Source organism: Priestia aryabhattai B8W22, from assembly GCF_000956595.1.
In the GTDB taxonomy this organism is placed as follows: domain Bacteria; phylum Bacillota; class Bacilli; order Bacillales; family Bacillaceae_H; genus Priestia; species Priestia aryabhattai.
Genome location: NZ_JYOO01000005.1, coordinates 1 through 57,671, shown reverse-complemented (window position 1 = coordinate 57,671; position 57,671 = coordinate 1). Strand labels below are relative to the sequence as shown.

Sequence of the window (57,671 nt, the reverse complement as noted above, 5' to 3'; positions counted from 1 at the left end):
GGTGTCCGATTGTCTTTAGGTATTGCATGGCTCGGACTGGTAGTTGCTGAATTAATGGGAGCAAGTGAAGGTGTAGGATACATGATTATGGATGCTAGACAGTTTTCTCAAACGGACGTAGTTTTTGTCGGAATTATCATTTTTGCTGTTGTAGGCAAATTAACCGATTCATTTGTCCGAGTATTAGAAAAGCGTCTTCTTAAATGGAGAGACAGCTACGCAGGTGAAAAATAAAAGAAGGATTTATATACGTATTAATCCTTGTAAATCTATCAGTTTTGTAAGTTAAAAGGAGAGATGATAATGAGCCAGGTTACAATTATTACAGGAAGTCCTTCAAAGCAATCAAGGTCAGCTGCTTTAAGCGAGTATATTGCAGCACATCTACAAGATAAAAAATATGAAGTGAAAACCGTGCATGTCCGCGATCTACCGGCTGAAGACTTAGTATATGCTAACTTTTCTAGCCCTGCGATTCAAGAAGCTCAAAAGAAATTGGCAGATGCTGATGCCGTTATTATTGTCAGCCCAATCTATAAAGCTAGCTACACAGGAATTTTAAAAACATTTTTAGATTTAATACCTGAAAAAGGTTTGCACAATAAAACCGTGCTGCCGATAGCTACAGGGGGAACCATTGCTCATCTACTGGCTCTTGATTATGTATTTAAGCCGACTTTATCCGTTTTAGGAGCTACTGCTCTTATTCATGGAGTTTATATTGTTGATTCTGAGGTGGCCTATACAAAAGAAAATGAAATTGAGTTTATTGCGGAAGAAGCAGAAGCTAGAATTAAACGTTCATTAAAAGAGCTGGAATATCATCTAGAACAAACGAAAAGGAGTGTTGAATCATGAAAATGTTATGGTTTATTCCTTCCCATGGAGATGGAAGATATTTAGGGACAAATCGAGGAGGTCGTTCAGCAGACTATTCATATTTTCGTCAAGTTGCTCAAGCAGCTGACCGGTTAGGATTTGAAGGAGTTCTGATTCCAACAGGGAAATCATGCGAAGACCCGTGGCTATTGGCTGCTTCACTTATACCTGAAACAGAGCGTTTGAAATTTTTAGTAGCTGTACGTCCCGGCATTATGGCTCCTTCTGTGGCAGCGCGCATGACGTCAACTCTTGATCGAATTTCAAACGGTCGTTTACTAGTTAACGTAGTAGCGGGAGGAGATCCAGCTGAATTAGCCGGAGACGGCCTTTTCTTATCACATGATGAACGTTATGAAGCTGCGGATGAATTTTTAGATGTGTGGAAAGGGTTATTGGCTGGAGATACGGTTAATTATGAAGGAAAACATATTCATGTAGAGAACAGTGAGCTGTTATATCCACCTGTTCAAAAACCTTCTCCACCTATTTATTTTGGCGGATCTTCACCCGCAGGACAAAAAGTGGCAGCAAAACATTCTGACGTGTATTTAACATGGGGGGAGCCTCCTGAACAAGTAAGAGAAAAAATAACGGCTGTGAGAAAGCAAGCAGAAGCAGAAGGCAGAACCGTTAAGTTTGGGATTCGTTTGCATATTATTGTACGGGAAACCGAAGAAGAAGCTTGGGAAGCAGCCGATCGATTAATTCAGCATTTGGACGACGACACGATTCAAGCTGCACAGCGTACTTTTGCAAGGTACGACTCAGTTGGGCAGCAGCGAATGGCGAGCCTTCATAGAGGAACCCGAGAGGAACTTACGATTAGCCCTAACTTATGGGCAGGTGTAGGGCTCGTCCGGGGAGGTGCAGGAACTGCACTAGTAGGCAGTGCTGAAAATATAGCGAAACGAATAAAAGAATATGAAGCTTTAGGAATTGAATCTGTTATTTTATCAGGCTATCCGCATTTAGAAGAAGCTTATCACGTAGGGGAGTTATTGTTCCCGCTTTTAAATATTGATGAGGGTGAAGGAAAGAGTCAAAGCATCGGAGAGATTATTGCAAATGATAGGTTTCCAAAAGCTTCAACCTCGTAAAAGAAGAACCGGTGAATTTTTCACCGGTTCTTCTTTTACATTCATCTCAGCCGAGAGACGAGTCTGTTAAATTGTTGGTTTTGGTTTTTCAGGTGCAGCTTGTTTATCTTTTCGACTTTCTTGAATATATACTTTAAAGAGAAAAATATTTAAACAGCCCAGTGTGAGGAATAACGGTGCAAAATAATATTCTTGAGACATAAGTAGGACGAAAACGCTTCCAAAACAGAACAGAGAACTAAACATAAAGTAAAACTGTAAGAATCTTCTCATTTTAGTCGCCTCCTATTCTTTTTCTTCTTACACTTATTATATCAAATACTTTCCAAAAAAGACACAAAATATTCACAAAATGTTCAATTTTTTTCTTATTTACCTATTGATTTTTTTGTAGATATGTAAATTTAGTGGGTTGTAATACCAATTAATTCCTGTATATAACTTTCTGATGGAAAGTTTATGTAAAATTTTATATGATAGGAATGGTATTGAAAAAAGGGGGAAAATCATCATGAGACGAATTGGGTGGCTCTTTTTTACTATGGCAATTCTCTTACTAATAACTGCCGGTTGCTCAAATGATCAACAGAAAGTACAGGATCGATTTGATAAATATGTAGCCATGTGGAATAAAGAAGATTTTGAAGGCATGTATGGATACTTGTCTAAGGATGCTAAAAAGACGATTTCAGAAAAAGACTTTGTAAATCGATATAAAAATATCTATGATGCAATTGAAGCGGACAAGCTGAAAGTGAAGGCAAGTGAAATAGAAGACTTAGAAATAAAAGACCATAAAGCTGTTTTACCTTTTGAAGTAAACATGAACTCTGTAGCCGGTGAAATCTCATTTAAAGAAAATGCTGCTGTGGTTCAAGAAAAACAAGGGGATACAGAGAATTGGTATATTAATTGGAAGCCTAATATGATTTTTAAAGGACTTAAGCAAGGAGAGCAAGTAAGAGTAGCTACTCAGTCAGCTGTACGTGGAGAAATTATGGATCGTTCAGGGAAATATTTAGCTCAAAACGGAGAAGCGGTTCAAGTTGGAGTTGTTCCCCAGCAGTTTTCTAAAGGCGGGGAGCAAGCGATACGACAATTAAGCAAGACTCTTGCTCTTTCAGAAAAAAGTATTAATCAAGCACTGAGCGCCTCTTGGGTGAAAGAGAATCAATTTGTTCCTATTAAAACAGTTAGTCAAAAAGATGCCTCTAATTTAGAGAATTCTTTGAAAAAAGTAGAAGGCATTCAACAAAAAAAGGTAAATGCGCGCGTATATCCTTGTGAAGAAGCGTGTGCTCATTTAGTTGGATACGTTGCGCCTGTCACAGCGGAATATCTAAAAGAGCATAAAGATGAAGGCTATAATGCTCAGTCTAAAGCTGGAATGATCGGCTTAGAGTCTTTATATGAAGATAAGCTTCGTGCTCGAGACGGCGTCACGATTTATACTGTGGATAAAGACGGTAATAAAAAGAATGAAATTGCAAAAGTGAATCCAAAGGACGGAGAAAGCATTCAAGTTACGGTAGACACGAATGTTCAAAAATCCCTTTATGAACAGTTAAAAGATGAAAAAGGAGTAGCTACTGCTCTTCAACCTAAAACGGGAGAAATATTAGGTCTTGTAAGCACGCCAGCTTTTGATCCGAATTCTTTTTCTTTTGGAATCGATGCTAATACGTATCAATCTCTTTCAACGAATCCGGATAAGCCGTTAATGAATCGCTTTACCAAAACGTATTCTCCGGGATCTACATTTAAGTTAGTCACGGGAGCTTTAGCAGTTGATGAAGGTGTAGTAAATCCAAACGAAAGTATATCAATCAGCGGGAAGAAATGGCAGAAAGATAAAAGCTGGGGAAATTTCTACGTAACACGAGTGGGCAGCAAACCGAATGTTAATTTACGTGATGCTTATGTTACATCTGATAATATTTATTTTGCGCAGACTGCTTTGAAGCTAGGTTTAGACAAATTTAACAGTGGTTTAAAACAGTTTGGGTTCAATCAAAAAATGCCTGTTAATTATCCTTTTGAAACGTCTAAAATTGCAGGTGATCAAGATATTAAAGATGAGGGAGTATTAGCAAACTCTGGCTATGGCCAGGGGAAACTGCAAGTGAATCCTCTCCACTTGGCATTGATGTATACATCGATTGTAAACGATGGAAACATAGTAAAGCCTATCCTTATGAACGGTGACGAGAGTGGAATATGGAAAAAACAAGTAATATCTAAAGAAACGGCGCAATTAATTCAAAATGATTTAGTTGATGTCATTGAAGATAAAAACGGTACGGGGCATGCTGCGAAGATAGATGGGTTAACCCTGGCTGGAAAAACGGGAACGGCAGAGCTAAAGAAAACTCAAGGTGAAAAAGGGCAGGAAAACGGATGGTTTGTAGCTGTGGACACAAAACAGAAAAACTTACTCGTTTCAATGATGGTTGAAGGGGTAGAAGATAAAGGCGGAAGTCATTACGTCGTGCCGAAAGTAAAAAATGTATTTCAGCAATATAATAAGTAAATAATAAAAGCCAGTTCTAAAAGAGCTGGCTTTTATTATTTACACAAGGGCACTAATGTTAAGTTTTTGTAAATCCCAGTTTTATACAAGCTCTGAAAACCCTTATTTTAAAAGGAATCAACGTATTATTGTTAATGTATTGTAAAGAAGCCTAAAAAAATGTGTTTGAAAAGTTATTGACAATTAACAATAATAGGAGTAATTTTTGACTTGGCGTAAAAAAATGAATCGCATAACCTATAGGTGAAAGAACCATCTTTTGGGACTTTTGCTCTGGTAAACGTTTGTTTTTTTAGAATTTTTTGATACACAAGAGAGGTGGTTTCTCTCGTTATAGTAATGAACAGCTAAGTTTTATCCATTACTTTAAATGAAAAAAGAAACTAGAACACATATAAAAAGATAGAGAGAAAAAACGAGTGGTAAAGTTTCGATAAATTGGATGGAGGATTGCAACGTGATCAAAAGAAAAAAAGACAAGTTTTCTGAAATGTTAATGGACATTGCCCAAAATATTAAGGACTCAGCGGAGTTTTTAGGCAGCTTTGAACTTCAAAATGTATCTGACCTAAAGGAATTTGCCAACGTTTTAAAAGCGTATGAATCAAAAGGTGATAAATACGTGCATACAGTGATTACTGAGTTGAACAAAGCATTTATTACTCCAATTGAGCGTGAAGATATTTTACAGCTAGCGATGAGCATGGATGATGTACTTGATGGCATCGACAGCTTTGCTGCTTTAATGGAAATTCATTCAATTACGACATTTGATGAATATGTAGCTGAATTTGTTAAAAATATTCAAGGCTGTGCTGAAGAAATTTTAATTACGATTAATTTGTTGTCTGAGAAAAAGCTTCTTCAAATTAGTGAGCATGCAATTAAAATTAAAGAGTATGAGTCACATTGTGATACATTATATCGTCGTGCACTAAAACAATTATTTGCAACATGTAAAGATCCAATTAAAGTTATTCAATATAAAGAAATTTATGAAACGCTAGAAGAAATCGCGGATTATTGTCAAACGGTTGCGAACAACTTAGAATCAGTTATTATGAAGAATGCGTAACGGGGCTATATTATAATGGATTCGATGCTAATATTAACCATTCTAATTGTAGTTGGTGCACTTGGCTTTGACTTTATCAATGGATTTCACGATACAGCTAATGCCATTGCGACTTCTGTTTCAACCAAAGCTTTAAAACCGCGACATGCAATTCTTTTAGCTGCAACCATGAACTTTGTCGGTGCTATGACGTTCACGGGCGTAGCCAAAACAATTACAAAGGATATCGTTGATCCTTATACGCTTCAAAATGGTTCTGTCGTTATTTTAGCAGCATTAATTTCTGCTATCGCGTGGAATCTAATCACATGGTATTTCGGTATTCCGAGTAGTTCTTCTCATGCAATTATTGGATCGATTGCAGGAGCAGCTATTGCAGCTGCTGGATTTGGTGCTTTAAATTACAAAGGTTTCATCAAAATCATTGAAGCCCTTCTAATTTCACCAGTTCTAGCCTTTGTAGTAGGTTATATTGTCTATACGATTATCAAACTAACGTTTAAAAACCATAACTTGACGAAAACGAATAAGCGTTTTCGCCGCGTTCAAATCCTGACTGCAGCCCTACAATCTTACACACACGGTACGAATGATGCGCAAAAAGCAATGGGTATCATTACGCTGGCGCTTATTGCTAACAATATGCAAAGCGGTACTGATATTCAGTGGTGGGTACAGCTGGCTTGTGCGGTCGCAATGGGGCTTGGAACGTCAATTGGCGGATGGAAAATCATTAAAACCGTCGGCGGTAAAATTATGAAAATTCGTCCTGTGAATGGGGTAGCTGCAGACTTAACAGGTGCTGCCATTATCTTTGGAGCAACGTTTATTCATCTACCTGTCAGTACTACTCATGTTATTTCATCTTCTATCTTAGGTGTAGGTTCTGCTCACCGAGTGAAAGGTGTAAAATGGGGAACTGCACAGCGCATGGTGATTACATGGGTTATCACGTTGCCAATTTCAGCTTCATTAGCTGCACTTATCTATATGATTTTAAATTTGTTCTTTTAATAAATGTGGAGCTTCTTTTAAAGAAGCTCCTTTTTTTATTTACATCCCCTCATTTGCACAGTACACTTAAAGCATGAAAATAACACAATCGTTTTTAAAAGGGAGATGGGGAAATGTTTGGAAAAGTAGCTGCTGATGTATTGGGGCTAAGTGATATTGGTTCTGTTATTAAGCCAGTTGATTATGACAAGGTAGATGCAGACGATTACGTTATGCATGAAGAACAAGAAAAAATTTATTTTCTAATTAAATCAAAGTCAGATGAATATTGCTTTACCAATAAAGCGCTCATTCACCTTGATGGAACAAGTGCTACAAGTAAAAAGCGAATGCTTCGCCGCTATAACTACAGCACAAATCACATTTCAAACGTGATGCTAGAAACGGCTGGAACTGTCGATTTAGATGTGGAAATTAAATTTAAAATTGGCTCGGAGACTTTTTCTATCGATGTACACAAAAAGCATATAGAAGAGGTAAAAGATTTATATAAAGCGCTGTTTAAAATGTCTGAAATAACGCGTGAAAATGAAATTGCGCTCGATTTTGCTAAACAAAGCATTCAGCTAGCTTCTTCTACGCTAAGCAGTACAAGAAACACAAGTGGAAGTGTTGCCAGTGAATTTAAAGAAATTAACGAAGCTGCGTTTTCTTGGTTATTAGATAAAAAAACAGCCTACACAACAAAAGATTTCAGCTCAGTTTTCGAGCTGTATATCAATAATTAATAGAAACAGCTGCTCCTTTTATGGAGCAGCTGTTTTTTGATGCTGAATGAGAGTATGTAGACTTATGATGAACGTTGTACAATCCTCATGTTAACCTTGAAAAATCACCGAAAAAAGAGCACAATATAAAATAGAAAAGAGAAACAATAGAGACGGGTTTAACTGAAAGAAATAATAGAAAATAAGACTTATAGGTGGAAAGGATTACGGTATGACAGCGAAAAATAATGAGGATACAGTGGCAGAATTAGAAAAGTCACTTCGACATATTGCAGCGATTGTGAAGCAAAAAGGAAGAGAAATTTTAGAAGACTATACGATTACGCCACCTCAGTTTATTGCTTTGCAGTGGCTGTTTGAACGTGGAGATATGACGATTGGCGATTTATCAAATCGTATTTTTCTCGCTTGTAGTACAACGACAGATTTAGTAGATCGTATGGAAAAAAATAAGTTGGTGGTTCGGGTAAAAGATCCAAAAGACCGCCGCGTAGTGCGTATTCATTTGCTTCCTGAAGGAGCACGTGTTATCGAAGAAGTAATTGAAAAGCGACAAACGTATTTAAATGGCGTACTGGCAAACTTCTCTCCTAGTGAAACAGAAGTTTTACGAGTAACGTTACGAAAATTGCATGATGAAATGAAAGAAAAATGAGGCGATTGTTTTGAGTAGACCAATTGGTGTTATAGATTCAGGTGTGGGCGGATTAACGGTAGCAAAGGAAATTATGAGACAGCTTCCGAAAGAACAAATTATGTACATTGGAGATACAGCCCGCTGCCCATACGGTCCTCGTCCTAGTGAAGAAGTACGAGCTTTCACATGGGAGATGACTAATTATTTACTAGCTAAAGATATTAAAATGCTTGTTATTGCGTGCAATACGGCTACGGCAGTTGTACTCGATGAAATTCAAGAACAGCTCAACATTCCGGTTATAGGCGTCATTGAACCAGGATCACGCGCTGCGCTTAAAGTAACTAAAAATCATAAAATAGGCGTAATTGGCACAAACGGAACCGTAAAAAGTCAAGCCTATACACATGCACTCCGCGCTCTTCATACGAGAGTGGAAGTGGAAAATTTAGCCTGCCCTTTGTTTGTACCTCTTGTAGAGAGCGGTAATTATGAGGGACCGGAAGCGCAGCGAATTGTAAAAGAAACATTAAAACCTTTTTATCATACAGATATGGATACCCTTATTTTAGGATGTACGCATTATCCGTTATTAAAGTCAGTTATTCAAGAAGCAATTGGGCCGCGGGTGCAGTTAATCAGTTCTGGTGAAGAAACGGCAATAGAGGTAAGTGCCATTCTTTCTTATAGCAATTTACTAGCTCCTAGAAACATGGAGCCCGAACATTACTTCTACACAACAGGATCAACAGAGCTGTTTCAATCCATTGCATCTAAATGGTTTGAGCACCCTGTATATAATGTTGAACATATCAAGCTTTAAAAACCGAGCATATCATGCTCGGTTTTTTTTGTGGTCAAAAACTTGTTTGAGCTGGTCTAAAATGCAAATAAGCTCGTATACATAGTAGTACAAACAGTCTGAGGAGGGAAAGGAATGTCCAAAAAGACCAAATTTGTTCTCATATCCGCCGTGGTGACCACATCTGTGTTGTTATCCGGCTGTGGACTTTTCGGAGGGGATAACGCAGCAAAGGAAATTGATCCGCCCAAGGATGTCACCTATGTGAAAGATGAAAAATCATTAGCGACTGAAGCGAAAGTAACGGAAGCTAATAAAAAGCAAAGTAAAGCGGCAGAAACATCTGCGCCTACCAAAAGAGAACTCTACTTAATTGATAAAAACGGGTACGTTGTTCCCCAGACGCTTGAAATTCCTAAATCAAAAGGTGTCGCTAAACAGTCTCTTGAATATTTAGTAGAAGGTGGACCCGTCACAAACTTATTGCCAAATAATTTCCGAGCGGTTCTTCCTGCTGATACAAGAGTTTTAGGGACAAAGCTGGAAAGTGACGGCACGATGGTAGCAGATTTTTCACCTGAATTTGCTGAGTATAAAAAAGAAGATGAACTCCGTATCCTGCAGGCCGTCACTTGGACGCTGACGCAGTTTGAAGGCGTAAATAAAGTTAAAATTCGCATTAACGGCTATGATAAAGATGAAATGCCTGTAAATCATACGCCAATCAGTAAAGGGTTAAGCAGAGCAGACGGTATTAACTTTGATAATACTGGAGTAGTTGACGTAACCCAAACGAAACCAGTTACGATTTATTACTTAGCTCAAGAGGGGAAACAAACTTACTATGTTCCTGTCACAAAACGAATTGCTTCTGATGACAAAGATATGTACACGGCAATTGTGAACGAACTTGTAGAAGGACCTGCGCCTGCATCAGGTTTAGTGACAGATTTTAATCCTGATGCAAAGCTCGTAGCAGCTCCAAAGTATGCGGACGGTGAGTTAACGCTGAATTTTAATAAAAACATCTTTGGGAATTTAAAAGGAACGGAAATTTCTCAGCATGTTCTCGACTCCTTGGTGTTATCCCTGACGGAACAAAAAGCCGTAGACAGCGTTGCCATTAAGGTGAATGGCAAAAAAATGCTAAAAGATGAAAAAGGGAAAAAGTTAACGGAGCCGGTTTCAAGACCTAAAAATGTGAACACAGGTAGTTTTTAAAAACAAATTTTTGTTATACTAGTAAAGGACTAAGTAGAAAGAGGTCTGCTGAAATAGCGACCTCTTTCCGCTGTTTTATAGTTAAAATGGAAGAAGCTATTACATATAAATGAATTAATAGGAGGACATGCTTAATGCGTTTGGACGGTAGAGAATTTAATGAATTGAGACCTGTATCTCTTCATACTTCATACTTAAAGCACCCAGAAGGATCTGTATTAATCTCGGTGGGAGACACAAAGGTTATTTGTACAGCAAGCATAGATGACAGAGTGCCTCCTTTTATGCGTGGACAAGGAAAAGGATGGATTACAGCTGAGTATTCTATGCTGCCTCGAGCTACGGCACAAAGAAATATACGTGAATCATCAAAAGGTAAAGTCACAGGACGAACAATGGAAATTCAGCGTCTAATCGGACGAGCTCTGCGTTCTGTAGTCGACCTGGAAAAGGTCGGAGAAAAGACAATTTGGATTGATTGTGATGTTATTCAAGCAGATGGCGGAACAAGAACAGCATCGATTACAGGTGCTTTTGTGGCTATGGTTTTAGCGTTTGGAAGGCTGGTTGAAGAGAACAAGCTAACAGAAATTCCTATTCGTGACTACTTAGCTGCGACTTCAGTAGGTATTCATGGAGAAAATTCGATTTTAGATTTAAATTATGAAGAAGATTCGACAGCGGAAGTTGACATGAATATTGTGATGACAGGAAGCGGACAGTTTGTAGAATTACAGGGAACGGGAGAGGAATCGACGTTTTCTAGAGAACAGTTAAACCATCTTCTGGATTTAGGGGAAAAGGGTGTTTATCAATTGATTGAACAGCAAAAGGAAGTTCTTGATCACCTGACTGCTTACATTCCGGTTAAAGAAAGGTAAGGGATTAACGTGCGTGAAATCATTATTGCAACTAAAAATGCAGGCAAAGTAAAAGATTTTGAAACACTTTTCTCACCAAAGGGATTTCAAGTGAAATCGCTTCTTGATTTTCCTGAGATGGAAGACGTGGAAGAAACGGGCGTTACATTTGCAGAGAATGCGACGCTAAAAGCAGAGGCCATTTCATTCGCATTAAATAAGCCTGTCATTGCCGATGACTCGGGGCTTGCTATTGATGCCTTAAACGGGGAGCCAGGCGTTTATTCCGCGCGTTATGCTGGTGAAAATAAAGATGATAATGCTAATATAGAGAAGGTACTTCAAAAATTAAATGACGTGCCGTTTGAAAAGCGCACGGCACGCTTTCATTGTGCTCTTGCTATTGCAGTGCCCGGAAAAAGAACAGAAATTGTAGAAGGCACGTGTGAAGGGCACATCTTGGAGGAAAAAAGAGGGGAAAACGGTTTTGGGTACGATCCTATTTTCTTTGTAGAAAAATGGAGATGCTCCATGGCAGAATTGTCTAAAGAACAAAAAAATCAGATTAGTCACCGAGCAAATGCGTTAAAAAAACTAGCACCGCTAATTGATGCGCAATTTTAGAAGGAGTGATGACGTGTGAAACTATTAATTGTAAGCGATAGCCACGGGTTACAAGAAGAACTGCTCACTATCAGAGAGAGACATGCTGATGTAGATAAGATGATCCATTGTGGGGACTCTGAGTTGCCGCAAGACAGCAAAGAAATGTCTGCGTTTTTAGGCGTTCGAGGAAATTGTGACTACGATGCATCTTACGTTAATGATCGAGTAGAGTCGCTTGGAGAAGCTACGTGTCTGGTTACACACGGTCACTTATATAATGTTAAAATGTCTATGATGAATCTGCATTACAAAGCGAGAGAAGTCGGGGCAAACGTTGTTTGTTTTGGGCATTCTCACATAGCGGGAGCTGAGCTCATGGACGGAGTTTTATTTATCAATCCAGGAAGTATGTTACTTCCTCGTATGAGAAAAGAACGTACGTATGCTATACTAGTAATGGATGGTACAGAAGCTACCGTGCAGTTTTACGATATAAGCGGTAAACATATTCCTAGCATGCAGTTAACCTGTACCCTTTCAGCATAATATAGCCAAATATAGGGAGAAGAGAAGGTTTTTTACCTCTCTTCTCATAAAATTTCAAAAAAAACGTTGACTTTTAAATTATATTTGAATATAATAAGTATTGTCTTTGATACAGTTTAACATTATGTCCCAGTAGCTCAGCAGGATAGAGCAACGGCCTTCTAAGCCGTCGGTCGGGAGTTCGAATCTCTCCTGGGACGTCGAGAAAAAAATCCCGGCTTTTACTTTTTAGTAAAAGCCGGGATTTTTTTATTTATTTTTAAAAAGTGAATGTTTGTTCATTCAGTGTGCACACATGAACGTTTCAGAAAAACTTTTCCAACTGCTATAAACCCTCATTACATCAATAATGAAAACGCATTCAAATATTCTGTTTAGTCTAAATTGTCTAAAAAAATCTCGAAAAGTGGTTGACTATGCATAGAAATGGGCGTAAGATAGTCCTCAAATATAAGTTTTCTAAAAATTTTAATTAATTGTAATTAATTTAAAATATGATGTGTAAAGCATTGTTCAAAAAGCATATAGCGTTTTAAAACGTTGAAGAGGATAAGTAGTTTTGATGTTTAGGTATCAACAGAGAGTCGGGTTGCTGGAAGCCGGCGTTACCAACTCAAAATGAACTCACCTCAGAGTGTCACCCTGAAATTCAGTAAGGGCGACCGAGTGTACTTCCAAAGCACTCGTTATCAAAAAGAATGTACAGTATACATTCATAAGGTAATCATTACGATTACAAACGAGGGTGGTACCGCGTAAAGTACAAAAGACTTTTCGCCCCTTGACCTATATCATTTGATAGGGTCTATTTAGGGGTGAGAAGTCTTTTTTCTTTTATCTAGAAAACGAAAGGATGAGAAAAGTGGGAGCCAATATGCAAACGAAAGAACCTGTAAGCACTGGGGCACAAATGAATGGAGCTGACATGTTGATTGAATCTTTAAGAAGAGAAAACGTTGACGTCATCTTCGGTTACCCAGGGGGAGCCGTTTTACCGATTTACGATAAGCTATACGGTTCAGGAATGTTCCACGTACTTGCTCGTCACGAACAAGGTGGAATTCACGCAGCAGAAGGGTACGCAAGAATTTCAGGTAAACCCGGTGTAGTTATCGCAACAAGTGGTCCTGGTGCAACAAATATCGTAACAGGTTTGGCAGATGCGATGATTGACTCACTTCCTTTAGTTGTTTTTACTGGTCAAGTAGCTTCAAGTGTAATTGGTTCTGACGCGTTCCAAGAAGCAGATGTATTAGGAATCACAATGCCAATTACAAAACATAGCTATCAAGTACGCAATATCAGCGACATGCCGAGAATCATCAAAGAGGCATTTCATATTGCGACAACAGGAAGACCTGGTCCAGTCTTAATCGACATTCCAAAGGATATGGCACAGGGTGATGGAACATTTAATTACGAAGGAGAAATTGATTTACCTGGCTATCAGCCAACTTATTTTCCAAATCAGCTGCAGGTTAAAAAGTTAACAGACGCAGTAGCAGCTGCAAAGAAACCTGTTATCCTAGCAGGTGCGGGAGTGTTATTGAGTAAAGGTTCAGAAGAATTAAAAAATTATGCTGAGCGTCAAAATATTCCGGTTATTAATACGCTTTTAGGGTTAGGCTGTTTTCCTGCAGACCATCCGCTTCATTTAGGAATGGCTGGCATGCACGGAACGTACACAGCAAACATGGCAATTTATGAGAGTGATCTTCTCATTAGTATTGGTGCACGCTTTGATGACCGAGTAACAGGTAACTTAAAGCATTTTGCACCAAATGCAAAAATTGCTCACATTGACATCGACCCGGCAGAAATTGGAAAGAATGTTCCGACCAAGATTCCAATTGTTGGAGATGCAAAAGAAGTATTAAAGCAATTGCTTCTGCAAGAAGGAGAAGTTGGAGATTATACGAAATGGCATGAGAAATTAGCGGCATGGAAACAAGAATATCCATTATGGTATCAGAACTCAGCGGACGTGTTAAAACCACAAAAAGTAGTTGAGTTGCTTCACAAGTATACAAATGGAGATGCCGTTGTTACAACGGACGTTGGGCAACATCAAATGTGGGTAGCTCAATACTACACATTTAATAATCCTGATCGATGGGTAACTTCAGGTGGTCTTGGCACCATGGGCTTTGGATTACCTTCTGCAATCGGCGCTCAGCTGGCAAATAAAGATAAAACAGTTGTAGCCGTCGTTGGTGACGGTGGATTTCAAATGACGCTTCAAGAATTAGGGGTTATTAGAGAATTAAATTTACCTGTAAAAGTGGTTGTGCTCAACAATCAATCGCTTGGTATGGTTCGTCAGTGGCAGGAAATCTTCTATGAAGAACGCTACTCGCACTCTTTAATTCCGAATCAGCCTAATTTGATGAAGCTTGCGGAAGCCTATGATATCAAAGGTTTACAAGCTTCTACTGAAGAAGAAGCGCATGCGGCTCTGAAAGAAGCAATGGAAACAGATGGACCTGTTTTACTAAACTTCTTTGTCGCACCTAAAGAAAACGTATATCCAATGGTTGCACCTGGAAAAGGATTACATGAAATGGTAGGGGTGAAACCATGAAGCGAATTATTACAGCAACTGTATTAAACCGTGCGGGCGTTTTAAATCGCGTAACGGGGTTATTTACAAAAAGAAATTTCAATATTGAGAGTATTTCGGTAGGGCACACTGAATCTGAGGATGTATCACGCATGACGTTTGTTGTGAACGTAGAGCATGATAACGCTGCTGAACAAGTAATTAAGCAGTTAAATAAGCAAATTGACGTGTTGAAAGTTCAAGATATTACGGATCAAGCGGTGGTGTCAAGAGAGCTTGCTTTAATGAAAGTAGCATCTACACCAGCGAGCCGTAACGAACTTTATGCAGTAATTGAGCCTTTCCGTGCAACCATCATTGATGTAAGCCGCGATAGCTTAATTATTCAAGTAACAGGTGAATCCAGCAAGATTGAAGCGATGATTGATTTACTTCAGCCTTATGGATTAAAAGAAGTAACGCGCACGGGAACAGTAGCTGTTCCGCGCGGTACGCAAAAAGCAGCAGCCAAACTTTCATCAATCATTTAATTCTAGCTAGTTACTAAAAAAGTAAACTATATAAAACTATATAAACTAAGAGGAGAGATTTATTATGACAAAGGTATATTACAACGGAGATGCAAAGGATCAATTATTACAAGGTAAAACAGTAGCAATCGTAGGTTATGGTTCACAAGGTCACGCTCACGCACAAAACTTACGCGACAGCGGAGTAAACGTGGTAGTAGGATTACGTAAAGGTAAATCATGGGATCAAGCAGAACAAGACGGCTTCACTGTATTATCTGTAAAAGAAGCAGTTCAACAAGCAGAAGTAGTAATGGTATTACTTCCGGATGAGCATCAGCCAAAAGTTTATAACGAAGAAATTCTTCCGGGATTAAAACCAGGAAAATCTTTAGTATTTGCTCACGGTTTCAACATCCACTTTAATCAAATCGTAGCACCTGAATTCGTTGACGTATTCCTAGTAGCTCCAAAAGGTCCTGGTCACCTTGTAAGAAGAACATATGAAGAAGGAGCTGGCGTACCGGCGTTATTCGCGGTATTCCAAGATGTAACTGGAGAAGCAAAAGACGTAGCGTTAGCTTATGCTAAAGCAATCGGTTCAGCTCGTGCGGGTGTATTAGAAACAACATTTAAAGAAGAAACAGAAACAGATCTTTTCGGTGAGCAAGCAGTACTTTGCGGTGGTTTAACTTCATTAGTTAAAGCTGGTTTTGAAACGCTTGTAGAAGCTGGCTACCAACCGGAAGTTGCATATTTTGAGTGTTTACACGAATTAAAATTAATTGTTGACCTTATGTATGAAGGCGGAATGGAAGGTATGCGTTATTCAATCTCTGATACAGCTCAATGGGGTGACTTCGTTTCAGGACCACGCGTTGTAGATGAGCGTTCAAAAGAACAAATGAAAAAAGTGCTTGAAGACATCCAAACAGGTAAATTTGCAAAAGGCTGGATCCTAGAAAACCAAGCAAATCGTCCAGAATTTACAGCTATCAATAACCGTGAAAACGAACATTTAATTGAAAAAGTTGGCGCTCAATTACGTGAAATGATGCCATTTGTTAAAAAACAAAAGAAAGAAGCGGTGATCGCTAGTGCAAAAAATTAAACTATTTGACACGACGCTACGCGATGGTGAACAGTCACCTGGAGTCAATTTGAACCTACAAGAAAAGCTTGAAATTGCTAAGCAGTTAGAGCGGTTAGGTATCGACATCATTGAAGCTGGATTTCCCGCTTCTTCAAAAGGTGATTTTCAATCCGTAAAAGAAATTGCGTCTATTGTCAAAAACTCTTCTGTAACAGGCCTTGCAAGGTCTGTTACAAAAGATATTGACATTGCATGGGAGGCGTTAAAAGAAAGTGCAGAACCAAGACTGCATGTCTTTATCGCTACTTCCGAAATTCATATGCAGCATAAATTGAAAAAAACACCTGATGAAGTACTTGAAACAGCAGTGGAAATGGTGAAGTACGCAAGCAAAAAATTCCCGGTTGTTCAATGGTCTGCTGAAGATGCATGTCGAACAGATTTACCGTTTTTAGCTAGAATTGTAGAAGCAGTTATTGATGCTGGTGCAAAAGTCGTTAATATTCCAGATACAGTAGGATTTATCACTCCTGGTGACTATCAATCAGTATTTAATTACTTAAAAGAACATGTGTCAAATATTCATAAAGTTGATTTGTCAGCTCACTGCCACGATGACTTAGGGCTAGCTGTGGCCAATTCAATGGCTGCTATTGAAGCAGGAGCTACTCAAATTGAAGGAACGATTAACGGAATCGGAGAACGTGCGGGTAACGCAGCTCTTGAAGAAGTAGCACTTGCGCTTCATGTCCGTCAAGATTTCTATCAAGCGAGCACAGGTCTTATCTTACCTGAAATCAAGCGTACGAGTGACATTATCAGTAAGCTTACAGGGATGAATATTGCACCAAATAAAGCAATTGTCGGAAAAAATGCTTTTGCTCATGAATCAGGTATTCACCAAGATGGTGTCTTAAAAAATCCGTTAACATATGAGATTATTTCCCCAGAACTTGTGGGTGTTAAACAAAATCCAATTGTGCTTGGTAAACATTCAGGCCGTCACGCGTTCCGTACACGCTTAGTAGAGCTTGGATTCACATTGGAAGATACAGAAGCAAACGTGCTTTTTGAGAAGTTTAAAGACTTAGCAGATAAGAAAAAAGACATTACCGACGATGATTTATTGGCATTAGTCATTCAAAAGCAAGTTAGCAAAGACAGTGAATATAAGCTTGAAAGTCTGCAAGTTCAGTATGGTACGAACAATATTCCTACGGCTACGATTACGCTTCGCAAAGAAAACGGCGAAGAGATTCAAGAAGCAGCTACGGGATCTGGAAGCGTGGAAGCTATCTATAATACGCTGCAGCGCTGTGTTGAACAAGATGTAAACCTATTAGACTATCGTATTCAGTCTATTAACGGTGGACCGGATGCACTGGCTGAAGTATTTGTGAAGGTTGAAAGCGAAGGAACTGAAGCAAGCGGACGCGGAGTAGCATTTGACGTATTAGAATCGTCAGCGAAAGCATATCTGAACGCCATTAATCGTTTAATCGCTATTCAGCAGCATCGTACAAAGCAAGAAGTAATGTGAACTGAAGGGAGAGACCACCATGACAAAAAAAGTCGCTGTATTACCGGGTGACGGCGTAGGAACAGAAGTAACCAAAGGCGCTGTTGCCGTTTTAAAAGCAATTGGAGAGCGCTTTGATCATCAATTTGAGTTTACGTATGGACTAATTGGCGGAGCTGCAATTGATGAGGCGGGCACACCTCTTCCAGAAAGTACAATTGAGACTTGTAAGCAGGCGGATGCCGTATTACTTGGATCAGTTGGAGGGCCAAAATGGGATCGTAACCCTTCACATTTACGACCGGAAAAAGGTTTGCTAGCTATTCGAAAAGAACTGGATTTATATGCTAATCTTCGTCCGGTGACGTTTTATGATAGCTTAGCGGATGCCTCTCCTCTGAAAAAAGAATACATTGAAGGTGTTGACTTCATTATCGTCCGTGAGCTAACAGGAGGCTTATATTTTGGTAAGCCTAGCGAGCGCCGAACAGAAGGAAATGAAGAAACAGTTGTCGACACATTATTTTATAAGCGTACAGAAATAGAAAGAATTATTCGCCAAGCATTTGACACGGCTGTAAATCGACGTAAAAAAGTAACGTCTGTTGATAAAGCAAATGTGCTTGAGTCTAGTCGAGTGTGGCGTGAAGTAGCTGAAGAAGTAGCAAAAGACTACCCGGATGTAGAGCTTGAGCATATGCTTGTAGATTCAGCTGCTATGCAGTTAATTCGTAATCCTAAGTATTTTGATGTAGTGGTAACTGAAAATATGTTTGGTGATATTTTGAGTGATGAGGCTTCTATGCTGACAGGATCGTTAGGAATGTTGCCATCTGCGAGCTTAACGGCTGATGGTCCATCTTTATACGAACCCGTTCACGGTTCTGCACCAGATATTGCTGGTCAAAACAAAGCTAATCCGATTGCTGCTATTTTATCTGCAGCAATGTTGCTTAGACATTCATTTGGGTTAGAAAAAGAAGCAGCAGTGATTGAACAAGCGGTTGAAAGTGTATTACATGCAGGTCATCGAACAGCTGACTTAGCAGACGGTAATCATTATTTAGGTACCGATAAAATGGTGGAGGCAATAACTGCGGTAATTGCCAATGATTCTGCCATTTCAAGCATTATGACAGCTTACAGTTAATCATGCGTTTCTCACGTTTTGTGAGAAACGTTTTTCATAATCAGAAAGGAGGAGCAGTATGAAACCAAAAACAATTATTGATAAGCTTTGGGAACAACATGTTGTACGTCGAGAAGAGGGGAAGCCGGACTTATTATATATCGATCTTCATCTTATTCATGAAGTAACGTCTCCTCAAGCATTTGAAGGTCTTCGCGTAGCAAATCGCCAAGTAAAGCGTCCAGACTTAACGTTTGCTACAATGGATCACAACATTCCAACGGTTGACCGTTTTAATATTAAAGATCCGATTGCAAAGAAACAAGTAGACAAACTATCCGAAAACTGTCATGAGTTTGGTGTGAAGCTTTTAGATTTAACAAGTGAAGAGCAAGGAATTGTGCATATCATTGGGCCGGAATTGGGATTAACTCAGCCTGGAAAAACCATTGTATGCGGAGATAGCCATACATCTACTCACGGTGCATTTGGAGCGCTTGCTTTTGGTATAGGAACTAGTGAGGTAGAGCATGTTTTAGCAACACAAACGCTATGGCAAGCGAAACCAAAAACGCTACAAGTGAAAGTGAATGGCAAAAAGCAGCCTGGCGTTTATGCTAAGGACATTGTGTTAGCAATTATTCAAAAATTCGGCGTGAATTTTGGAACGGGTTCAATCGTGGAATTTACGGGCGAATGTATTCGCGATCTTTCAATGGAAGAGCGCATGACTATTTGTAATATGTCTATTGAAGCCGGTGCAAAAGCTGGTTTAATCAGTCCAGATGATGTCACTTTCTCTTATATTAAAGGGCGTCAGTATGCTCCTAAAGGAGAACAGTTTGAAAAAGCAGTGGAAGCTTGGGCAGCTTTAGCAACAGATGAAGGTGCAACATACGATGAAACGCTGGAAATTGATGCAGATACAATTGAACCTGTCGTAACATGGGGAACAAACCCGGCGATGAGTTCTTATGTTAGCAAGCAAGTTCCTACATTAGAAGAGTGTAAAACAGAAGCTGAGAAAAAGTCTTTGTCACGAGCACTCGAGTATATGGGCTTACAGCCCGGCATGGGCATAGAAGAGATCCCAGTTCAGCATGTATTTATCGGTTCATGTACAAATGCTCGTTTGTCTGACCTTCGTGACGTAGCAGCCTTTATTAAAGGAAAGAAAGTGTCACCAGATGTGCGAGCGATGATTGTACCAGGTTCTCAAAAAGTAAAGCGAGTGGCTGAAGAAGAAGGATTATCTGCTATTTTTATTGAAGCAGGCTTTGAATGGAGAGACTCAGGCTGCAGCATGTGTTTAGGTATGAACTCTGACTTAGTTCCACAAGGCGAACACTGTGCGTCCACTTCTAACCGAAACTTTGAAGGACGTCAAGGAAAAGGTGCCAGAACGCATTTAGTAAGCCCGGTAATGGCAGCAGCGGCAGCGGTATATGGACATTTTGTTGATGTGCGCAAACTACAAGAACAAGCGGTGCGATAAGGAGGAGAACACAGATGAATGCTTTTACAATCCATACAGGGAAAGTAGCAGGTCTCGACCGAGCAAACGTAGATACTGATCAAATTATCCCAAAGCAATTTTTGAAAAGAATTGAGCGTACTGGCTTTGGCCAATTTCTATTTTTTGATTGGCGATACAATGAAGATGAAACGTTAAATGAAACATTTGAATTAAATCAGCCTCAAAATCAAGGAGCAACAATTCTTGTAGCTGACGAGAACTTCGGATGTGGTTCGTCACGTGAACACGCTCCGTGGGCCCTTTTAGACTACGGGTTTCGTGCCATTATCGCACCTTCATTTGCAGATATTTTTAAACAAAACTGTTTAAAAAACGGTATTTTACCTATTGTTTTACCAAAAGAAGATGTTTCCTATTTAATGAAAGAGTCTCAAAGTGCTTCTTACGCCTGTACAATCGATCTTCATCAGCAAAAAATTACCGATGAAGCAGGTTTTGAACGTACGTTTGATATCAATGGCCATTGGAAATATATGCTTGTTAACGGATATGATGAAATTGGCTATACGCTTTCTTTTGAAGACGATATTTCTGCTTATGAAGCAAAAACGGTAAGATATTAACCAAAAATCGAGCAAAATTATAATTTTGCTCGATTTTTTTGCGTTCCGTTAATTCAATTGCTAAACTGTAAAGCAAATGGACCGCGAAGTGGGGAGAAAACATGTCGAATGAACAACAAAACAAAATTGTAGCTTTTCCTCTATTAAAAGAACGGTTGGTTGAAAAAGCTACAGATCATATGCAGCACAAGCAATTTCAAGAAGCACTTCCTTTATTTGAGCAGGCCTACGAACTTGACAATAAGCATCATGAAATTTTGCTTGGCCTTGTTATTTGTCACGTGGAGCTCGGTGATGCAGGCATAGCTAAGGAATTATGTGAGCAAATGCTGAAAGAAGATATTGGCGATTATTATCATAATTTGCAAATGTACCTCATGGTGTTAATTCAGCTTGGTCACTATCATGAAGGATATGTCACTCTACAAGCAGTTATTCAAGAACACAAACTCCCTTCTGAACATGCTGAACAGCTTTATCAGCTATTGGAGTTCTGCAAGAATAGAATGAATCAAGAACAAGTCATAGAAGAACAAACAGAAGAAGAACAGCTGGAGCAGTTTAAATCATTCACAGCTCTAGACAATATTCAAGATCAGCTTGAATGGGTTCATTCATTAAAAACGAAGAGAATTGAAAAGCAGCGCTTCTTTCTGGAACAGCTATTTTCATCTGAAGCTGTTCACCCTATCGTAAAAACAGTCGCTTTAAAAACAGTCATGGAAGAAGAAGTAGACATTGATTTTATGATTACTAAGTTTGGAGAGACGAAAAAAGTAAATGCGCTTCAGCTTCAACGAACAACACCGTATTTGTTTGCCGAGCAAGTAGAAGCGCAGCTGACGGAAAAGCTGGAGCATGAAAATCCTACATTGCTGCAGGTTGCCGTTGAGATATGGCAGCGTCATTTATTTATAACATTTCCGTTTTTACCGGGTGATAATGTAAAACTTTGGACAGAAGCGGTGTATGCTGTTAGTCTGATGATGCAAGGAGAAGAGTCAGATGCAGCTGTAGCAGAGGAAGACGGAAGTTTCTCCGCAGCTGAATTAAGAAAGGCAATTAAAGAGCTAAAAGAAATTGAAGAAATTTCTTTTATATAAAATGTGGTGTTTAGTTGAAACGTCATTGTTGTATGTTATAATATAATGGTTGTAAAATGCACTTAAATACGTATAGTAGAATTTCATCTTTACATTACATTCCTACTTACTTTAAAGTAGTAGGGAGTTAAATAGATAATGATTGAGGTTTGAACTGATAGGCTATCTGCATTATCTAATTTAGAAATCACTACTTAAAATGATTTTGGAGGGAAACATTCATGTCTGCAAAATGGGAAAAACAAGAAGGAAATCAAGGCGTTTTAACAGTAGAAGTTGAAGCTGCTGAGTTTGATAAAGCCTTAGATAAAGCATTCACAAAAGTTGTAAAACAAGTAAACGTACCAGGGTTCCGTAAAGGTAAAATGCCTCGTCCACTTTTCGAAAAACGTTTTGGCGTAGAATCTTTATACCAAGATGCACTAGACATCTTATTACCTGAAGCTTACAGCAATGCAATTGTTGAAGCTGGTATCGAGCCGGTTGATCGTCCAGAAATCGATGTTGAAACAATCGAAAAAGGACAACCTTTAGTTTTCACTGCTAAAGTAACTGTTAAGCCTGAAGTTAAATTAGGCGAATACAAAAACTTAGAAGTAGAAAAAGTTGATACAACTGTAACAGACGAAGACGTTGAAGCTGAATTAAAAACACTTCAAGAGCGTCACGCTGAACTAGTTGTTAAAGAAGAAGGAACAGTAGCTGAAGGCGATACAGCTGTAATCGACTTTGAAGGTTTCGTTGATGGCGAAGCATTTGAAGGCGGAAAAGGCGAAAACTATTCTTTAGAAATCGGTTCTAACACATTCATCCCTGGCTTTGAAGAGCAACTAGTTGGTCTTGAAGTAGGCGCTGAAAAAGAAGTGGAAGTAACATTCCCTGAAGAGTATCACGCTGAAGAGCTAGCTGGTAAAGCTGCTAAATTCAAAGTGAAATTACACGAAATCAAATCTAAAGAGCTTCCAGCTTTAGACGATGAGTTTGCAAAAGACGTAGATGAAGAAGTAGAAACTTTAGAAGCGTTAAAAGCAAAAACAAAAGAAAAATTACAAAGCGATAAAGAGAATCAAGCGGAATCAGCTCTTCGCGACACTTTAGTAGAAAAAGCTGCTGAAAATGCTGAAGTAGAAATTCCAGAAGCAATGTTCAACACTGAAATGGATCGTATGATGCAAGAGTTTGAACAACGTTTACAAATGCAAGGTCTTAACCTTGAACTTTACTTCCAATTCTCAGGTCAAGATGAAAAAGCTCTTCGCGACCAAATGCGTCCGGATGCTGAAAAGCGTGTAAAAATCAACTTAACGCTAGAAGCTATTTCAAAAGCTGAAAATCTTGAAGTAAGCGAAGAAGAAGTAGAAAAAGAATTAGAAAACATGGCAGGAATGTACAACATGCCTGTCGAAGAAATTAAGAAAGTGCTTGGCAGTCTTGATAGCATTAAAGAAGACATGAAAGTACGTAAAGCAGTTGAATTTCTTGTAGAAAACAGCAAAGCTGTTGCATAATAGTAAGTAAGAAACAAGGCGCGACTTGATCGTGCCTTGTTTTATAAACTTCAATAGTTTTTTTATATCATAACCAACACCGTAGAAGCAGCTTTAACCCATTGTTTGAAATCCGTGGTTATGAAATAGGCCCAATAAGAGGACACTATATAATAGCAGATCTCCATTCTGTTATGCTCATCAACAACATATACATAAAACGTTTTAGTATCTATTCAAGAAAATGTATGGTAAAATGCAATACAAATCTTTTCATAGCGCTTTTACTATGTGATAAAGAGGGGCATTTACCTACAAATAGATGAGTTGTTCATGTTGTTGGGCTATAGCGCGGATAGAAATCAGCTTCGAGCACTTTAGTAAATACTACAAGGGGTGAAAATTATGTTTAAATTTAACGATGAAAAAGGGCAGTTAAAATGCTCATTTTGTGGTAAAACACAAGAACAAGTACGCAAGTTAGTTGCGGGTCCAGGTGTTTACATATGCGATGAATGTATTGAACTTTGCACGGAAATCGTAGAAGAAGAGTTAGGTACAGAAGAAGAAGTAGAATTTAAAGATGTACCAAAACCAAAAGAAATTCGTGACATTTTAGATGAGTATGTAATTGGTCAAGAGGATGCGAAAAAATCGTTATCCGTTGCAGTATACAACCATTACAAACGAATCAATTCAAACAGTAAAATTGATGACGTTGAGTTATCAAAAAGTAATATTGCATTAATTGGACCTACAGGAAGCGGTAAAACTTTACTAGCTCAAACATTGGCTCGTATTTTAAACGTACCGTTTGCGATTGCAGATGCAACATCTCTAACAGAAGCGGGTTATGTAGGAGAAGATGTTGAAAACATCTTATTAAAATTAATTCAATCAGCTGATTACGATGTGGAGAAAGCTGAAAAAGGTATCATCTACATCGATGAAATTGATAAAGTAGCGCGTAAGTCTGAAAACCCATCTATTACACGTGATGTATCAGGTGAAGGTGTGCAGCAGGCTCTTCTTAAAATCTTAGAAGGTACTGTAGCAAGTGTTCCTCCTCAAGGCGGACGTAAACACCCTCATCAAGAATTTATTCAAATTGATACCACAAATATCTTATTTATTTGTGGTGGTGCATTTGACGGAATCGAACCTATTATTAAGCGTCGTCTAGGTAAAAAAGTAATTGGTTTCGGTTCAGAAACAAAACAACAAGACTTTACAGAAAAAGAGTTACTAGCAAAAGTATTACCGGAAGATTTATTAAAATTTGGTTTAATTCCAGAGTTTATTGGTCGTTTACCGGTTACTGCTAGCTTAGTGCCTCTTGATGAAGAAGCGCTAGTTGAGATTTTAACAAAACCGAAAAATGCACTAGTGAAACAATATCAAAAAATGCTTGAACTTGATGACGTTGAACTTGAATTCGAAGACGAGGCTTTAGTAGAAATTTCTAAAAAAGCAATCGAGCGTAAAACAGGTGCTCGTGGTCTACGTTCAATCATTGAAGGTATTATGTTAGATGTAATGTTTGATCTTCCTTCACGTGATGATATTACAAAATGTATTATCACAGGTGAAACCGTTCGTGATCAAGCGGCTCCTAAGTTCGTATTAGAAGACGGATCTACCATTCAAGAAGGCAGCAAAACATCAGCATAAAAAAAGCCGGGTACTCAATTTGAGTACCCGGCTTTTTTCTGGTGATGAAGCACAACTAAATTTTACTTTTTACTAGAATCTTGTTTATTCCTACTGCTGCAGGGAGATAATAACTGATAATTATCTTACTAAACTGCGCAGGAGGTTTATCTATGAACTGGACGAATATTGCCTTAATGGTCCAACTCTTTTTTGGTATCATCATTGGCTTATATTTTTGGAATTTATTACGCAATCAGCGTACGCAAAAAGTCTCAATTGACCGGGATTCAAAGAAAGAAATGGAGCAATTGCAGAAGATGAGAGCCATCTCTTTAACTGAGCCGCTTGCTGAACGTGTGAGGCCGTCTAGCTTCTCCGATATTGTCGGACAAGAGGATGGAATTCGGTCACTAAAGGCTGCCCTTTGCGGTCCTAATCCACAGCACGTGATTGTATACGGGCCGCCTGGAGTAGGAAAAACAGCAGCAGCACGTTTAGTGTTAGAAGAAGCAAAAAAAAATAAAAAATCACCTTTCAAACAATCGGCTGTATTTGTAGAATTAGATGCAACTACGGCGCGTTTTGATGAGCGAGGCATTGCTGATCCTTTGATTGGGTCTGTTCATGATCCTATTTACCAAGGAGCAGGTGCCATGGGTCAAGCTGGAATTCCGCAGCCAAAACAAGGAGCGGTTACAGATGCACACGGGGGGATTTTATTTATTGATGAAATTGGAGAGCTCCATCCTATTCAGATGAATAAGCTGTTAAAGGTTCTAGAAGATCGAAAAGTGTTTATGGAAAGCGCCTATTACAGCGAAGAAAACACACAAATCCCAACACATATTCACGATATTTTTCAAAATGGGTTGCCAGCAGACTTTCGTTTGATTGGTGCGACGACTAGAACGCCTAATGAAATTCCGCCTGCCATTCGTTCCAGATGCGTAGAGGTATTTTTCCGTGAGCTTGATCGCGACGAAATTATTACAGTTGCAAAAAAAGCAGCAAATAAAGTAAGAATGGATATATCAGAAGAAGGTTTATCTCTGTTTTCTACATATGCACGCAATGGACGTGAAACGGTTAATATGATGCAAATTGCGGCTGGATTAGCGATATCAGAGGAACGAACGGACATTAAAAATGAAGATATTGAATGGATTGTTCATTCTAGCCAACTATCTCCAAGACACGATCCGAAAATTGCAGATGAGGAAAAAGTGGGGCTTATTAATGGATTAGCGGTGTACGGGCCCAACTCTGGAGCACTTTTAGAAATTGAAGTCAAAGCGATTCCTGCAAAAGAGAAAGGGAACATTATTATTACGGGTATCGTTGAAGAGGAAAGTATAGGGACTCAAGGGAAGTCTATTCGCCGTAAAAGTATGGCTAAAAGCTCAATTGAAAATGTCATAACTGTTCTTCGCTCAATGGATGTTCCAGCGGATGAGTATGATATTCATGTGAACTTTCCGGGAGGCGTGCCAATTGATGGACCTTCTGCCGGTATTGCGATGGCAACAGGTATCTACTCAGCGATTTATGAAGTTCCAATCAAACATACGGTAGCAATGACAGGAGAAATTGGTCTGCACGGCAACGTAAAGCCAATTGGGGGCGTGATTCCAAAAATCAAGGCAGCAAAACAAGCAGGCGTTCAGACGGTGATTGTGCCAAAAGAAAATATGAATGCAATGGTAGAAAAGGTAAAAGGTATCGATATTATTCCTGTCCATCATTTAACAGAGGTGTTCGAACAAGCACTATTGTCTGTACATGAGCATGTTGCACATTTGTCGGTAGATCCAGCTATTTCAACTAGAGAATCTAGCTAATTCTATCATGATAATTAAAAATTAATGGTCAGATGAATATTCATCGCCTTTTTCGCGTATAAAACCTTTATACACAGCCAACGAAAAAGGCGTTTTTTTATGAAAAGAGCTTAAAAAGATATATTTTGCCTTTTAATTCTTTCTCATGGTACAATTAGTAATTACTATTGTTAGACATGTGTATACAAATGAGATAAAATTGTTAAAAGAATTCACACTTTACATACTTTAATTGACGAGCATTGGAGGTGTTCATTGCATGGCAGAAAAAGAAAAATTGACAATGCCGCTACTGCCTTTACGAGGTTTGATCGTCTATCCGACAATGGTGCTTCATTTAGATGTTGGGCGAGATAAATCTGTGCAAGCATTAGAAAAAGCAATGATGGATGATCACTTAGTTTGTTTAGTATCACAAAAAGATATGGGTATCGATGAACCAACAAAAGAGGATTTATATAGAACCGGTACGTTAGCAAAAATTAAACAAATGCTAAAGCTGCCGAATGGAACGATGCGCGTCTTAGTAGAAGGACTGAATCGCGTAACCGTTACAGAATTTGAAGACAGCGAAGAATATTTTGTTGTGCACGTGGAAAAGCAAAACGAAGAACATCAGGTTGATGTAGAAGATAAAGCGCTGATGCGCACGCTTTTAGACTATTTCGAACAATACATAAAACTTTCCAAAAAGGTGTCCGTTGAAACTCTTTCAACCGTAAGCGACATTGAAGAACCAGGAAGATTAGCCGATATTGTAGCCTCTCATTTACCAATAAAAATTCAGCTTAAACAAGAAATTTTAGAAATAACTGATGTGAAAGAAAGGTTAAATACGATCATTTCTCATATTCAAGACGAGCAAGAAGTTTTGCAGCTGGAGAAAAAAATTGGACAGCGTGTAAAGAAATCAATGGAACGCACTCAGAAAGAGTATTATCTTCGTGAGCAAATGAAGGCGATTCAAAAAGAGCTTGGAGACAAAGAAGGAAAGACGGGAGAAGTAGCAACACTTCGCGAAAAAATTGAAGCAAGTGGGATGACGGACCATGTTAAACAAGTGGCGTTTAAAGAATTGGATCGCTATGAAAAAATTCCTGCTACCTCCGCTGAAAGCTCAGTTATTCGAAATTATATCGAGTGGTTGATTGCGCTGCCTTGGACAAATGAAACGGAAGATACGCTCAATATTCATAATGCTGAACAAGTGCTGAACGATGAGCACTATGGCCTTGAAAAGGTGAAGGAACGCGTATTAGAATATCTAGCTGTGCAGCAGTTGACAAAATCTCTTAAAGGTCCTATTTTATGTTTAGCAGGACCTCCTGGCGTAGGGAAAACATCCCTAGCCCGCTCAATTGCTACGTCTCTAGACCGTCATTTTGTACGAGTATCTCTAGGCGGTGTGAGAGATGAGTCTGAAATCCGCGGTCATCGTCGCACGTACGTGGGAGCTATGCCTGGACGCATTATTCAAGGAATGAAAAAAGCAGGAACGATTAATCCGGTATTTCTGCTTGATGAAATCGATAAAATGTCAAATGATTTCCGAGGAGATCCGTCTTCTGCACTGTTAGAAGTATTGGATCCTGAACAAAACCATAATTTCAGCGATCACTATATAGAAGAAACGTATGATTTATCAAAAGTGATGTTCGTGGCTACAGCTAATAACTTAGCTACAATTCCGGGGCCGCTGCGCGATCGAATGGAAATTATTCAAATTGCTGGTTACACGGAGCTGGAAAAGCTTGAAATTGCGAAGCGTCACTTATTGCTCCGCCAGTTAGAAAACCACGGACTGCAAAAGGGCAATTTGCAGATTCGCGATGACGCGTTAACAGCCATCATCCGTTTATATACGAGAGAAGCTGGTGTTCGTAACCTTGAACGCGAAATTGCTTCCATTTGCCGAAAAGCAGCTCGCATCGTAGTCTCTGGCGAGAAAAAACGCGTGGTGGTGACGGCCAAAACGCTTGAAGAATTCCTTGGTAAGCCTAGGTTCCGTTACGGACAGGCTGAGACGGAAGATCAAGTCGGCGTTGCTACAGGTCTTGCTTACACAACTGTAGGAGGAGACACGCTAGCCATTGAAGTAAGCTTGTCCCCTGGTAAAGGAAGACTAGTGCTAACAGGAAAGCTTGGAGATGTGATGAAAGAATCAGCTCAGGCAGCATTTAGCTACGTGCGTTCAAATGCAGAGAAACTAGGAATTGATGAAAAGTTTTATGAAAAACATGATATCCATATCCATGTTCCAGAAGGAGCTGTACCAAAGGATGGACCTTCTGCAGGAATTACCATTGCCACTGCTCTCGTATCAGCACTAACGGGTAAACCAGTGCGTAGAGAAGTAGGAATGACAGGAGAAATTACACTAAGAGGTCGCGTATTACCAATCGGCGGTTTAAAAGAAAAGTCACTTAGTGCACATCGTGCCGGATTAACTAAAATATTAATCCCTCATGATAATGAACGTGATATTGAAGATATCCCTGACAGTGTACAAGAGGAATTAGACATCGTTCTTGTGTCACATGTGGACCAAGTATTGGAACATGCGCTAGTAGGAGAGGTAAAATGAAAGTAACTCAAGCCGATATTGTCATCAGTGCCGTACGCCCTGAACAATATCCTAAAGAAAACCTGCCAGAGTTTGCGTTAGCAGGCCGTTCAAATGTAGGAAAATCATCTTTTATTAATAAGATGCTCAATCGCAAAAGCTTAGCGCGTACGTCGTCTAAGCCTGGAAAAACTCAAACGCTTAACTTCTTTTTAATTAATGAAATCCTTCACTTTGTAGACGTACCTGGCTACGGATTTGCAAAAGTGTCTAAAAAAGAGCGTGAAGCATGGGGGAAAATGATTGAAACGTATTTAACAAATCGTGAGCAGCTTAAAGCTGTGTTAATGATTGTTGATCTACGCCATGCCCCTTCAAAGGATGACGTTATGATGTATGAATTTTTGAAGCACCATGACCTTCCCGTTATGGTTATTGCGACGAAAGCCGATAAAATTCCTAAAGGAAAATGGCAAAAACACTTAAAAGTAGTGAGAGAAACGCTGGATTTAGATCCAAATGATGAATTAATTCATTTCTCATCTGAAACAGGTGAAGGAAAAGATAAAGCGTGGAAATCTTTGCAGTATCGCATGACTCACTAAACAAAGGAATAGAAGCTAAAAAAATGGAACGTTTATCATCACTCTAACAGGAAGTGAGTCAAACGTTCCATTTTTTAACTTGTTTACATAGATTACTTTCGTTTGAAAAATAATAAATATAGCCCAACTAGTAACAATAAAATAGGCCAGAAGGTTGTTAAATAATTTACGCCGTCTTCAACTTTTGGCAAAAATAGTTTGAGACGGTCTGAAAACATCATTAAAATGGCAATAATTAAAAGGGTGCCGCCTTGGAAAAAGCCTGATTTGGCTTTTCTAGCACTGAGTAAAAAGCTAATGGCCACCATAAAAACGACCATGCTAATATTCGTAGGCCAAAAGGGAATTTGTTCACTTACATAGAAATGAATACCTAAAGTGATTAATATGTAGCTTGCAAGCAAGTTTGAATGATCTTGAGATAAAGCAGACTCAGTTAACAGGGCTGCTCCTATTAAAATTAACAGTACAGGCCACGTGTATACCTTTGCTGCAATGCTCATATGTAGTTCATTCAGTAAGAAAAAGATTCCAAATCCAACTAGTAAGACACCAAAAAACATTGATTGCTTTTTCATAGTAACCTCCAGGTGTTTCAAAACAGAAAACGTGATAAAACGCTGCTTTTTTGATACAATTTATTACGGAATAACAGTTAATATCTTAACACATGTTTTCAAAGACTGTTCACATTTTTTTTTCGAATGACTTATAGAACATGTTATAATAGTTAGAGATAAGGCGAAGCTTACATTTGTGTAATGTCCGCCGGTTTTTACGAATAGTAGAATGAAGAACGCCGGATTTTACGGGCAGTTATCTCACTGTAGCTCTGTGGAAATTTAGGGGTTACTGCCCGTCAAATTCGGATAAATAAGCACATTTCAATTGTAGGGGGTATGTACAAATGCATATTATAGCAGTCGGCTTAAACTTTCGAACAGCCCCTGTTGAAATAAGAGAAAAGCTTAGTTTTAATGAGCAAGAACTAGCATCTGCCATGAAAACGTTAAGCGGCCAAAAAAGTATTTTGGAAAACATCATTGTTTCAACATGCAATCGTACGGAAATTTATGCTGTTGTTGATCAATTACACACGGGCCGTTACTATGTAAAAGCATTTTTAGCTCAATGGTTCGGAATAGATAAAGAAGAGTTTTCTCCTTATTTAACCATCTATGAAAATGATGGAGCCATCGAACATTTATACCGAGTAGCATGTGGATTAGATTCAATGGTGATTGGTGAAACACAAATTCTTGGACAAGTGCGTTCAAGCTTTTTGCTTGCTCAAGAAGAAGAAACAATTGGAACGGTTTTTAATCAGCTGTTTAAACAAGCAGTGACATTAGCTAAAAAAGCTCATCATGAAACAGAAATTGGTGCGAATGCAGTTTCTGTCAGCTATGCAGCCGTAGAGCTTGCTAAAAAGATTTTTGGGGACTTATCATCCAAACATGTGTTGATTCTTGGTGCGGGAAAAATGGGTCAGCTTGCCGTACAGAATTTATATGGCAGCGGGGCTAAAAAAGTAACGGTAGTGAATCGAACATTTGAAAAGGCACAGGAGCTAGCAAACCGTTTTTCTGGAGAAGCCAAACCATTTGCTGATCTTCAACATGCTTTAAGCGAAGCAGATATCTTAATTAGTTCAACAGGAGCTAATGACTATGTAGTAACGAAACAAATGATGAGTGAAGCCGAGCGTACGCGTAAAGGCCGCCCATTGTTTATGGTAGACATCGCCGTTCCGCGTGACTTAGATCCAGAACTAGATGAGCTAGAGACGGTCTTTTTATACGATATCGACGATTTAAACGGGATTGTAGAATCCAATTTGCAAGAGCGTCAAAAAGCTGCGGATGAAATTGAAATTATGCTTGAAGCTGAAATTGTTGCTTTCAAGTCTTGGCTTGGTACATTAGGCGTTGTGCCTGTTATTTCTGCACTTCGTCAAAAAGCACTTACCATTCAAGCTGAAACGATGAAAAGCATTGATCGTAAGCTCCCAGATTTATCTGAGCGTGAGCGCAAAGTGTTAAATAAACATACAAAAAGTATAATTAATCAACTTCTTCGCGATCCAATTTTACACGCGAAAGAATTGGCTGGAGAGAAACATGCTGAAGAGTCTTTAGAGCTGTTCATGAAGATTTTTAATATTGAACAGGAAGTTGCTTTGCAAAAAGAAAAAGAAGAGCAGCTTCATACATCGATTACGTCTCATTCAGTAGCTTATCAGTCTTAAGTGAGGATTGAATAATGGTTGATATGGAATTAACCAGAATCTATGAATTGATTGTGATTTTATACGCGGTGAGCGTTTTATTATATTTTATTGATTTTGTACAAAATAACCGGAAGGCAAACTCGATAGCCTTCTGGTTACTTTCTATTGTGTGGGTTTTGCAAACAGCCTTTTTAATTTTACGAATGTTTGATACGGGGAGATTTCCAATTCTCACCGTTTCTGAAGGGCTGTATTTTTACGCGTGGGTGTTAATTACTCTTTCACTTGTGATTAATCGTTTATTCCGCGTTGATTTTATGGTATTTTTTACAAATGTGATTGGTTTCTTAATTATGGCTATTCATACGTTTGCTCCACTTGAAACATACACGGCTGTCCAGTCGGAGCGCCTTGTGTCAGAATTATTAATCATCCATATTACCATGGCTATTTTATCTTACGGCGCTTTTTCAGTCTCGTTTGTTTTTTCTGCTCTGTATCTCGTTCAGTATAATTTATTGAAAAAGAAGAAATGGGGCAAGCGCTTGCTAAGAATTGAAGATTTAACAAAGCTAGACTACATGTCCTATGTATTAATTTTAATTGGTGTACCGCTGTTATTGCTTTCGTTAATCTTAGGAATCATATGGGCTTATATTAAATACGTAGATTTTCATTGGTACGATACAAAAGTGTTAGGTTCATTTTTAATGTTTGTTGCATACAGCGCTTACTTGTATGCTAGACTGCGCAGAGGTATTCAAGGAAAGGCAATCGCGATGTGGAATATTGGGTTGTTCTTAGTCTTACTTATTAATTTCTTTTTATTTGGCAGTTTATCGAATTTTCACTTTTGGGGTTCGTAATTAGGAGGACAACATGCGAAAAATTATTGTCGGCTCTCGTCGAAGCAAACTTGCGTTAACACAGACCAAGTGGGTCATTGAACAGTTAAAAAAACAAGGTCTTCCTTTTGAGTTTGAAATTAAAGAAATGGTTACAAAAGGGGATCAAATTTTAAATGTAACGCTGTCCAAAGTAGGCGGTAAAGGTCTTTTTGTAAAAGAAATTGAACAGGCCATGTTAGATGAAGAAATTGATATGGCCGTTCATAGTATGAAAGATATGCCGGCTGTTTTACCAGAAGGGTTAACGATTGGATGTATTCCTTTACGAGAAGATCATCGTGATGCGCTTATTTCAAAAAATGGTGAGAGATTTGAGAACTTACCAAGCGGTGCTGTGATTGGGACAAGCAGCTTGCGTCGAGGGGCACAGCTTCTATCTATGCGTGCAGATATCGAAATTAAATGGATTCGAGGAAATATCGACACACGCCTAGAGAAATTAAAAAATGAAGATTACGATGCGATTATCTTGGCAGCTGCAGGGTTATCTCGTATGGGCTGGTCAAAAGATACGGTCACTCAGTACCTAGAGCCGGAAATAAGCGTTCCCGCTGTAGGACAAGGAGCTTTAGCTATTGAATGCCGAGAAAATGACGATGAATTATTATCGCTTCTTCAAGCTCTAAATCATGATGAAACGGCTCGTGCTGTTAGCGCTGAACGAGTATTTTTAAAAGAGATGGAAGGCGGATGTCAAGTGCCGATTGCGGGATACGGACGTATAGTAGACGGTGGAAACATTGAGCTAACGTCGCTAGTTGCGTCTCCTGATGGCAAAACGATTTATAAAGAGCACATTACGGGAAAAGACCCCGTTGCTATCGGTTCAGAGGCTGCTGAGCGTTTAATCTCTCAAGGAGCTAAGCTTTTAATTGATCGTGTAAAAGAGGAGCTGGACAAGTAATGAGTCATGAGGCTCCTCTTTTTTTGAAAAAAGTTTTGATTACAAGAGAAGCGAAGCAGGCTCATTCATTTGCAGCACAGATTAAAAAGCTTGGAGGCACACCTTTAAGTTTACCAGTCCTTACGTTCGCACGTTCTAACAACGAACAAGAAGTGGAAGACGTCCTGCTGTCGATTAATTCATTTGACTGGGTTGTTTTTACAAGTCAAAACGGCATTTCTTTTTTTCTCGAATGGCTAAAAGAGTTAGATATCAGTTTGAATGCTTTAAAACCATTAAAAGTGGCTGCAGTTGGAGAAAAAACCGCAAAATTGCTAGAAAAATACGATGTGAACGTGCAGCTTGTTCCCAAAGAATACGTTGCAGAATCACTTCTTGAATCGTTAAAAGCAAATGTTTCACGTCACGAGCGAGTTCTTCTTGTACGAGGACAATTAGCCCGCTCTGTTTTAAGAGATGGGCTAAAAGAGTATGATTTAACGGATTTAATCATATATCAGACCATTCGAAATCAAGAGTCTGAACGAGTGGTTAAGCAACATTTAGAAAGAGGAATTGATGCGATTACTTTTACAAGCTCTTCTACGGTGAGATTTTTTGTGGAGTCCGTTCAAGACATTCCGAATTGGCTCGAGCTGGTGAATCGGACGAAAGTGGTTTGTATCGGTCCTATTACAAGTCAGACAGCGAGCGAATATGGAATTAAGCATCTTGTTCCTAACACATACACAATAAATGGTATGATAGATATGTTGGTTAGTTGTTTTGAATAATAAAGGAGGATTTTAACATGAAAGATTTACAATTTACACGTCATCGTCGTCTTCGTAATTCTGTAAATATGCGTGCGCTTGTACGTGAAACACATTTACATCCTGAAGACTTTATATATCCTATTTTTATTGTAGAAGGTGAACAAAAAAGAAATGCTGTAAAATCAATGCCAGGTGTGGATCAAATTTCTTTAGACTACTTGAATGGTGAAATCCAAGAGCTAGTCGATTTAGGAATTAAGTCAGCTATGGTATTTGGTGTTCCCGCTGAAAAAGATGCGGTCGGCTCACAGGCATACCATGACCACGGAATTGTCCAAAAAGGTATTCGTCAAATTAAAGAAAATTTTCCAGACTTTGTTGTTATCGCAGATACATGCTTGTGTCAATACACAGATCATGGCCACTGTGGTGTAATTGAAGACGGAAAAATCTTAAACGATCCCAGCCTTGACTTATTAGCGCGTACAGCGGTTAGTCAAGCTAAAGCAGGAGCGGATATTATTGCGCCTTCAAACATGATGGACGGTTTCGTGGCAGCTATTCGCCACGGTCTAGACGAAGCTGGATTTGAAGATGTGCCGGTGATGTCTTATGCTGTTAAATATGCATCTGCTTTTTACGGACCATTCCGTGATGCAGCGCATTCTTCTCCTCAATTTGGAGACCGTAAAACATATCAAATGGACCCAGCCAATCGCTTAGAAGCACTTCGAGAAGCGGAATCTGATGTTGAAGAAGGAGCAGATTTCTTAATTGTAAAACCAGCTCTATCATATTTAGATATTATGCGCGATGTAAAAAATACGTTTAATTTACCGGTAGTGGCTTATAATGTGAGCGGTGAATATTCAATGATTAAAGCGGCAGCTCAAAACGGCTGGGTAAATGAAAAAGAGATTGTTCTTGAAAAATTAATTAGCATGAAGCGTGCAGGAGCGGATTTAATTGTAACGTATCATGCTAAAGACGCAGCACGCTGGTTATCTGACAAGTAATTAAGGAGGCTTACACATGAGAAGTTATGAAAAGTCAAAAGCAGCTTTTTTAGAAGCGCAGCAATTAATGCCGGGTGGAGTAAACAGTCCTGTTCGTGCATTTAAATCAGTAGATATGGATCCTATTTTTATGGAACGAGGAAAAGGCGCTACGATTTACGATATTGACGGCAACAAATATATTGACTACGTCTTATCATGGGGACCTTTAATTCACGGACATTCCAACGATCAAGTAGTTGAAGCAGTAAAAAAAGTAACGGAATCTGGTACAAGCTTTGGTGCACCAACATTAATTGAAAATGAGCTTGCTAAGGTTGTGATTGAGCGAGTTCCTTCAATCGAAATCGTCCGTATGGTGAGTTCAGGTACGGAAGCAACGATGAGCGCACTGCGTTTAGCACGTGGCTATACGGGCCGCAACAAAATTTTAAAATTTGAAGGCTGTTACCATGGACACGGTGACTCTCTTCTCATTAAAGCAGGCTCAGGCGTTGCCACGTTAGGTCTACCAGATAGCCCGGGAGTGCCTGAAGGAATCGCTAAAAATACGATTACAGTGCCGTACAATGATCTAGAAAGCGTACAATATGCTTTTAAAGAATTCGGAGATGACATTGCCGGAGTAATCGTTGAACCGGTAGCAGGAAATATGGGTGTGGTACCGCCACAGCCAGGTTTCTTACAAGGGCTTCGGGATATCACATCAGAATATGGCTCACTGCTCATTTTTGATGAAGTAATGACAGGGTTCCGCGTAGCGTACAACTGTGCACAGGGCTACTACAACATTACGCCTGACTTAACTTGCTTAGGAAAAGTAATCGGTGGTGGTTTACCAGTAGGTGCTTACGGTGGTAAAGCTGAAATTATGGAGCGAGTTGCACCAAGCGGCCCGATTTATCAAGCAGGTACATTATCAGGTAATCCGCTTGCGATGACCGCTGGATACGAGACATTAACACAGCTGACACCTCAATCCTACGATGAGTTCATTCGTAAAGCAGATCGATTAGAAGAAGGACTGATGGCAGCAGCTGAAAAATATGATGTACCGTTTACCGTAAACCGAGCTGGTTCAATGATCGGTTTCTTCTTTACAAACGAGCAGGTAATAAATTACGAAACAGCAAAAACATCGAATTTAGATTATTTTGCAGCTTACTATCGTGAAATGGCTAATGAAGGCGTGTTTTTACCTCCTTCTCAGTTCGAAGGAATGTTTTTATCAACTTCTCATACAGATGCAGACATTGAACATACAATTGCAGCAGCTGAAAAAGCTTTTTCAAAGTTGCGTGGATAAACAGCTAAATAAGAATAACTTTTTTAGTTTTCAAGACATATTTTAATTTATTTGTTCATACATCTTTAATGACCGCGCTATTACCTGGCGGGTGTTGGAAGGGGGAGAACAATTTGTCGCAGGATAATTTATCATGTCTGCGTTTTTCCGTAGAAGAATCAGTATGGTTTCAAAAAGGACAGGAAGTCTCACAACTTTTGTCTATCTCCTTAGAGCCTCAAGTATCTATTCAAGAATATGACCAATATGTGTCTATTCGAGGAGCATTACAATTAACAGGTGAATACGAAACGTACGAGGGAGAGCACTCGTTACGCGAATATACAAATGAGAATCAAGTGCAATCTATCTCTGTCCGTGAAGACGGAACGGCTGAATTATCACATCAATTTCCTGTTGATATTACCATTCCTAAAAATCGTATTCAAAGTATTGAAGATGTATATGTATCTATTGATTTATTTGATTATGAATTGCCAGGCACAAATCAGCTGCAGCTAATGGCTGACTTGTCCATCACAGGATTGTATGGAGAACAGCATGAAGAACAGCATGAAGAACGAGAAGAAGAGGAAGAGTTTGCGGAAGAACAGCACATCGTCTCCTATGAAGAAGCAGACGATACTGAAGAGGTATATACTGAAAACTTTGCTCAAGAAGAAGAGGAACAAGAGGAACAAGAGGAGCAAGAGTTTGACGTAAGCTATCGTGAAGCTCCTGCACCTTTAGAGGCAGAGGCTATTGAAGAAGATCATTCAGAAGAGCCTCCTAGTTACTTTTCATCTGTATTTAAAAAAGAATCTCGTGCTGAGCCGGCCGTAGAATATGAAGAGGAAGCATACGAACCATTTGAAGTCGAAGTGAAAAAAGAGGCACAAATCGAGGAAGAAAGAGAAGACAATGTGATTGAGCTGTTTCAGCTTCGTCAAGAGCAAGAAAGTTTAGAAGAATCGCAAGCTAGTGAATTGAATACGTATGCTGACGTTCAACGAGAGGCTGAGCAAGAAGAAGCTGAGCAAGAAGAGGAAAAGATTATTGTTGAATTTCGTAAAGAAGAAAATGAAAGCGGACGAAATGAAAACGCCCTTTATTTAACAAAGCTCTTTTCGCGGGAAGAAGAAGCTTTTTCAACGTGGAAGCTTTGTATTGTTCAAGACGGAGATTCGCTTGATACGATAGCAAACCGCTATAATACGAATGTACAAAACATTTTACGAGTGAATAATTTAGAAGATGAATATGAGCTGGAAGAAGGAAGCATCTTAAATATTCCCGTTCGTTAAAGTCGGAAAGAAAACAGTTTTGACGCATATAATGTCTTAACTGTTTTCTTTATTTTTTACGAGGAAGGAGAATATAGATGCAGCGGACAGTAGCAGACTACAAAGTATTGTTAAAAGAATATGACTTAGATGTTGACTTTATCGAAGACTACGGAAAAGTAAAAAAAGTCTATACGAAAACCGGCGTGTTTGCGCTTAAAGAAATGACGAATCATCAAGAACGAAATCAGAACTTCATTCAAAAGCTGCAGAACGTGTATCAAAAAGGGTGGATGGGCTTTGTCCCTATTTATCAAACGAAACGTTCTCAGCCGATTGTTTCAGATGAAAGCGGCTCATATTACTTAATGCCGTGGCTCCCAAATAACCCAACCGAAGAGCGTGATATTCGATATCATAAATTATTTCAAGAGCTTGCTAAGCTTCACGGCGCTTCGGCGCAGGAAGTAGAAGTGAAAAAAGAAGATATAGAAAATCATTATACATCGATGAAAGAAACGTGGGAAAAACGTCAGGAAGAGCTGAAGCAATACGTAGTAGAATGCGAGAAAAAAGTTTATATGTCCCCGTTTGAATTGCATTACTGTACATTTTATTACGAAATGACGAGAGCGCTTGAATTTGGTTTTGGAAAGCTCGATCAGTGGAACGATGAAATGGAAGAAAAGGAAAAAATCCGGCTGGTTACTTCTCATGGAAAGCTATCGGCTAAACATTTTATCTATGACGAACGGGGAAATGGTTTTTTTATTAATTTTGAACATGCAAAAGATGCTTCACCGATTTATGATTTGGTCTCATTTTATTTCCGTACTCTTCGCACGTACCCAGTAACTACCTATGACAGCTATGAGTGGTTTAGCACGTATGAAAAACATTTTGCTCTCAGAGAAGAGGAACGGCTGCTTTTACACAGTTATTTAGCGTTTCCAGAACCCTTGTATCAGTGTATCGTTCAATATAGGCAGCATAAAGAAAGTAAAACGGAGCTTGAACATATGCAGTCATTTATTCGAGCATACTGGCTGACGAAAAACATTGAACAGCTGAACATTAAAATATTTGAAGTAGATCAGCAAAAAAAAATGGCAGCGGAAGCAGCTGCACAAGCCCAAGCGAACGAATAGCGCTTGGGTTTTTAAATCCAGTCCGAATATAAAGCAACCGCTAGTATGGCAAGCAGTGCCAACAACAGTACATCAAAGGTTGTAGGGAAAAATAGTGTACGTATACCTTGAAAAATTGTTAAAGGAACAATAAACTGTCCACAAGCCGCTCCTGCTGTTTTGAGCCACCGCTGCAGCTGATACGAATTTACATTTATTCGTTTCTTCATTTGTACATGCCCCTTTCAATCCACGTGCCCAGGTTAAAGTCAGTATATGAAAAAAGAAAGAAATGGTGCCATTTTTTTGAGTGAACTCTTCATTTTATTTCCAAATTTAGCGAGTGAATGAAAAAATAAAGAGCAGGACAAAAAAATTATGAATATTATCGTAAAAAAATAGGAGAAGATTATTGACGATTCAACATTTTTTCATATAGTATAATTAAGAGAAATTCATACATAAATACAGTGAATAGGAAGAGTACGGGATGTTCGTCTTTCAGAGAGAGGAATCAGCTGCTGTGAGATTTCTTAAGAATGTGCACTCGGAATGTCGCCTATGAGTAGCTTTTTTGAACAGCTGCATAGCTCAGTAGAAAAAGCCGGTTAATCAACCGTTATGAAATGAAGTGTATAGGCTTATCAAACGGGATACGTCTATAAAAAAAGGTGGTACCGCGAAATCAACTCCTTTCGTCCTTTTATTAGGAAAGGAGTTTTTTTATGTTTATAAAAGGTTTACACAGTTTCTAAAGACTGAAACTTTATATTATGGAGGTATACATTATGTCTGAAAAAGAAGTGACTCTTCCAACGAAGTATGATCCAAAAACCGTTGAAGAAAATCGTTATCAGTATTGGTTAGACGGGAAGTTTTTTGAAGCAACAAATGACCCTGAAAAAGAGCCGTATACAATTGTAATTCCACCCCCAAACGTAACGGGCAAGCTGCATTTAGGCCACGCTTGGGATACAACGTTACAAGATATTTTAACGCGTATGAAGCGCATGCAAGGCTATGACGTTCTATGGCTTCCCGGCATGGACCATGCGGGGATTGCAACGCAGGCAAAAGTAGAAGAAAAGCTTCGCAGCGAAGGGAAAAGCCGCTACGATTTAGGCCGCGAAAACTTTGTAGCTGAAACGTGGAAATGGAAAGAAGAATATGCAAGCTTTATTCGCCAGCAGTGGTCGAAGCTAGGACTTGGCTTGGACTATTCACGCGAGCGCTTCACGCTTGATAAAGGTCTTTCTAAAGCAGTGCGTGAAGTATTCGTAACGCTTTACAAAAAAGGATTAATCTATCGCGGAGAATATATTATTAACTGGGATCCAGCTACAAAAACAGCTCTTTCAGACATCGAGGTTATTTACAAAGATGTACAAGGTGCGTTTTATCATATGCGCTATCCGTTGGCAGATGGTTCTGGACATATTGAAATCGCAACAACTCGTCCTGAAACAATGCTAGGAGATACGGCTGTAGCTGTTCACCCTGAAGATGATCGCTATAAGCACTTAATCGGCAAAAAGGTTGTCCTTCCGATTGTAGGGCGTGAAATTCCAATCGTAGGCGATGATTATGTTGATATGGAATTCGGTTCTGGTGCGGTGAAAATTACGCCTGCTCATGACCCGAACGATTTTGAAATTGGAAACCGTCATAATTTAGAGCGTATTTTAGTGATGAATCAAGACGGTACGATGAATGACAAAGCAGGTAAATATGAAGGAATGGATCGTTTTGCTTGCCGTAAGCAAATTGTTAAAGACCTTCAAGAAGACGGCGTATTGTTCAACATTGAAGACCACATGCATTCAGTAGGTCACAGTGAACGAAGCGGTGCCGTTGTCGAACCTTATTTATCAACTCAATGGTTTGTAAAAATGCAGCCGTTAGCAGATAAAGCAGTAGATCTTCAAAAACAAGAAGAAAAAGTCAACTTTGTACCTGATCGTTTTGAAAAGACATACTTACACTGGATGGAAAATATTCGCGACTGGTGTATTTCGCGTCAGCTTTGGTGGGGACACCGCATTCCAGCTTGGTATCACAAAGAAACTGGAGAAGTATACGTAGATCATGAGGCTCCAGCAGATATCGAAAACTGGGAACAGGATTCAGATGTATTAGACACATGGTTCAGTTCAGCGCTATGGCCGTTCTCAACAATGGGCTGGCCGGATGTGGATGCAGCTGATTTCAAACGCTACTACCCAACAAATGTGCTTGTAACAGGCTACGACATTATTTTCTTCTGGGTATCTCGTATGATTTTCCAAGGTCTTGAATTTACGGGTAAACGTCCGTTTGACGATGTACTTATTCACGGTCTTGTACGAGATGCTGAAGGTCGTAAAATGAGTAAATCACTTGGTAACGGCGTAGATCCAATGGAAGTAATCGAGAAATACGGTGCAGATTCTCTTCGCTACTTCTTATCGACAGGAAGCTCACCGGGACAAGATTTACGCTTCAGCTTTGAAAAAGTCGAAGCGACGTGGAATTTTGCAAATAAAATTTGGAATGCTTCTCGTTTTGCATTAATGAACATGGACGGCATCACATTTGAAGAGCTTGATTTATCAGGCGAAAAGTCCGTTGCCGATAAATGGATTTTAACGCGCTTAAATGAGACGATTGAGCACGTAACAAAATTAGCTGACAAATATGAATTCGGTGAAGTTGGACGCATTCTCTATAACTTTATTTGGGATGATTTCTGCGATTGGTACATTGAAATGGCTAAACTTCCTCTTTACGGAGAAGATGAAGCAGCTAAAAAGACAACTCGCTCAATTTTAGCTTATGTACTTGATAACACAATGCGACTTTTACATCCATTCATGCCGTTTATTACTGAGGAAATTTGGCAAAGCTTGCCGCATGAAGGCGAATCAATTACAGTAGCTAAATGGCCGGAAGTACGCGCTGAGCTTTCGGATAAAGAAGCTGCTAACGATATGCGTTTACTTGTAGATATTATTCGTGCTGTTCGTAATATTCGTGCTGAAGTGAACACGCCGATGAGCAAACAAGTAAAATTATTTATTAAAGCTAAAGATGAAAATATTCAAAGCCAGCTTGAAAAGAACCGTGCGTATGTAGAACGTTTCTGTAATCCAAGTGAGCTTGTGATTTCAACCGATGTTTCATTAGATGAAAAAGCGATGAGTGCTGTTGTAACAGGAGCAGAATTAATTTTACCTCTTGAAGGTTTAATTAATATCGAAGAAGAAATCGCACGTTTAGAAAAAGAATACGACAAGTTAAACAAAGAAGTAGAGCGTGTACAAAAGAAATTAAACAACCAAGGCTTTATTGCAAAAGCGCCTGCTAAAGTAGTAGAAGAAGAGCGTGCAAAAGAGCAAGATTACGTTGAAAAACGTGAAGCTGTTCAGTCTCGTATTGCTGAATTACGCGGATAATCAATGGGTTAATGAATGAACAGAAAAAGCGTGGCTTGTATAGCGACGCTTTTTCTTTACATAATAATAGCGATGGAAAAGAAAGGTGAATAAAAGATGATAACGACATATGAAGAAGCGCTTGATTGGATTCATAACAGACTTCGCTTTGGAATCAAGCCGGGGTTAGAACGAATGGAATGGATGCTAGAGCAGCTTGATTTTCCGCAGCAAAATATAAATGCTATTCATGTTGCTGGGACGAATGGTAAAGGTTCTACTGTTTCTTATTTGCGAAACATGTTAGAAGAAGCAGGGTATAAAGTTGGAACGTTTACTTCCCCTTATATCGAAACATTTAATGAGCGGATTAGCGTGAATGGACAGCCTATTTCAAATGAAGCAATGACCGCTCTTGTTCAGGAAGTAAAGCCTGTAGTGGAGCGACTAGAACATACGGACTTAGGGTCAGCAACGGAATTTGAAGTGATTACAATCATGGCTTTTCTTTATTTCGGCTATCATGATTCAGTTGACTATGCTGTGTTTGAAACAGGTCTTGGGGGACGATATGATTCAACAAACGTTGTGAATCCTATGGTGAGTGTTATTACAAACATTGGATTTGATCACATGGCGATACTAGGTGATACGGTAGAAGAAATTTCAGCAGAAAAAGCGGGGATTATTAAAAAAGAAGTCCCTATTATTACTGGTGCGGAGCAGGTAAAGGCGCTCGACGTCATTACAGAAGAGGCAAATTCGAAGCAGGCTCCGTTATTTGTGTTAGGAAAAGAATTTAAAATTGAAAACTATGAGCCCGTAGCAAATGGAGAAGGCTTTACGTTAAAAACGCCGTATGGTACATTTGAACACTTGCAATTAAATATGCTTGGCTATCATCAAGTTAAAAATGCAGCTTTGGCTGTGATGGCCGTTTGTTATTTAAAAGAAAAGAAAAAGCTTTCTATCTCCAATGAGCAAATGATAAAAGGGATTCAGCATACAAAGTGGAACGGCCGCTTTGAGATAGTAAATGAGCATCCTTTAACGATTATTGATGGGGCTCATAATGCAGAAGGCATTGATAGCTTGTTATCTACTTTACGCCTTCATTATGAAGATCGAAACATTCATTTAGTTTTCAGCTGTTTAAATGATAAAAGCGCTGATCGAATGGTCCAAGAACTTGAAACAATCGCTACAAGTATTACATTTACGTCCTTTGACTTTCCTCGTGCTCGCGCAGCCGCGGAGCTTTATGAGATGAGTACTCATCATAATAAGCATATGGACGAGGATTGGAAAAAAGCAATTGCTTACGTAAAGGAAAAGGCGACAGGTGAACAAGACATGGTGGTGATTACAGGGTCTCTGTACTTTATATCAGAAGTGCGGGCTTTTCTTCTCAGCTGAGCAAAAGCAGCAAGTGAAATCTTGCTGCTTTTAACATAATGTAAGGAAGGGATACGGATAATAAGTAAGCACTAAGTTCAAAGTATTGTCACTTTCACCCCCTAGGTAAGTGATATATAATAAACATGTACATCACTAAATAAGGAGATTGTTAACATGAGTAAGAATAATGAAAAAATTGTACCGAAAAGTAATAAAAACTTTACCGGTATTATTCTTACCTTTTCAGTGATAGCGAATGTTATTATTTTACTGCTATTCTTTTCGAATATTGGCTATCAAGGAAAAGTAAGTTTTGATTTGACTATCTTTCCACGGTTAAATGCTATTTTGAATAGTTTTACGTTTATTTTTTTAGTTGCAGCGTTGATTTCAATTTTCAGGAAAAATATTAATGCTCATAAAGGTTTTATTTTAGCAGCATTCACTTCCACACTGCTCTTTTTAGTTTCATATTTAACGTTCCACTACATTTCCACAGAAACAGCTACGTTCGGTGGAGAAGGAATCGTTCGTCCCATTTACTTTTTTATTTTGATCACACACAGTTTTCTAGCAGCGATTATTGTTCCGCTGGCACTGTTTGCACTTGTGTGGGGCTGGACAATGCAAGTTGAAAAACATAAAAAAATTGTGCGATGGACAATGCCAATCTGGCTTTATGTAAGTCTTACAGGTGTAATTGTCTACTTATTTATGGCTCCTTACTATTAAAAAACGTCTGCTTTTGCAGACGTTTTTTTATGCTGTTTTTGTTTTTTAGTGGTATAATCCTTATTACCTATAAAAGGTGTGTTTTAAGGAAGGAGGCATACAAAATATGACTTTTATGGGTATTATGATTCAGTTTAGTAATGAAGGAGTTGTTTGATACTAATCAATAAAGGAGAGGTGTAGAAATGGATAAACTGTCAACGGAGAATAAAGGACTTTCTCTAATGCAAGTGATCATACTGGTTATCGTAATAGGTCTTCTAGCAGCTTTTATTATTCCATTTATTGGCAGTTATTTAAAAGGAAAAGATACATTGCCCCATTCAAAAGAAAATCTACAGTTAGTATTCTGTAATCCTGAAATGGAAGGAGTCGTATGAGTTTAATTTACCTTTATCTATTTGTTTCAGGTATCACCCTAGGTTCATTTTATAACGTAGCAGGTCTTAGAATTCCTCAGAAAAAATCTATCTTATCTCCAAGATCTCATTGTCCACACTGTTTATCCGGTCTTTCTCCACAGCAGTTAATTCCCATAGTCTCCTACATTAAAAATGCAGGAAAATGTAGTATGTGTCGCAAAAAAATCTCCTTCATCTACCCGTTCGTAGAATTTTCGACAGGAAGTTTATTTGTATATGCTTTTTTTAGATTAAATATGACGTTAGAACTGATTGTCATATTAACCTTTGTTTCTTTTTTAACAATTATAGTTGTCTCAGATATAGCTTATATGATTGTCCCGAATAAGGTGCTGCTTTTCTTTTTGCCTATCTTTCTTCTTGAGCGTCTTTTCATTCCATTAACTTCGTGGAGTGATTCCTTAATGGGAGGAGGAATAGCATTTTTTCTCCTCTTTCTAGTCGCATTTCTCAGCAGAGGAGGCCTTGGAGAAGGAGATATTAAATTGTATGGTTTGATTGGTATTGTGCTTGGAGTAAAGCTTGTTTTACTATCGCTTTTTTTAGCTATATTAATAGGCGGAACCGTTAGTATAGGAGCGTTATTAATGAAAAAGGCAAAGGTAGGTGTACCAATTCCTTTCGTTCCTTTTATTTTTATAGGGACAATCGCTGCTTATTTTCATGGAAACGAATTGATAGACTGGTATGTTAGCAGCTATTTTTATTGAGCTTCAAGTCTTCGACAAATTTGAAATTTCTGTAACTAAATAGCGAAAACCTTTTGTAACAAGACGACAAATGTCTTGTTATTTTTTTTTCTTCTATGATAGCATGGAAAAAAGTGTATGTTTTATGTCGGTTTACCTCAGCTTGCAACCGGTACTAAGACTACGTTAACTAAAGGCGGTGGGGCAGTGGACAAGCAGGAACGAAAGATTTCAATTAAAATCAATGGTCAATCCAAGGATGAAAAGGAAGAACAAGCGCCCGAAAAAGACGAATTTACGTGGGTTCTTCCGGAGCCGGCATCCAAAGATTCTCATGTGGAAGAAAATAAAGTGGTGTTTATTGAAGATGTAAGAAATGAAAAAAAGAAAAAGCCGCGATTACATCCTAAAAATGTTTCGATTAAAACGGTAAACGGCGGTGTGATCAAACGAACGGCTCTGATTGTACTGCTAGCAGTCGGAATAGGCAGCGGCATCGGTATGGTTGGTGTGAAAATGATGACGGGAAGCGAACAGCCTGTAGGAAAAGCACAAACGAGTGAGCGTACGAAAGAAGAAAAAGCTGCCCAAACAGCGTCTGCCACTGAAAGTGTTGGTAAAGCTGAAAAGAAAAACGAACAGGAGTCGAAAGATACGTCAGCTGCTGCTTCTACTTTAGAACCCTTTTCCTTTTACATTGTACAAGCAGGTGCTTTTTCATCAAAAGCTGCTGCAAATAAAGCAATGGATAAATGGAAAGAAGAGAACGAAGCAGGCGAGATCTTTTCACCTAAAACCTATTCTCTTGTCGTTGGTGCTGCCACTGGAGAAGAAAAAGCGAAGGCACTTAGTAACACGTATAAACAACAAGGTAAAGATGTATATGTAAAGTCTTATGAAATTAAGCCCACTAGCGAATTAGGGAAAAAAGATCAAACGGTTATAACAACAGCGCAGCCGTTTATGGCTAATCTTTTAGATCAATCTGTTAAAGCGATTGAAGGAGAGCGGGTAGCCGATATCAAATCTCTGAAAAAAGAGCTGACAAAAGTTCAGAAAGAAGCATCAAATGGAGACATTAAAACCATGATGAGCACCCTTCAAAAGGCTGCGGCTTCTCTTTCTTCATATGAAGACAATCAAAGCAGTAAAGATGCTTGGCTTGCTCAGCGATACGTGTTAAAAGCTCTTCAGCAGTATGAAAGCCTTGTAACGTCTTAACAGGTGAGGTAGTGTAATGCTGCCTCACTTGTTTATTGTCATTTCGAGATGAAATTGCTAAAATAACGGTGTGTCCTTCTTTTTAAAATCAAAATGCAAAGGTGAGATGTATGAAACAAACATTAATTTTAGCCTCAGGCTCTCCTCGTCGAAAAGAATTACTTCAGCAGCTTCACATTCCCTTTACCGTTCACGTTAGTACAATTGAAGAAATCGTCAATCCATCATACACTCCGTCCGAGGTAGTAATGGATTTAGCTAGGCAAAAAGCAGTGGACGTCGCTTCGCATTTTAAAGAGGATATGGTCCTAGGTGCCGATACAGTTGTCGTATATGGCAATCGTATTTTAGGAAAGCCAAAAACGAAACAAGAAGCGATTGAAACACTTACGATGCTGTCAGGTCAAAAACATCAGGTGTTAACAGGAGTAGCGTTCGTATCAAATGCAAAAGTTCATACGTTTTATGAACAAACTGATGTAGAGTTTTGGCCGATTGAACAAGATGAAATCGTACAGTACGTAGAGTCAGGAGAGCCTATGGATAAGGCTGGTTCTTATGGAATTCAAGGTCTCGGTGCTGCGCTAGTTAAGAAAATTGAAGGAGACTATTTCTCTGTGGTGGGCTTGCCGCTCTCCCGAACAATACGTGAGCTAAAACAATACGGTTTCGTCTACTAAAAAGGAGTGACGAAATTGGATCAATCATTGCTAATTAAAGATTTTCCTCAAGATGAAAGACCTCGAGAGCGCCTTGTGGCAATGGGTGCTTCTAGTCTTTCTAACCACGAGCTTATTGCTATTTTACTGCGCACTGGAACCAAAGATGAATCTGTTCTTCAGCTGTCCAATCGCATATTAACGCATTTTGAAGGTCTTCAACTTTTACAGCATGCATCGCTTGATGAAATGATGAATATTAAAGGTATCGGACCTGCAAAAGCGATTCAAATTATAGCGGCTATTGAAATAGGCAAGAGGATTGTACAGCGGAAATCTAGTCAGCGATATACCATTCATGGCCCTGAAGACGGAGCTAATTATGTGATGGAAGAAATGCGCGTGCTGTCCCAAGAGCATTTCGTCTGTTTATACCTCAACACGAAAAATCAAGTTCTCCACAAGCAAACCATTTTTATCGGAAGCCTCAATTCATCTATTGTCCATCCAAGAGAAGTATTTAAAGAAGCCTTTCGCCGTTCAGCTGCATCTCTTATTTGTATTCATAATCATCCCTCCGGCGACCCTACTCCCAGCAGAGAAGATATAGAGGTAACGAAGCGCTTAAAAGAGTGCGGATTTATCATAGGAATTGAATTGTTAGATCATTTAATTATCGGGGATCGAAAATATATTAGTTTAAAAGAAAAAGGATACATGTAAGGCTATGCTTTTTAAAATCCTTGGGTTATAATAGTAGTCATGATTTTAAATGACAAGTTCTTTACAATCATTCGTTATTAATAGACAAAGTATGACTTTTTATCATACAATATTTGGCGTTGACATCTATGAAAAAAGTATAGAAAATAAAAAATGTTACTTATGAAATGAAGAAATTGAATTATGGAATTTTTACCTTTGCATTTTGGTAAGAGAAAGGAAGAGACACATGTTTGGAATCGGTACTAGAGACCTTGGAATAGATTTGGGTACTGCAAATACGCTCGTTTATGTAAAAGGAAAAGGAATTGTTGTGCGTGAGCCGTCTGTTGTGGCTTTGCAAACTGATACAAAACAAATCGTTGCGGTAGGTAACGATGCAAAAAATATGATTGGTCGTACACCTGGGAACGTAGTAGCCCTTCGTCCAATGAAAGATGGAGTTATTGCAGATTACGAAACAACTGCGACGATGATGAAATATTACATCAATCAAGCTCAAAAAACAAAAAGTTTGTTTGCGGGTAAGCCGTATGTAATGGTTTGTGTACCTTCTGGCATTACAGCTGTTGAGAAACGTGCCGTTATTGATGCGACTCGTCAGGCTGGCGCACGTGATGCGTATACAATTGAAGAACCGTTTGCTGCAGCAATCGGCGCCAATCTACCGGTTTGGGAGCCAACGGGAAGTATGGTAGTAGATATTGGCGGAGGAACAACAGAAGTTGCGATTATTTCTTTAGGCGGAATCGTAACATGTCAGTCAATCCGTATCGCTGGTGACGAGATGGATGAAGCGATTATTCAATATATTCGCAAGAATTACAATTTAATGATCGGTGAGCGTACGTCAGAAGCATTAAAAGTAGAAGTCGGTTCTGCCGGAATTCCAGAAGGTATTGAAAACATGGAAATTCGCGGACGTGACTTACTAACAGGTCTACCGAAAACAATCGAAATTTCAGCAGAAGAAATTGCAGAAGCGCTAAAAGATACAGTGGCTTCTATTGTAGATTCAGTAAAAAGTACATTAGAAAAAACACCACCTGAACTTGCGGCAGATATTATGGATCGCGGTATTGTATTAACAGGCGGTGGCGCATTGCTACGTAATTTAGATAAAGTTATTAGTGAAGAAACAAATATGCCGGTTGTCATCGCAGAAGATCCGCTTGACTGTGTTGCAATTGGAACTGGTAAAGCGTTAGAACACATTGATTTATTTAAAAATCGTACAAGCGATTCATATCGCTAAATATTAAGAGGTGTAGATCGTGCCACAATTTTTCTTAAATAAACGTTTAGTTATTTTATTGGTCAGTATTATTGTATTAGTGGCATTGATTGGTTTTTCGTTAAATGGTCGTAAAAATGTAACGTGGCCTGAACAGTTTGTCAAAGATACGGTTGGTCTTGTTCAGGCTACCTTTAATGAACCCGCACAATTTGTAGCGGGTTTCTTTCAGAATGTAGGTGACTTAAAGCGTACATACGAAGAAAACGAGGTATTAAAAGCCCGTTTAGACGAACGCATGCAATTAGAAACGAAAGCCAACGCTTTGCAGCAAGAAAATAAAAAATTAAGAGCACAGCTCGACAAAAAAACGGATTTAAGTCAATACAACCCAATCGAAGCAACAGTTATTGCTCGTAATCCAGACCGTTGGCATGAGGTAATTGCCATTGATAAAGGGACGGTTCATAATGTGCAGGAAAATATGGCTGTTATGACTCCTGAAGGGCTGATTGGTAAAGTGAAGCATGCATCTAAGTTTACATCTACTGTGCAGTTAATTAGTTCATCAGATCGTACGAACCGTGTATCTGCTAAAATTCAGGCTAAAAAAGAAGTGTTTGGTTTAATTGAAGGCTATGATGATAAAGAACAGGCGCTTGTTATGCGTCGTATTCCTTTTGATGCTGATATTAAAGAAAAGCAAAAAGTAGTAACGTCCGGTCTAGGACAAGAAGACGGCATTTTTCCTAGCAATCTTCCAATTGGCGTTATCACAAAAATTGAGCCTGATGAATATGGATTAACAAAAAAAGCTTATATCAAACCTGCTGCTGACTTGTATGACTTAGATAACGTAGTTGTAGCTAAAAGAAGTGCGCCCGCTGCTGAAGACGATTTAGGGGCGGAGGAGGCTAACTGATGAAGCGGTTTGTCCTTCCTATTCTCGTGCTTGTCGTTTTTATGTTTGAAAGTATCTTTGTTAATTTTGTTGCCATGGCATCACCATGGCGAGACTGGATTCTATCGCCTCACTTTGTTGTAGTGGTACTGGCTTTTATGGCAGTGTATTATCATCCAAAGCAAGCGATGCTATATGGAGTAATCCTTGGATTCATGTACGATATTGCCTTTACGGATGTCTTAGGAGTATACGCGCTTGGATTGCCGGCCGTATGCTATATCGTATCAAAACTAATGAAGATTTTTCAGCAAAATACGCTTATCGTAATCTGCATGTCGCTATTAGCTGTAGCCATTATTGAGTTTTATGTATATGGCATTAATAGCATTATTAATATATCCGATATGACCATTGGTCGCTTCTTGCAAGAGCGATTTTACGCAACCATCATTTTAAATGCCATATTTGCACTCATTTTTGCATTTCCGCTTCAAAGATGTTTTCAATATTTCGCTAAATTTATCGATGAACGCTGATCCGAAAATATATTACGCTTCTCGTTCGTGATGTGATAAAAATGCTGATTGAAGAAACGAAAAAAAGGAATTGAGTAAGTCTCTGTCGAAATTATATATTCGTTGAGGTGAGCGTCTTGAATAAACAAAAGCAACAAAATGTGACAATTAAAGGAACAAAAGATGGATTAACGTTGCATCTCAATGATAGATGTTCATTTGCAGAGCTTTTGACGGAACTTAAGACGAAGCTTTTGACAAATAAGCATGGCGATGCCGATCAAATCGTCACAGTGTATGTCAAAATCGGAAATCGTTATTTAACTACAGAGCAGGAAACCGAATTGAAGGCGCTCATAGAAGAAAATCAGTATTTAGTAGTTAAACAAATTGATAGTAACGTTATTTTAAAGCAAGATGCAGTCCGAGTAAGAGAAGAAAGTGAATTAGTATCTGTTACAAAGGTAGTTCGTTCAGGACAGGTTCTCCATGTAGAAGGCGATTTGCTTCTAGTCGGAGACGTAAATCCCGGAGGAACCGTTGTAGCTGGAGGAAATTTATTTGTATTAGGTGCTTTAAAAGGGATTGCTCATGCAGGATATCGAGGCAATAAAAACGCCGTTATTGCTGCATCGTTAATGAAACCTTCACAACTGCGCATTGCTGATATCATTACCCGATCAGAAGAAGAGCGCAGTGAGAAGGAAGAGAATATAATGGAATGTGCATACTTAGATGATAATGATCAAATGGTGATAGATCGCGTGCAAGCTTTACCGCATCTAAGACCGAATTTGACCAGGGTAGAAAGGAGAATTTGACAGTGGGAGAGGCTATTGTTGTTACGTCTGGTAAAGGTGGAGTTGGAAAAACAACGACATCAGCCAATTTAGGTACTGCTCTAGCATTAGCTGGAAAGCGCGTGTGTCTAGTAGACACTGATATCGGCTTACGCAACTTGGATGTTGTAATGGGGCTTGAAAATCGTATTATTTATGATCTTGTAGACGTGGTAGAAGGTCGATGCCAACCGCAAAAAGCCTTGATTAAGGACAAGCGTTTTGAATGTTTGTACTTACTTCCTGCTGCTCAAACGAGTGACAAAACAGCTGTTCAACCAGAACAAATGCGAGAGTTAGTTCTTCAGTTAAAGCAAGACTATGACTATGTGGTTATTGATTGCCCAGCTGGTATTGAACAAGGCTATAAGAATGCCGTAGCTGGCGCTGATAAGGCACTCGTTGTGACAACACCGGAAGTTTCAGCTGTTCGTGATGCTGACCGTATTATTGGATTATTGGAGCAAGAGGATATCGAATCTCCAAAACTGGTTATTAACCGAATCCGTAGTCATATGATGAAAAATGGAGACATGCTGGACGTGGAAGAAATTTCTCAGCTTCTGGCTGTTGATTTAATTGGAATCGTTGCTGACGATGAAAATGTTATTCGTGCTTCTAACAACGGTGAACCAATTGTCATGGATCCATCAAGCAAAGCATCAATTGCATATCGTAATATTGCAAGACGTATTCTAGGTGAAACGGTTCCTCTTCAATCGTTAGATGAAGAAGATAAGGGAATGTTTGCACGTATTAAACGATTCTTTGGTGTTCGTTCTTAAAAAGCTTCCGATAGAGGAAGCTTTTTTTATTTGTGTGATTTTGTAGAGTCAAGCTGTCATAAGCTCCACGGACAAGTCATATAGTTGATTATACGATAAGAACAAGGAGAATGATGAATCATGAATCGACGTGCTGATGAAATCCGTAAACGAATTGCTGAGCGTAAGCGAAAACAATTAAATACAACGAAGCGTCTTCCTCAAGAACCTCTTCATACGTCCTTAATGAGTGAAGAAGAAAAATATGGATCGATGGATTATTCTGCGGTTGAATACACACCATCAGCAAAGGAATATCACCCGTTATTTCGAAAAGAACGCTTTTTATTTAAAATTTTAGCTTCGGCCTGCTTAGTGTTAATTGTAGGAATTATGTTCAAGAACGCTTCTCCTACTTTCGAACAGGGCAGAGTGGTGGTTCAACAAACAATGGATAAAGAATTTCAGTTTGCAGCTGTTTCCTCCTGGTATGAAGATAAGTTTGGGAAGCCGTTAACGCTACTGCCGAATAAAGAGTCTAGCAAAACGGAGCAAAGTGTAAGCGGAGAATACGCTACTCCAGCTTCCGGGAAAGTAACAGAAACATTTGCTCAAAGTAAGCAAGGCGTGACGGTTCAAACAGGAGTGGATTCTGTTGTAGAAGCAATGAGTGAAGGTATTGTAAGGTATGTAGGAAAACGTGATGATACTGGGAATACGGTTATTATTCAACATGCTGATGGAACCGAAACGTGGTATGGACAGCTTAAAAAAATCAATGTTAGTATGTATGATTTTGTAAATAAAGGCAAAGAAGTAGGAATTGTGGAAAACAGTAAAAAAGGCGATGCTGGAACATTCTATTTTGCTATTAAAAAAGGCGATAAGTTTGTGGATCCTAGTCAGGTGATTCAATTTGAATAGTGCTTTTTCGTTATTGATGAAAATTCACATTCATCCATTGTTTTGGGGGATTTTCGTAATTGGTATCTTAACGGCTACGGTAAAGCAGCTTTTTTTGTTATTTATTATTGTAATTATTCATGAACTGGGCCACGCCGTAGCGGCTCAGTGTTTTTCTTGGCGGATTCGCAGAATTATGCTCTTACCTTTTGGGGGAGTAGCAGAAGTAGATGAACATGGTAATCGTCCATTTCGAGAAGAGTTTATTGTGACAATAAGTGGACCTCTTCAGCATCTTTGGATGTTTGGAGCAGCTTTTTTATTAATGAAAATAAATGTGTTGTCCTTGGAAACGTATGAGCAATTTATGTTTCAATGCACGGTAATTTTACTGTTTAACCTTTTGCCCATTTGGCCATTGGACGGAGGGAAGCTGCTTTTTTTAATGTGCAGTCGTTCTTTACCATTTTTAGAAGCGCATAAGCTTGCGCTCCGGTTATCAACGTTTTTTTTAGCTAGCGGTATTATCTACGCCGTCATTATGCATCCTTTTCAGCTGCACTTATGGATTGTTATTTCATTTTTAATTATATCCGGATATTTGGAATGGAAGAGCAGGCAATTTGTCTACATGCGCTTTTTGTTGGAGAGGTATCATGGAAAAGAACATCCAATTGGAGCTTTAAAAACGCTAAGTGTATCAACCAGTGAGACGCTCCATCAAGTCCTGCAAAAATTTCAAAGAGGTTGTAAGCATATGATTATTGCTACATCTCAAACAGGCGAGCATGTACAAATTGATGAAAATGAACTTCTACACGCTTACTTTGTAGAAAAAAGAACAAATAGCCCACTAGATGAACTTGTAACAGTTTACTGATTTCTAGTAACATAGAATAGAATGAAAAAAGTTCGGTTGCACTGACCGAACTTTTTCCTATGAATTTAGATTAAAGTGAGGCAATGTATGTGAAAGCATGTATCATTAACGCGGCTACTTCTTCAAAACGTATAGCCGTGATAAACGATAAAGCACTAGAAAAAATATATTTAGAAGAACAAAGCGAGAATCAAATTATTGGTGATATATATTGGGGTAAAGTCGTAAAAGTGCTGCCGCATATGCAAGCAGCTTTTATCGATATCGGTTTATCAATGAACGGATTTATTCATCGAAATGAACTTGTATCTTATCAGCAGTCAGAGAATCCTCACAAAGATCAGCAGCCGATGTCTGCTTTTATTCGTGAAGGAGAAAAAGTACTAGTTCAAGTTGTAAAAGAAGGCATTGGGACAAAAGGGCCGAAGCTGACGGGTATTATTGAATTTTCTTCTGATGAGCTTGTATATTTACCGCACGGAAACTATGTCGCTGTATCCAAAAAAATAGATGAGCCAAAACGCCAAAAGTGGAAACAGCTTGGTGAGCGGTTAAAACAGGGGGGGGAAGGCTTTTTATTTCGAACAGCGATTGAGGAAAAATCAGAAGCTGCGGTCCAACATAAAATAAAAGAGCTACAGAAGAAATATGAGCGCCTTGAACGACAGACTCAGGGAATGAAAGCTCCTGTCCTAGTCAGCAAAGGACAAGATTTTCTCGAAACAAGAGTGCAAGCTGCACTTCAACAAGGAATTGATGGGATAGTAGTAGATGACTTCGACCTATATCAGCATCTTCAAACTACCTACCCTAACTCGTCAATAGAGTACTATAAAGGAAATGAAAATATTTTCTCTTTTTATGATGTGGAACGGCAAATAGAGAAGCTTTTAAAGCGAATCGTGTGGCTCAAAAGCGGAGGCTATATCGTGATTGACGAAACGGAAGCGATGACGGTCGTGGACGTGAACACTGGGAAGTTTTCAGGAAAAGATAATATTCGAAAGACAATGCTTCAAACAAATATGGAAGCTGCGTATGAACTGTCCAAACAGATGCAATTACGTCACTTAGGCGGCATGATCTTAATTGATTTTATAAATATGCCTCATAAAGAAGATCGGACAGAAGTAGAAAGGTATATGAAAAAGCTATGTGAACAAGATGAAGTGCGGACGAATGTAGTTGGCTTTACAGAGCTCGGCATATTGCAATTAACGCGTAAGAAAGTGCGCAATAGTATTGGATCAACATTAACTATGCCTTGTGAAGTATGTGAAGGAACCGGTAAAATGATTGATTCCAAAACGGCTGCTTTTCAAATTGAACGTGTAATTTGGGAACATCGCGGCGCGGAAGAAGAGGCTATTTGGATTGAGACGCGAAGTGATGTGATAAATGAAATGAAAGTTCAAGGATTTCTCAAAGCTTTAGAGAAAATGGTTAAAAAAACCGTATATCTTACGCCAAGCGATGATTATACAAACGCATTTGTTTTGCGTCAATTGGGGTCGAATGAGCAGATTCAAAAAGGGGTCTCTGCTTCTATATAAATTTTTAGAAGAAAAGATGAATTCCAATTGACACTAACCTTTGATTTGTAGTAAGATTTAATATGTTGGTTTGTAGCACCCGTGCTACAACCGCTCAGAACAGGTTTTAAGTTCACTTGAACACCTGTGATGGCGAGTCTTAGTTTTTAGAGGAGGTGCAGAGAATGTACGCAATTATTGAAACTGGTGGTAAGCAAATTAAAGTAGAGGCTGGTCAAGCAATCTACGTTGAAAAACTTGCTGGTGAACAAGGCGAAACAGTTACTTTTGACAAAGTATTATTTGTAGGTGGCGACAGCGTTAAAGTTGGTGTTCCTTTCGTAGAAGGTGCAACAGTTACGGCTAAAGTTGAAAAACAAGGTCGCGCTAAAAAGATCACTGTATTTAAATACAAAGCAAAGAAAAACTATCGTCGTAAGCAAGGTCACCGTCAACCTTACACAAAAGTTGTAATCGACGCTATCAACGCGTAATTATAACAAATGATTAAGGTGACGATTTCTCGTGATGCAAATAAGAAAGTTGACGGGTTCACGATGAGTGGACATGCTGACTTTTCCGAACACGGAAAAGATCTTGTTTGTGCGGGAGCATCTGCAGTTTCATTTGGAACAATTAATGCTATCTTTTCAATAAGTGGGGTTGAACCGCACTTAGAGCAAGGTGGAGATGGTGGCTATCTCCGTTGTGAGATTCCAAAAGATGTGGATTCGTTCACATTGGAACAGATTCAATTGCTATTAGAAGGTATGGTTGTTTCACTGAAAACGATCGAATTAGATTACAGTAATTATATAAAAATTAACGACAACTAAACAGGAGGTGGATGTCATGTTAGTAAGATTAGACCTTCAATTCTTCGCTTCTAAAAAAGGAGTAGGTAGTACTAAAAACGGTCGTGATTCAATCTCGAAACGTCTTGGTGCTAAACGTGCTGATGGCCAATTCGTATCTGGTGGTTCAATTTTATACCGTCAACGCGGTACTAAAATTTACCCAGGTGCAAACGTAGGTCGTGGTGGAGATGATACTTTATTCGCTCAAATCGACGGTATCGTTAAATTTGAACGTTTCGGTCGTGACCGTAAAAAAGTATCTGTATACCCTGTTGCTCAAGAAGCATAAGATACAAAAAGAAAACTCTAACCCAAGTAGGTTAG

The 57,671-nt window shown here is 39.0% G+C and carries 56 protein-coding genes, 1 tRNA gene and 3 other annotated features (1 of these 60 running past the window's edge); of the genes, 54 read left to right on the top strand and 3 right to left on the bottom strand.

The features are described from left to right. From N178_RS05500 to ssuD, 3 genes are all read left to right on the top strand, one after another. A protein-coding gene (locus tag N178_RS05500) for an ABC transporter permease (protein ID WP_045291123.1) crosses the window boundary here: on the top strand, window positions 1-234 show its end. Its footprint begins 621 nt before the window's first position; the window shows 234 of its 855 coding nt (coding positions 622-855); its start codon lies off the left edge, out of view; the stop codon is at window positions 232-234. Between the two features lie 69 nt (window positions 235-303). Beyond that, window positions 304-858 carry an NADPH-dependent FMN reductase gene (gene ssuE, locus N178_RS05495; protein WP_045291121.1) on the top strand — a complete coding sequence of 185 codons (555 nt, stop codon included), beginning with the start codon at window positions 304-306 and terminating at the stop codon, window positions 856-858. Then, the gene (gene ssuD / locus N178_RS05490; protein WP_045291119.1) at window positions 855-1,979 is read left to right on the top strand and encodes an FMNH2-dependent alkanesulfonate monooxygenase; all 1,125 of its coding nucleotides are present in this window, start codon (window positions 855-857) and stop codon (window positions 1,977-1,979) included. Before ssuE ends, ssuD begins: the two co-directional genes overlap by 4 nt. Window positions 1,980-2,045: 66 nt before the next feature. On the opposite strand, the gene N178_RS05485 is transcribed toward ssuD, so the two are convergent. After that, window positions 2,046-2,252: a hypothetical protein gene (locus N178_RS05485; RefSeq protein WP_013059387.1), complete on the bottom strand. Its 207-nt coding sequence runs from the start codon at window positions 2,250-2,252 to the stop codon at window positions 2,046-2,048. A gap of 238 nt (window positions 2,253-2,490) precedes the next feature. Between N178_RS05485 and N178_RS05480 the strand changes: the two genes are divergently transcribed. The 24 genes from N178_RS05480 (at window position 2,491) to yihA (ending at window position 30,157) form a co-directional block, all read left to right on the top strand. Further along, window positions 2,491-4,509, top strand: a complete 2,019-nt coding sequence (locus N178_RS05480) for a penicillin-binding transpeptidase domain-containing protein (protein ID WP_045291118.1) — start codon at window positions 2,491-2,493, stop codon at window positions 4,507-4,509. Between the two features lie 442 nt (window positions 4,510-4,951). Beyond that, entirely contained in the window at window positions 4,952-5,584 is a 633-nt protein-coding gene (locus N178_RS05475) for a DUF47 domain-containing protein (protein ID WP_029711160.1), read from the top strand. A gap of 15 nt (window positions 5,585-5,599) precedes the next feature. Then, complete coding sequence (locus tag N178_RS05470; RefSeq protein WP_013085148.1) at window positions 5,600-6,598, top strand: inorganic phosphate transporter; 999 nt, start codon at window positions 5,600-5,602, stop codon at window positions 6,596-6,598. 113 nt (window positions 6,599-6,711) lie between these two features. Further along, window positions 6,712-7,326, top strand: coding sequence for a PH domain-containing protein (locus N178_RS05465; protein ID WP_013085147.1), 615 nt, complete (start codon window positions 6,712-6,714; stop codon window positions 7,324-7,326). Between the two features lie 211 nt (window positions 7,327-7,537). Further along, the gene (locus N178_RS05460; protein WP_013059382.1) at window positions 7,538-7,981 is read left to right on the top strand and encodes a MarR family winged helix-turn-helix transcriptional regulator; all 444 of its coding nucleotides are present in this window, start codon (window positions 7,538-7,540) and stop codon (window positions 7,979-7,981) included. A gap of 10 nt (window positions 7,982-7,991) precedes the next feature. Continuing rightward, window positions 7,992-8,786 (top strand): glutamate racemase, encoded by a 795-nt coding sequence (gene racE, locus N178_RS05455; RefSeq protein ID WP_045291117.1) that lies wholly within the window; start codon window positions 7,992-7,994, stop codon window positions 8,784-8,786. A gap of 114 nt (window positions 8,787-8,900) precedes the next feature. Then, a complete protein-coding gene (locus N178_RS05450) occupies window positions 8,901-9,986 on the top strand; it encodes a GerMN domain-containing protein (protein ID WP_045291116.1) in 1,086 nt (361 codons plus the stop codon). 134 nt (window positions 9,987-10,120) lie between these two features. Beyond that, entirely contained in the window at window positions 10,121-10,867 is a 747-nt protein-coding gene (rph, locus tag N178_RS05445; RefSeq protein ID WP_045291115.1) for a ribonuclease PH, read from the top strand. Between the two features lie 9 nt (window positions 10,868-10,876). Beyond that, entirely contained in the window at window positions 10,877-11,470 is a 594-nt protein-coding gene (locus N178_RS05440) for an XTP/dITP diphosphatase (RefSeq protein WP_045291114.1), read from the top strand. 15 nt (window positions 11,471-11,485) lie between these two features. Beyond that, the gene (locus N178_RS05435) at window positions 11,486-11,998 is read left to right on the top strand and encodes a metallophosphoesterase (RefSeq protein ID WP_013059377.1); all 513 of its coding nucleotides are present in this window, start codon (window positions 11,486-11,488) and stop codon (window positions 11,996-11,998) included. Window positions 11,999-12,124: 126 nt separating this feature from the next. Continuing rightward, window positions 12,125-12,198 (top strand) — tRNA-Arg (locus N178_RS05430). Between the two features lie 331 nt (window positions 12,199-12,529). Next, window positions 12,530-12,783 (top strand) — a binding site (T-box leader). 68 nt (window positions 12,784-12,851) lie between these two features. Further along, complete coding sequence (gene ilvB, locus N178_RS05425; protein WP_237758409.1) at window positions 12,852-14,579, top strand: acetolactate synthase large subunit; 1,728 nt, start codon at window positions 12,852-12,854, stop codon at window positions 14,577-14,579. Next, window positions 14,576-15,088: an acetolactate synthase small subunit gene (ilvN, locus tag N178_RS05420; RefSeq protein WP_013059375.1), complete on the top strand. Its 513-nt coding sequence runs from the start codon at window positions 14,576-14,578 to the stop codon at window positions 15,086-15,088. The genes ilvB and ilvN overlap by 4 nt, the downstream gene beginning before the upstream one ends. 64 nt (window positions 15,089-15,152) lie before the next feature. Next, complete coding sequence (gene ilvC, locus N178_RS05415) at window positions 15,153-16,178, top strand: ketol-acid reductoisomerase (protein ID WP_028411737.1); 1,026 nt, start codon at window positions 15,153-15,155, stop codon at window positions 16,176-16,178. Then, on the top strand, window positions 16,165-17,700 hold the full coding sequence (locus N178_RS05410; protein WP_045291110.1) for a 2-isopropylmalate synthase: 1,536 nt from the start codon (window positions 16,165-16,167) through the stop codon (window positions 17,698-17,700). The genes ilvC and N178_RS05410 overlap by 14 nt, the downstream gene beginning before the upstream one ends. A 19-nt stretch (window positions 17,701-17,719) precedes the next feature. Then, window positions 17,720-18,829, top strand: a complete 1,110-nt coding sequence (leuB, locus tag N178_RS05405; RefSeq protein ID WP_013059372.1) for a 3-isopropylmalate dehydrogenase — start codon at window positions 17,720-17,722, stop codon at window positions 18,827-18,829. Between the two features lie 58 nt (window positions 18,830-18,887). After that, a complete protein-coding gene (gene leuC, locus N178_RS05400; RefSeq protein WP_045291108.1) occupies window positions 18,888-20,303 on the top strand; it encodes a 3-isopropylmalate dehydratase large subunit in 1,416 nt (471 codons plus the stop codon). Between the two features lie 14 nt (window positions 20,304-20,317). Then, a complete protein-coding gene (gene leuD / locus N178_RS05395; RefSeq protein WP_013059370.1) occupies window positions 20,318-20,908 on the top strand; it encodes a 3-isopropylmalate dehydratase small subunit in 591 nt (196 codons plus the stop codon). A gap of 101 nt (window positions 20,909-21,009) precedes the next feature. Further along, a complete protein-coding gene (locus N178_RS05390; protein WP_045291107.1) occupies window positions 21,010-22,011 on the top strand; it encodes a tetratricopeptide repeat protein in 1,002 nt (333 codons plus the stop codon). A 221-nt stretch (window positions 22,012-22,232) separates the two neighbouring features. Then, complete coding sequence (gene tig / locus N178_RS05385) at window positions 22,233-23,519, top strand: trigger factor (RefSeq protein ID WP_016765666.1); 1,287 nt, start codon at window positions 22,233-22,235, stop codon at window positions 23,517-23,519. 384 nt (window positions 23,520-23,903) lie between these two features. Next, on the top strand, window positions 23,904-25,169 hold the full coding sequence (gene clpX / locus N178_RS05380) for an ATP-dependent protease ATP-binding subunit ClpX (RefSeq protein ID WP_013059367.1): 1,266 nt from the start codon (window positions 23,904-23,906) through the stop codon (window positions 25,167-25,169). A 152-nt stretch (window positions 25,170-25,321) separates the two neighbouring features. Then, a complete protein-coding gene (lonB, locus tag N178_RS05375) occupies window positions 25,322-26,989 on the top strand; it encodes an ATP-dependent protease LonB (RefSeq protein WP_013085136.1) in 1,668 nt (555 codons plus the stop codon). Window positions 26,990-27,248: 259 nt separating this feature from the next. Next, entirely contained in the window at window positions 27,249-29,573 is a 2,325-nt protein-coding gene (gene lon, locus N178_RS05370; protein WP_016765665.1) for an endopeptidase La, read from the top strand. After that, window positions 29,570-30,157 (top strand): ribosome biogenesis GTP-binding protein YihA/YsxC, encoded by a 588-nt coding sequence (gene yihA / locus N178_RS05365; RefSeq protein ID WP_013059364.1) that lies wholly within the window; start codon window positions 29,570-29,572, stop codon window positions 30,155-30,157. Before lon ends, yihA begins: the two co-directional genes overlap by 4 nt. A gap of 92 nt (window positions 30,158-30,249) precedes the next feature. Here yihA and N178_RS05360 read toward each other — a convergent pair whose 3' ends face one another. Beyond that, window positions 30,250-30,735, bottom strand: a complete 486-nt coding sequence (locus N178_RS05360) for a LiaF transmembrane domain-containing protein (RefSeq protein WP_013059363.1) — start codon at window positions 30,733-30,735, stop codon at window positions 30,250-30,252. A 329-nt stretch (window positions 30,736-31,064) separates the two neighbouring features. Between N178_RS05360 and hemA the strand changes: the two genes are divergently transcribed. The 8 genes from hemA (at window position 31,065) to ysxE (ending at window position 39,686) form a co-directional block, all read left to right on the top strand. Further along, window positions 31,065-32,405 (top strand): glutamyl-tRNA reductase, encoded by a 1,341-nt coding sequence (hemA, locus tag N178_RS05355; protein WP_045291105.1) that lies wholly within the window; start codon window positions 31,065-31,067, stop codon window positions 32,403-32,405. Between the two features lie 14 nt (window positions 32,406-32,419). Further along, window positions 32,420-33,253 carry a cytochrome C assembly family protein gene (locus N178_RS05350; RefSeq protein WP_045291104.1) on the top strand — a complete coding sequence of 278 codons (834 nt, stop codon included), beginning with the start codon at window positions 32,420-32,422 and terminating at the stop codon, window positions 33,251-33,253. A 13-nt stretch (window positions 33,254-33,266) separates the two neighbouring features. After that, window positions 33,267-34,199, top strand: a complete 933-nt coding sequence (gene hemC / locus N178_RS05345; protein ID WP_045291102.1) for a hydroxymethylbilane synthase — start codon at window positions 33,267-33,269, stop codon at window positions 34,197-34,199. Beyond that, window positions 34,199-34,972: a uroporphyrinogen-III synthase gene (locus tag N178_RS05340; protein ID WP_045291100.1), complete on the top strand. Its 774-nt coding sequence runs from the start codon at window positions 34,199-34,201 to the stop codon at window positions 34,970-34,972. Before hemC ends, N178_RS05340 begins: the two co-directional genes overlap by 1 nt. Before the next feature lie 17 nt (window positions 34,973-34,989). Beyond that, window positions 34,990-35,970, top strand: coding sequence for a porphobilinogen synthase (gene hemB / locus N178_RS05335; protein ID WP_045291099.1), 981 nt, complete (start codon window positions 34,990-34,992; stop codon window positions 35,968-35,970). A 16-nt stretch (window positions 35,971-35,986) separates the two neighbouring features. Continuing rightward, complete coding sequence (hemL, locus tag N178_RS05330; RefSeq protein WP_013059357.1) at window positions 35,987-37,276, top strand: glutamate-1-semialdehyde 2,1-aminomutase; 1,290 nt, start codon at window positions 35,987-35,989, stop codon at window positions 37,274-37,276. 113 nt (window positions 37,277-37,389) lie between these two features. Beyond that, window positions 37,390-38,559: a stage VI sporulation protein D gene (spoVID, locus tag N178_RS05325; RefSeq protein WP_045291097.1), complete on the top strand. Its 1,170-nt coding sequence runs from the start codon at window positions 37,390-37,392 to the stop codon at window positions 38,557-38,559. A 77-nt stretch (window positions 38,560-38,636) separates the two neighbouring features. After that, a complete protein-coding gene (gene ysxE, locus N178_RS05320) occupies window positions 38,637-39,686 on the top strand; it encodes a spore coat protein YsxE (protein WP_045291096.1) in 1,050 nt (349 codons plus the stop codon). Between the two features lie 11 nt (window positions 39,687-39,697). On the opposite strand, the gene N178_RS05315 is transcribed toward ysxE, so the two are convergent. After that, window positions 39,698-39,895: a hypothetical protein gene (locus N178_RS05315; protein ID WP_013059354.1), complete on the bottom strand. Its 198-nt coding sequence runs from the start codon at window positions 39,893-39,895 to the stop codon at window positions 39,698-39,700. A 231-nt stretch (window positions 39,896-40,126) separates the two neighbouring features. Further along, window positions 40,127-40,371, top strand: a binding site (T-box leader). 82 nt (window positions 40,372-40,453) lie between these two features. On the opposite strand from N178_RS05315, the gene N178_RS05310 reads away from it, so the two are divergent. The 19 genes from N178_RS05310 (at window position 40,454) to rpmA (ending at window position 57,636) form a co-directional block, all read left to right on the top strand. Next, entirely contained in the window at window positions 40,454-43,096 is a 2,643-nt protein-coding gene (locus N178_RS05310; RefSeq protein WP_045291095.1) for a valine--tRNA ligase, read from the top strand. A gap of 96 nt (window positions 43,097-43,192) precedes the next feature. Next, window positions 43,193-44,491, top strand: a complete 1,299-nt coding sequence (locus N178_RS05305) for a bifunctional folylpolyglutamate synthase/dihydrofolate synthase (protein ID WP_045291094.1) — start codon at window positions 43,193-43,195, stop codon at window positions 44,489-44,491. Window positions 44,492-44,647: 156 nt separating this feature from the next. After that, window positions 44,648-45,205: a DUF420 domain-containing protein gene (locus N178_RS05300; protein ID WP_013059351.1), complete on the top strand. Its 558-nt coding sequence runs from the start codon at window positions 44,648-44,650 to the stop codon at window positions 45,203-45,205. A 185-nt stretch (window positions 45,206-45,390) separates the two neighbouring features. Beyond that, a complete protein-coding gene (locus tag N178_RS05295; RefSeq protein ID WP_045291093.1) occupies window positions 45,391-45,585 on the top strand; it encodes a hypothetical protein in 195 nt (64 codons plus the stop codon). After that, window positions 45,582-46,337, top strand: a complete 756-nt coding sequence (locus N178_RS05290; RefSeq protein WP_045291092.1) for a prepilin peptidase — start codon at window positions 45,582-45,584, stop codon at window positions 46,335-46,337. Before N178_RS05295 ends, N178_RS05290 begins: the two co-directional genes overlap by 4 nt. 117 nt (window positions 46,338-46,454) lie before the next feature. Continuing rightward, entirely contained in the window at window positions 46,455-47,537 is a 1,083-nt protein-coding gene (locus N178_RS05285) for an SPOR domain-containing protein (protein ID WP_045291091.1), read from the top strand. Window positions 47,538-47,647: 110 nt separating this feature from the next. Beyond that, a complete protein-coding gene (locus N178_RS05280; RefSeq protein ID WP_045291090.1) occupies window positions 47,648-48,217 on the top strand; it encodes a Maf family protein in 570 nt (189 codons plus the stop codon). A 15-nt stretch (window positions 48,218-48,232) separates the two neighbouring features. Continuing rightward, window positions 48,233-48,919, top strand: a complete 687-nt coding sequence (radC, locus tag N178_RS05275) for a RadC family protein (RefSeq protein WP_045291089.1) — start codon at window positions 48,233-48,235, stop codon at window positions 48,917-48,919. Window positions 48,920-49,148: 229 nt separating this feature from the next. Next, on the top strand, window positions 49,149-50,174 hold the full coding sequence (locus N178_RS05270) for a rod shape-determining protein (RefSeq protein WP_013059345.1): 1,026 nt from the start codon (window positions 49,149-49,151) through the stop codon (window positions 50,172-50,174). 19 nt (window positions 50,175-50,193) lie between these two features. Next, complete coding sequence (mreC, locus tag N178_RS05265) at window positions 50,194-51,075, top strand: rod shape-determining protein MreC (RefSeq protein WP_013059344.1); 882 nt, start codon at window positions 50,194-50,196, stop codon at window positions 51,073-51,075. Beyond that, a complete protein-coding gene (gene mreD / locus N178_RS05260) occupies window positions 51,075-51,593 on the top strand; it encodes a rod shape-determining protein MreD (RefSeq protein WP_014458115.1) in 519 nt (172 codons plus the stop codon). The genes mreC and mreD overlap by 1 nt, the downstream gene beginning before the upstream one ends. Window positions 51,594-51,709: 116 nt before the next feature. Then, window positions 51,710-52,393, top strand: a complete 684-nt coding sequence (minC, locus tag N178_RS05255) for a septum site-determining protein MinC (protein WP_045291088.1) — start codon at window positions 51,710-51,712, stop codon at window positions 52,391-52,393. Window positions 52,394-52,395: 2 nt separating this feature from the next. Further along, window positions 52,396-53,196, top strand: coding sequence for a septum site-determining protein MinD (gene minD / locus N178_RS05250; protein ID WP_013059341.1), 801 nt, complete (start codon window positions 52,396-52,398; stop codon window positions 53,194-53,196). A gap of 120 nt (window positions 53,197-53,316) precedes the next feature. Continuing rightward, window positions 53,317-54,099 carry a M23 family metallopeptidase gene (locus N178_RS05245; protein ID WP_045291087.1) on the top strand — a complete coding sequence of 261 codons (783 nt, stop codon included), beginning with the start codon at window positions 53,317-53,319 and terminating at the stop codon, window positions 54,097-54,099. Beyond that, entirely contained in the window at window positions 54,092-54,958 is an 867-nt protein-coding gene (locus N178_RS05240) for a M50 family metallopeptidase (protein ID WP_052942374.1), read from the top strand. Before N178_RS05245 ends, N178_RS05240 begins: the two co-directional genes overlap by 8 nt. Before the next feature lie 83 nt (window positions 54,959-55,041). Continuing rightward, the gene (locus tag N178_RS05235; RefSeq protein ID WP_045291086.1) at window positions 55,042-56,511 is read left to right on the top strand and encodes an Rne/Rng family ribonuclease; all 1,470 of its coding nucleotides are present in this window, start codon (window positions 55,042-55,044) and stop codon (window positions 56,509-56,511) included. A gap of 78 nt (window positions 56,512-56,589) precedes the next feature. Next, window positions 56,590-56,661 (top strand) — a sequence feature (ribosomal protein L21 leader region). A 14-nt stretch (window positions 56,662-56,675) separates the two neighbouring features. Next, window positions 56,676-56,984: a 50S ribosomal protein L21 gene (rplU, locus tag N178_RS05230; protein ID WP_013059337.1), complete on the top strand. Its 309-nt coding sequence runs from the start codon at window positions 56,676-56,678 to the stop codon at window positions 56,982-56,984. Between the two features lie 9 nt (window positions 56,985-56,993). Beyond that, entirely contained in the window at window positions 56,994-57,326 is a 333-nt protein-coding gene (locus tag N178_RS05225; RefSeq protein ID WP_013059336.1) for a ribosomal-processing cysteine protease Prp, read from the top strand. Between the two features lie 16 nt (window positions 57,327-57,342). Continuing rightward, the gene (gene rpmA / locus N178_RS05220) at window positions 57,343-57,636 is read left to right on the top strand and encodes a 50S ribosomal protein L27 (RefSeq protein ID WP_013059335.1); all 294 of its coding nucleotides are present in this window, start codon (window positions 57,343-57,345) and stop codon (window positions 57,634-57,636) included. The last annotated feature ends 35 nt before the right edge of the window (window positions 57,637-57,671 follow it).

Bases quoted from the DNA above. Each gene is read 5' to 3' on its own strand.
- N178_RS05390 (WP_045291107.1), top strand. From the start codon at position 21,010: ATGTCGAATGAACAACAAAACAAAATTGTAGCTTTTCCTCTATTAAAA.
- N178_RS05300 (WP_013059351.1), top strand. From the start codon at position 44,648: ATGAGTAAGAATAATGAAAAAATTGTACCGAAAAGTAATAAAAACTTT.
- N178_RS05305 (WP_045291094.1), top strand. From the start codon at position 43,193: ATGATAACGACATATGAAGAAGCGCTTGATTGGATTCATAACAGACTT.
- N178_RS05290 (WP_045291092.1), top strand. From the start codon at position 45,582: ATGAGTTTAATTTACCTTTATCTATTTGTTTCAGGTATCACCCTAGGT.
- lonB (WP_013085136.1), top strand. From the start codon at position 25,322: ATGAACTGGACGAATATTGCCTTAATGGTCCAACTCTTTTTTGGTATC.
- N178_RS05460 (WP_013059382.1), top strand. From the start codon at position 7,538: ATGACAGCGAAAAATAATGAGGATACAGTGGCAGAATTAGAAAAGTCA.
- ilvC (WP_028411737.1), top strand. From the start codon at position 15,153: ATGACAAAGGTATATTACAACGGAGATGCAAAGGATCAATTATTACAA.
- N178_RS05285 (WP_045291091.1), top strand. From the start codon at position 46,455: ATGTTTTATGTCGGTTTACCTCAGCTTGCAACCGGTACTAAGACTACG.
- leuB (WP_013059372.1), top strand. From the start codon at position 17,720: ATGACAAAAAAAGTCGCTGTATTACCGGGTGACGGCGTAGGAACAGAA.
- leuC (WP_045291108.1), top strand. From the start codon at position 18,888: ATGAAACCAAAAACAATTATTGATAAGCTTTGGGAACAACATGTTGTA.
- N178_RS05350 (WP_045291104.1), top strand. From the start codon at position 32,420: ATGGTTGATATGGAATTAACCAGAATCTATGAATTGATTGTGATTTTA.
- N178_RS05280 (WP_045291090.1), top strand. From the start codon at position 47,648: ATGAAACAAACATTAATTTTAGCCTCAGGCTCTCCTCGTCGAAAAGAA.
- N178_RS05245 (WP_045291087.1), top strand. From the start codon at position 53,317: ATGAATCGACGTGCTGATGAAATCCGTAAACGAATTGCTGAGCGTAAG.
- ssuE (WP_045291121.1), top strand. From the start codon at position 304: ATGAGCCAGGTTACAATTATTACAGGAAGTCCTTCAAAGCAATCAAGG.
- N178_RS05315 (WP_013059354.1), bottom strand. From the start codon at position 39,895: ATGAAGAAACGAATAAATGTAAATTCGTATCAGCTGCAGCGGTGGCTC.
- ilvB (WP_237758409.1), top strand. From the start codon at position 12,852: ATGAGAAAAGTGGGAGCCAATATGCAAACGAAAGAACCTGTAAGCACT.
- N178_RS05295 (WP_045291093.1), top strand. From the start codon at position 45,391: ATGGATAAACTGTCAACGGAGAATAAAGGACTTTCTCTAATGCAAGTG.
- clpX (WP_013059367.1), top strand. From the start codon at position 23,904: ATGTTTAAATTTAACGATGAAAAAGGGCAGTTAAAATGCTCATTTTGT.
- N178_RS05475 (WP_029711160.1), top strand. From the start codon at position 4,952: ATGGAGGATTGCAACGTGATCAAAAGAAAAAAAGACAAGTTTTCTGAA.
- yihA (WP_013059364.1), top strand. From the start codon at position 29,570: ATGAAAGTAACTCAAGCCGATATTGTCATCAGTGCCGTACGCCCTGAA.
- N178_RS05225 (WP_013059336.1), top strand. From the start codon at position 56,994: ATGATTAAGGTGACGATTTCTCGTGATGCAAATAAGAAAGTTGACGGG.
- hemB (WP_045291099.1), top strand. From the start codon at position 34,990: ATGAAAGATTTACAATTTACACGTCATCGTCGTCTTCGTAATTCTGTA.
- N178_RS05235 (WP_045291086.1), top strand. From the start codon at position 55,042: ATGTATGTGAAAGCATGTATCATTAACGCGGCTACTTCTTCAAAACGT.
- hemA (WP_045291105.1), top strand. From the start codon at position 31,065: ATGCATATTATAGCAGTCGGCTTAAACTTTCGAACAGCCCCTGTTGAA.
- rpmA (WP_013059335.1), top strand. From the start codon at position 57,343: ATGTTAGTAAGATTAGACCTTCAATTCTTCGCTTCTAAAAAAGGAGTA.
- ssuD (WP_045291119.1), top strand. From the start codon at position 855: ATGAAAATGTTATGGTTTATTCCTTCCCATGGAGATGGAAGATATTTA.
- N178_RS05465 (WP_013085147.1), top strand. From the start codon at position 6,712: ATGTTTGGAAAAGTAGCTGCTGATGTATTGGGGCTAAGTGATATTGGT.
- hemC (WP_045291102.1), top strand. From the start codon at position 33,267: ATGCGAAAAATTATTGTCGGCTCTCGTCGAAGCAAACTTGCGTTAACA.
- ilvN (WP_013059375.1), top strand. From the start codon at position 14,576: ATGAAGCGAATTATTACAGCAACTGTATTAAACCGTGCGGGCGTTTTA.
- N178_RS05360 (WP_013059363.1), bottom strand. From the start codon at position 30,735: ATGAAAAAGCAATCAATGTTTTTTGGTGTCTTACTAGTTGGATTTGGA.
- N178_RS05340 (WP_045291100.1), top strand. From the start codon at position 34,199: ATGAGTCATGAGGCTCCTCTTTTTTTGAAAAAAGTTTTGATTACAAGA.
- mreD (WP_014458115.1), top strand. From the start codon at position 51,075: ATGAAGCGGTTTGTCCTTCCTATTCTCGTGCTTGTCGTTTTTATGTTT.
- N178_RS05480 (WP_045291118.1), top strand. From the start codon at position 2,491: ATGAGACGAATTGGGTGGCTCTTTTTTACTATGGCAATTCTCTTACTA.
- tig (WP_016765666.1), top strand. From the start codon at position 22,233: ATGTCTGCAAAATGGGAAAAACAAGAAGGAAATCAAGGCGTTTTAACA.
- N178_RS05485 (WP_013059387.1), bottom strand. From the start codon at position 2,252: ATGAGAAGATTCTTACAGTTTTACTTTATGTTTAGTTCTCTGTTCTGT.
- N178_RS05270 (WP_013059345.1), top strand. From the start codon at position 49,149: ATGTTTGGAATCGGTACTAGAGACCTTGGAATAGATTTGGGTACTGCA.
- rplU (WP_013059337.1), top strand. From the start codon at position 56,676: ATGTACGCAATTATTGAAACTGGTGGTAAGCAAATTAAAGTAGAGGCT.
- rph (WP_045291115.1), top strand. From the start codon at position 10,121: ATGCGTTTGGACGGTAGAGAATTTAATGAATTGAGACCTGTATCTCTT.
- hemL (WP_013059357.1), top strand. From the start codon at position 35,987: ATGAGAAGTTATGAAAAGTCAAAAGCAGCTTTTTTAGAAGCGCAGCAA.
- ysxE (WP_045291096.1), top strand. From the start codon at position 38,637: ATGCAGCGGACAGTAGCAGACTACAAAGTATTGTTAAAAGAATATGAC.
- N178_RS05470 (WP_013085148.1), top strand. From the start codon at position 5,600: ATGGATTCGATGCTAATATTAACCATTCTAATTGTAGTTGGTGCACTT.
- N178_RS05450 (WP_045291116.1), top strand. From the start codon at position 8,901: ATGTCCAAAAAGACCAAATTTGTTCTCATATCCGCCGTGGTGACCACA.
- N178_RS05310 (WP_045291095.1), top strand. From the start codon at position 40,454: ATGTCTGAAAAAGAAGTGACTCTTCCAACGAAGTATGATCCAAAAACC.
- lon (WP_016765665.1), top strand. From the start codon at position 27,249: ATGGCAGAAAAAGAAAAATTGACAATGCCGCTACTGCCTTTACGAGGT.
- leuD (WP_013059370.1), top strand. From the start codon at position 20,318: ATGAATGCTTTTACAATCCATACAGGGAAAGTAGCAGGTCTCGACCGA.